Annotated in this window: 45 protein-coding genes and 2 pseudogenes (1 of these 47 running past the window's edge); 27 read left to right on the top strand and 20 right to left on the bottom strand. The window is 58.0% G+C overall.

All coding sequences use genetic code 11. From position 1 onward, the window contains the following. Window positions 1-41: 41 nt before the first annotated feature. Window positions 42-950: a 50S ribosomal protein L3 N(5)-glutamine methyltransferase gene (gene prmB, locus APH36_RS03495; RefSeq protein ID WP_060497501.1), complete on the bottom strand. Its 909-nt coding sequence runs from the start codon at window positions 948-950 to the stop codon at window positions 42-44. Between the two features lie 180 nt (window positions 951-1,130). Here prmB and APH36_RS03500 point away from each other — a divergent pair, with 180 nt between their 5' ends. The 5 genes from APH36_RS03500 to APH36_RS03520 all read left to right on the top strand — a co-directional run bounded on the left by APH36_RS03500 (window position 1,131) and on the right by APH36_RS03520 (window position 3,796). After that, window positions 1,131-1,721 (top strand): cysteine hydrolase family protein, encoded by a 591-nt coding sequence (locus APH36_RS03500; protein ID WP_016715064.1) that lies wholly within the window; start codon window positions 1,131-1,133, stop codon window positions 1,719-1,721. A gap of 86 nt (window positions 1,722-1,807) precedes the next feature. Continuing rightward, the gene (locus APH36_RS03505; protein ID WP_060497502.1) at window positions 1,808-2,128 is read left to right on the top strand and encodes a hypothetical protein; all 321 of its coding nucleotides are present in this window, start codon (window positions 1,808-1,810) and stop codon (window positions 2,126-2,128) included. 60 nt (window positions 2,129-2,188) lie between these two features. Continuing rightward, entirely contained in the window at window positions 2,189-2,749 is a 561-nt protein-coding gene (locus tag APH36_RS03510; RefSeq protein ID WP_016715062.1) for a Smr/MutS family protein, read from the top strand. A gap of 70 nt (window positions 2,750-2,819) precedes the next feature. Further along, window positions 2,820-3,365: a GTP cyclohydrolase I FolE gene (folE, locus tag APH36_RS03515; RefSeq protein ID WP_012271077.1), complete on the top strand. Its 546-nt coding sequence runs from the start codon at window positions 2,820-2,822 to the stop codon at window positions 3,363-3,365. A 59-nt stretch (window positions 3,366-3,424) separates the two neighbouring features. Continuing rightward, window positions 3,425-3,796, top strand: coding sequence for a glutaredoxin domain-containing protein (locus APH36_RS03520; protein ID WP_060497503.1), 372 nt, complete (start codon window positions 3,425-3,427; stop codon window positions 3,794-3,796). 69 nt (window positions 3,797-3,865) lie between these two features. Here APH36_RS03520 and APH36_RS03525 read toward each other — a convergent pair whose 3' ends face one another. Further along, window positions 3,866-4,468, bottom strand: coding sequence for a glutathione S-transferase family protein (locus tag APH36_RS03525; RefSeq protein WP_012271075.1), 603 nt, complete (start codon window positions 4,466-4,468; stop codon window positions 3,866-3,868). Window positions 4,469-4,613: 145 nt separating this feature from the next. On the opposite strand from APH36_RS03525, the gene APH36_RS03530 reads away from it, so the two are divergent. Further along, the gene (locus tag APH36_RS03530; RefSeq protein ID WP_060497504.1) at window positions 4,614-5,804 is read left to right on the top strand and encodes a benzoate/H(+) symporter BenE family transporter; all 1,191 of its coding nucleotides are present in this window, start codon (window positions 4,614-4,616) and stop codon (window positions 5,802-5,804) included. A gap of 83 nt (window positions 5,805-5,887) precedes the next feature. On the opposite strand, the gene APH36_RS33100 is transcribed toward APH36_RS03530, so the two are convergent. The 3 genes and pseudogenes from APH36_RS33100 to APH36_RS03540 all read right to left on the bottom strand — a co-directional run bounded on the left by APH36_RS33100 (window position 5,888) and on the right by APH36_RS03540 (window position 8,843). Next, window positions 5,888-6,769, bottom strand: a complete 882-nt coding sequence (locus APH36_RS33100; protein ID WP_374754776.1) for a methyl-accepting chemotaxis protein — start codon at window positions 6,767-6,769, stop codon at window positions 5,888-5,890. Window positions 6,770-6,796: 27 nt separating this feature from the next. Next, window positions 6,797-7,828 (bottom strand): annotated as a pseudogene (locus tag APH36_RS33105) (methyl-accepting chemotaxis protein); the annotation flags it as partial. Between the two features lie 253 nt (window positions 7,829-8,081). Beyond that, entirely contained in the window at window positions 8,082-8,843 is a 762-nt protein-coding gene (locus APH36_RS03540) for an SDR family oxidoreductase (RefSeq protein ID WP_060497506.1), read from the bottom strand. 176 nt (window positions 8,844-9,019) lie between these two features. Between APH36_RS03540 and APH36_RS03545 the strand changes: the two genes are divergently transcribed. Beyond that, window positions 9,020-10,021: an NADP-dependent oxidoreductase gene (locus APH36_RS03545; protein ID WP_060497507.1), complete on the top strand. Its 1,002-nt coding sequence runs from the start codon at window positions 9,020-9,022 to the stop codon at window positions 10,019-10,021. Here APH36_RS03545 and APH36_RS03550 read toward each other — a convergent pair whose 3' ends face one another. The 3 genes from APH36_RS03550 to pyrF all read right to left on the bottom strand — a co-directional run bounded on the left by APH36_RS03550 (window position 10,022) and on the right by pyrF (window position 12,044). Continuing rightward, window positions 10,022-10,723: an RES family NAD+ phosphorylase gene (locus tag APH36_RS03550; protein WP_082426328.1), complete on the bottom strand. Its 702-nt coding sequence runs from the start codon at window positions 10,721-10,723 to the stop codon at window positions 10,022-10,024. Then, window positions 10,717-11,118: an antitoxin Xre-like helix-turn-helix domain-containing protein gene (locus APH36_RS03555; protein ID WP_060497508.1), complete on the bottom strand. Its 402-nt coding sequence runs from the start codon at window positions 11,116-11,118 to the stop codon at window positions 10,717-10,719. The genes APH36_RS03550 and APH36_RS03555 overlap by 7 nt, the downstream gene beginning before the upstream one ends. A 224-nt stretch (window positions 11,119-11,342) precedes the next feature. Further along, entirely contained in the window at window positions 11,343-12,044 is a 702-nt protein-coding gene (gene pyrF, locus APH36_RS03560; RefSeq protein ID WP_019096946.1) for an orotidine-5'-phosphate decarboxylase, read from the bottom strand. Window positions 12,045-12,226: 182 nt separating this feature from the next. On the opposite strand from pyrF, the gene APH36_RS30510 reads away from it, so the two are divergent. Beyond that, window positions 12,227-12,394, top strand: a complete 168-nt coding sequence (locus tag APH36_RS30510) for a DUF2897 family protein (RefSeq protein WP_003252762.1) — start codon at window positions 12,227-12,229, stop codon at window positions 12,392-12,394. A 113-nt stretch (window positions 12,395-12,507) separates the two neighbouring features. Here APH36_RS30510 and APH36_RS03565 read toward each other — a convergent pair whose 3' ends face one another. Both APH36_RS03565 and APH36_RS31990 read right to left on the bottom strand, forming a co-directional pair. Next, window positions 12,508-12,876: a type II toxin-antitoxin system YafO family toxin gene (locus APH36_RS03565; protein ID WP_233455714.1), complete on the bottom strand. Its 369-nt coding sequence runs from the start codon at window positions 12,874-12,876 to the stop codon at window positions 12,508-12,510. Between the two features lie 6 nt (window positions 12,877-12,882). Then, window positions 12,883-13,026, bottom strand: coding sequence for a hypothetical protein (locus APH36_RS31990; protein ID WP_177337073.1), 144 nt, complete (start codon window positions 13,024-13,026; stop codon window positions 12,883-12,885). Window positions 13,027-13,111: 85 nt separating this feature from the next. On the opposite strand from APH36_RS31990, the gene APH36_RS03570 reads away from it, so the two are divergent. After that, on the top strand, window positions 13,112-14,317 hold the full coding sequence (locus APH36_RS03570; RefSeq protein WP_082426329.1) for an ISL3 family transposase: 1,206 nt from the start codon (window positions 13,112-13,114) through the stop codon (window positions 14,315-14,317). Window positions 14,318-14,455: 138 nt separating this feature from the next. Here the strand turns inward: APH36_RS03570 and APH36_RS03575 are convergent, their stop codons facing one another. Next, complete coding sequence (locus APH36_RS03575; RefSeq protein ID WP_060497509.1) at window positions 14,456-14,791, bottom strand: ComEA family DNA-binding protein; 336 nt, start codon at window positions 14,789-14,791, stop codon at window positions 14,456-14,458. Between the two features lie 385 nt (window positions 14,792-15,176). On the opposite strand from APH36_RS03575, the pseudogene wecB (APH36_RS03580) reads away from it, so the two are divergent. After that, window positions 15,177-16,300, top strand: a pseudogene (gene wecB / locus APH36_RS03580) (non-hydrolyzing UDP-N-acetylglucosamine 2-epimerase). Between the two features lie 305 nt (window positions 16,301-16,605). Here the strand turns inward: wecB (APH36_RS03580) and pgi are convergent. Continuing rightward, window positions 16,606-18,270, bottom strand: coding sequence for a glucose-6-phosphate isomerase (pgi, locus tag APH36_RS03585; RefSeq protein WP_060497510.1), 1,665 nt, complete (start codon window positions 18,268-18,270; stop codon window positions 16,606-16,608). A 303-nt stretch (window positions 18,271-18,573) separates the two neighbouring features. On the opposite strand from pgi, the gene APH36_RS03590 reads away from it, so the two are divergent. Next, on the top strand, window positions 18,574-19,413 hold the full coding sequence (locus APH36_RS03590; RefSeq protein WP_060497511.1) for a lipopolysaccharide kinase InaA family protein: 840 nt from the start codon (window positions 18,574-18,576) through the stop codon (window positions 19,411-19,413). Window positions 19,414-19,493: 80 nt separating this feature from the next. Here APH36_RS03590 and APH36_RS03595 read toward each other — a convergent pair whose 3' ends face one another. The 6 genes from APH36_RS03595 to APH36_RS03620 form a co-directional block, all read right to left on the bottom strand. After that, window positions 19,494-21,512, bottom strand: coding sequence for a nucleoside-diphosphate sugar epimerase/dehydratase (locus APH36_RS03595; protein ID WP_060497512.1), 2,019 nt, complete (start codon window positions 21,510-21,512; stop codon window positions 19,494-19,496). 105 nt (window positions 21,513-21,617) lie between these two features. Next, complete coding sequence (locus tag APH36_RS03600) at window positions 21,618-22,625, bottom strand: glycosyltransferase family 4 protein (protein ID WP_060497513.1); 1,008 nt, start codon at window positions 22,623-22,625, stop codon at window positions 21,618-21,620. Further along, window positions 22,625-23,593 carry an SDR family oxidoreductase gene (locus APH36_RS03605; RefSeq protein ID WP_060497514.1) on the bottom strand — a complete coding sequence of 323 codons (969 nt, stop codon included), beginning with the start codon at window positions 23,591-23,593 and terminating at the stop codon, window positions 22,625-22,627. Before APH36_RS03605 ends, APH36_RS03600 begins: the two co-directional genes overlap by 1 nt. Window positions 23,594-23,814: 221 nt before the next feature. Further along, complete coding sequence (locus APH36_RS03610) at window positions 23,815-25,230, bottom strand: TolC family outer membrane protein (RefSeq protein ID WP_060497515.1); 1,416 nt, start codon at window positions 25,228-25,230, stop codon at window positions 23,815-23,817. Continuing rightward, window positions 25,227-26,552 carry an HlyD family type I secretion periplasmic adaptor subunit gene (locus APH36_RS03615; protein WP_060497516.1) on the bottom strand — a complete coding sequence of 442 codons (1,326 nt, stop codon included), beginning with the start codon at window positions 26,550-26,552 and terminating at the stop codon, window positions 25,227-25,229. Before APH36_RS03615 ends, APH36_RS03610 begins: the two co-directional genes overlap by 4 nt. Before the next feature lie 12 nt (window positions 26,553-26,564). Continuing rightward, window positions 26,565-28,370: a type I secretion system permease/ATPase gene (locus APH36_RS03620; RefSeq protein ID WP_060497548.1), complete on the bottom strand. Its 1,806-nt coding sequence runs from the start codon at window positions 28,368-28,370 to the stop codon at window positions 26,565-26,567. Window positions 28,371-28,944: 574 nt separating this feature from the next. Between APH36_RS03620 and APH36_RS03625 the strand changes: the two genes are divergently transcribed. From APH36_RS03625 to APH36_RS03640, 4 genes are all read left to right on the top strand, one after another. Beyond that, window positions 28,945-29,820, top strand: a complete 876-nt coding sequence (locus tag APH36_RS03625) for a hypothetical protein (RefSeq protein ID WP_060497517.1) — start codon at window positions 28,945-28,947, stop codon at window positions 29,818-29,820. 17 nt (window positions 29,821-29,837) lie between these two features. Further along, window positions 29,838-31,298, top strand: coding sequence for a DUF4214 domain-containing protein (locus tag APH36_RS03630; RefSeq protein ID WP_060497518.1), 1,461 nt, complete (start codon window positions 29,838-29,840; stop codon window positions 31,296-31,298). Between the two features lie 145 nt (window positions 31,299-31,443). After that, window positions 31,444-33,915 carry a glycosyltransferase family 2 protein gene (locus APH36_RS03635; protein ID WP_060497519.1) on the top strand — a complete coding sequence of 824 codons (2,472 nt, stop codon included), beginning with the start codon at window positions 31,444-31,446 and terminating at the stop codon, window positions 33,913-33,915. Further along, window positions 33,915-36,335, top strand: a complete 2,421-nt coding sequence (locus tag APH36_RS03640; protein WP_060497520.1) for a glycosyltransferase — start codon at window positions 33,915-33,917, stop codon at window positions 36,333-36,335. The genes APH36_RS03635 and APH36_RS03640 overlap by 1 nt, the downstream gene beginning before the upstream one ends. A gap of 353 nt (window positions 36,336-36,688) precedes the next feature. Here APH36_RS03640 and APH36_RS32525 read toward each other — a convergent pair whose 3' ends face one another. Continuing rightward, on the bottom strand, window positions 36,689-36,895 hold the full coding sequence (locus tag APH36_RS32525) for a hypothetical protein (protein ID WP_223623285.1): 207 nt from the start codon (window positions 36,893-36,895) through the stop codon (window positions 36,689-36,691). Between APH36_RS32525 and APH36_RS03645 the strand changes: the two genes are divergently transcribed. The 12 genes from APH36_RS03645 to APH36_RS03700 all read left to right on the top strand — a co-directional run bounded on the left by APH36_RS03645 (window position 36,881) and on the right by APH36_RS03700 (window position 57,303). Next, entirely contained in the window at window positions 36,881-37,702 is an 822-nt protein-coding gene (locus APH36_RS03645; protein ID WP_223623283.1) for a tetratricopeptide repeat protein, read from the top strand. The genes APH36_RS32525 and APH36_RS03645 overlap by 15 nt on opposite strands. After that, on the top strand, window positions 37,702-39,222 hold the full coding sequence (locus APH36_RS03650; RefSeq protein ID WP_060497522.1) for a hypothetical protein: 1,521 nt from the start codon (window positions 37,702-37,704) through the stop codon (window positions 39,220-39,222). Before APH36_RS03645 ends, APH36_RS03650 begins: the two co-directional genes overlap by 1 nt. Before the next feature lie 14 nt (window positions 39,223-39,236). Further along, on the top strand, window positions 39,237-40,634 hold the full coding sequence (locus APH36_RS03655; RefSeq protein WP_232333286.1) for a methyltransferase FkbM: 1,398 nt from the start codon (window positions 39,237-39,239) through the stop codon (window positions 40,632-40,634). A gap of 14 nt (window positions 40,635-40,648) precedes the next feature. Further along, window positions 40,649-41,770, top strand: coding sequence for a non-hydrolyzing UDP-N-acetylglucosamine 2-epimerase (gene wecB, locus APH36_RS03660; protein WP_060497524.1), 1,122 nt, complete (start codon window positions 40,649-40,651; stop codon window positions 41,768-41,770). 67 nt (window positions 41,771-41,837) lie between these two features. Further along, window positions 41,838-43,118, top strand: coding sequence for a UDP-N-acetyl-D-mannosamine dehydrogenase (wecC, locus tag APH36_RS03665; RefSeq protein WP_060497525.1), 1,281 nt, complete (start codon window positions 41,838-41,840; stop codon window positions 43,116-43,118). A 6-nt stretch (window positions 43,119-43,124) separates the two neighbouring features. Next, entirely contained in the window at window positions 43,125-45,194 is a 2,070-nt protein-coding gene (locus tag APH36_RS03670; protein ID WP_060497526.1) for a glycosyltransferase, read from the top strand. Window positions 45,195-45,201: 7 nt separating this feature from the next. Further along, window positions 45,202-47,172, top strand: a complete 1,971-nt coding sequence (locus APH36_RS03675) for a glycosyltransferase (RefSeq protein WP_060497549.1) — start codon at window positions 45,202-45,204, stop codon at window positions 47,170-47,172. Between the two features lie 56 nt (window positions 47,173-47,228). Then, window positions 47,229-49,226, top strand: coding sequence for a hypothetical protein (locus APH36_RS03680; protein WP_156342052.1), 1,998 nt, complete (start codon window positions 47,229-47,231; stop codon window positions 49,224-49,226). A 74-nt stretch (window positions 49,227-49,300) separates the two neighbouring features. After that, on the top strand, window positions 49,301-51,214 hold the full coding sequence (locus tag APH36_RS30515) for a glycosyltransferase family A protein (protein ID WP_082426330.1): 1,914 nt from the start codon (window positions 49,301-49,303) through the stop codon (window positions 51,212-51,214). A 165-nt stretch (window positions 51,215-51,379) separates the two neighbouring features. After that, window positions 51,380-52,546, top strand: a complete 1,167-nt coding sequence (locus APH36_RS03690; RefSeq protein ID WP_060497529.1) for a nucleotide sugar dehydrogenase — start codon at window positions 51,380-51,382, stop codon at window positions 52,544-52,546. A 40-nt stretch (window positions 52,547-52,586) separates the two neighbouring features. Next, window positions 52,587-53,966 carry a hypothetical protein gene (locus APH36_RS03695; protein ID WP_060497530.1) on the top strand — a complete coding sequence of 460 codons (1,380 nt, stop codon included), beginning with the start codon at window positions 52,587-52,589 and terminating at the stop codon, window positions 53,964-53,966. Further along, the gene (locus tag APH36_RS03700) at window positions 53,959-57,303 is read left to right on the top strand and encodes a glycosyltransferase (RefSeq protein WP_060497531.1); all 3,345 of its coding nucleotides are present in this window, start codon (window positions 53,959-53,961) and stop codon (window positions 57,301-57,303) included. The genes APH36_RS03695 and APH36_RS03700 overlap by 8 nt, the downstream gene beginning before the upstream one ends. Window positions 57,304-57,500: 197 nt before the next feature. On the opposite strand, the gene APH36_RS03705 is transcribed toward APH36_RS03700, so the two are convergent. Next, window positions 57,501-57,671: the final stretch of an acyltransferase family protein gene (locus APH36_RS03705; RefSeq protein WP_082426331.1), read on the bottom strand. It continues 1,749 nt past the right edge of the window; the window shows 171 of its 1,920 coding nt (coding positions 1,750-1,920); its start codon lies beyond the right edge, outside the window; the stop codon is at window positions 57,501-57,503.

Here is a 57,671-nt window from a genome sequence, read left to right on the forward strand (position 1 = left end):
GGCGCTCGATCTCCCAGACTACGCAAATATCAAGGCGGCCCCTAGACCCGGGCTTTGAACAGCTCCTGATGCTGACGGCACTGCTCAGCGGTCAGCATGAATACCCCATGCCCGCCCCGCTCGAACTCCAGCCAGGCAAAGTCCACCTCAGGGTACAGCGCCTCGACATGCACCTGGCTGTTGCCCACCTCGACAATCAGCAAGCCCTTGTCGGTCAGATGGTCTGCCGCTTCGGCCAGCATGCGCCGCACCAGGTCCAGGCCGTCGTTGCCGCAGGCCAGGCCCAGCTCGGGCTCATGGTGGTACTCGGCCGGCATGTCGTCGAAGTCTTCGGCGTCGACATACGGCGGGTTGGACAGGATCAGGTCGAAACGCTGCCCCGGCAGGCCGCCAAAACCGTCACCCTGCACGGTGTACACACGGCCGTCGAGGCCGTGGCGTTCGATGTTCTGGTTGGCCACCTCAAGCGCCTGGAACGACAGGTCGGCCAGCACCACCTCGGCCTCGGGGAACACGTCGGCAGCTACGATGCCGATGCAGCCCGAGCCGGTGCACAGGTCGAGAATGCGCGCCGGCTCGCTGGCCAGCCACGGCTCGAAGCGTTTTTCGATCAGTTCGCCAATGGGTGAACGCGGTACCAGTACCCGTTCGTCGACGATGAACGACATGCCGCAGAACCAGGCCTCGCCCAGCAGGTAGGCGGCAGGCACGCGTTCTTCAATGCGGCGTTTGAGCAGGTGCTGCAGGCGTACCCGCTCGTCGTCCTCGAGCATGCAGTCCAGGTAGCTGTCGGCCACCTCCCATGGCAGGTGCACCGCACTCAGCACCAGCAGGCGGGCCTCGTCCCAGGCGTTGTCGGCACCGTGGCCGAAGAACAGGTCGTGCTCGTGGAAGCGGCTGACCGCCCAGCGGATGTAGTCGCGCAGCGTGCGCAGACGGGATGTGATCACGGGGTACTCCTATTTCAGACCGGACAAAAGTCTAACAGCCCCACCCGCACATTTGTTCCTTTGCCTTACCCAAAGGCTAGCCACAGGCCAGTAACCATGCCGCTTGCGTTGTCAACCATTCCCATTGGCGCCAAGGCAGGGGACAATAGGTATACAAAAGCCCTATCCAAGGAGCCCTTGATGTCCGTTCCAACCACGATGTTCCGCCTCACTGGCCGCGACTACCCGCCGGCCAAGCTGAGCCACGCCAGCCTGATCATCATCGATGCGCAAAAGGAGTACCTCAGTGGTCCCCTGCAGCTGTCGGGCATGGACGAGGCCGTGGCCAACATCGCCAGGTTGCTCGACGCCGCGCGCAAAAGCGGCCGTCCGATCATCCATGTACGCCACCTGGGCACTGTCGGTGGCCGCTTCGACCCACAGGGCCCGGCCGGCCAGTTCATTCCGGGGCTGGAGCCCCAGGAAGGCGAAATCGTCATCGAAAAGCGCATGCCTAACGCGTTCAAAAACACCAAACTGCACGAAACCCTGCAGGAGCTCGGCCACCTGGACCTGATCGTCTGCGGTTTCATGAGCCACTCCAGCGTCAGCACCACCGTGCGCCGCGCCAAGGACTATGGTTACCGGTGCACCTTGGTGGAAGACGCCTCGGCAACCCGCGACCTGGCCTTCAAGGACGGGGTAATCCCGGCCGCACAGATCCACCAGTGCGAAATGGCCGTGATGGCCGACAACTTCGCTTGCGTGGCCCCCACCGCCAGCCTGATCTAAGGGGCTGGGCACGACCGCCCGGCAGCCGGGCGGAACCCGATGGGCGGCAGCAGGTCGAATTCCGGATATCCACAGAGGAGAGCGGAATGAAGCTTAAAGGCAGTTTCGACGCCAAGCGCCTGCGCCCGCGCCAACCGCGTAACTGGGGCGCCCGCCTGGCGGCCGGCCTGTCGGCCCTGCTGGCGACCTTGGGCGTGCTGCTGGCCATGGCCGGTGTTGCCGGCCTGCTGGGTAACTACCCTGCCCTGCAAGAACTCAATACCAACAAGCCGCTGTCCAGCATCCTCACCGGGGCTGGCTTGTTACTGCTTTGGCTGGGTGTGCGGTTTTGGCGGCGCAGCCGTATTCGCTTGCGTCGTGGGCGGGAGTTGAACCTGTCGCCGCACCTGATGAAGAAGCATGATTGATGGCTTGGTATCACCTACGCCCCACAGTCGCGTAAACTACGCCACCCACGTGGAGGCATCATGCAAGACGACGATTTTTCCCTGTTCAAGGCCGAAGTGCGCGGCGTAAAGCAAATCCGCCACGACCGTGCCGAAGTCGGCAAGCCCAAGGCCGACCGCCAGCAGCTGGCCGGCCTGCGCCAGGCAGCGACAGTGCGCAGTGACAAGGCCCTGGTCATCGACGGCATGTCCGATCAGTTCGTTATCGACGTTGGCGCCGAAGACGAACTGATGTGGCGCCGCGACGGCGTGCAGGAAGGCCAGTTGCGCAAGCTGAAACTGGGGCAAATTCCGTTCGAAGGCAGCCTCGACCTGCACGGCATGACCGTGGAAAAGGCCCGCGAAACCCTGTGGGACTTCATCGCCGAAGCCACCAAGCTGGAAGTGCGCTGCGTGCGGGTGACCCACGGCAAGGCCGCGCGCCTGGACGGCAAGCGCCCGATGATCAAGAGCCACGTCAACACTTGGCTGCGCCAGCACCCGCAGGTGCTCGGTTTTGCCTCGTGCAGTGCCCGCCACGGCGGCACCGGCGCGGTGTATGTGATGCTCAAGCGAACCATGCTCGAAGGCCGCGACGAGTAACGCCGCGCTTGCAGCGCCGCCCGCACCGCCGTACCCTTCGTTTTTGCGATTTTTTCCCACAGGTAGATCCATGTCCCTGGAACAGAACTACACCGAGATCCTCAGCCAGATTGGCGAGGACGTCTCCCGTGAGGGCCTGCTCGACACGCCCAAGCGGGCTGCAAAGGCGATGAAGTACCTTTGCCGCGGTTATGAGCAAACACTGGAAGAAGTCACCAACAACGCTTTGTTCAGCTCTGACAACAGCGAAATGGTGCTGGTCCGGGACATCGAGCTGTATTCGATGTGCGAACACCACATGCTGCCGTTCATCGGCAAGGCACACGTTGCCTACCTGCCCAAGGGCAAGGTACTGGGCCTGTCCAAGGTTGCGCGTATCGTCGACATGTACGCCCGCCGCCTGCAGATCCAGGAAAACCTCAGCCGCCAGATCGCCGAGGCCGTGCAGCAGGTGACCGGTGCCGCCGGCGTGGCCGTGGTGGTCGAAGCCAAGCACATGTGCATGATGATGCGCGGTGTAGAGAAGCAGAACTCGACCATGATCACTTCGGTGATGCTGGGTGAGTTCCGCGAGAACGCCGCCACCCGCAGCGAGTTCCTCAGCCTGATCAAGTGATTGGCTGCTGACCCCAAGCCGACCCCGCCGGGTCGGCTTTTTCATTTCAGGAGTTGCCCATGATCGTCAAAGCCCTGCGGGTTGGCCTCGGCCAGCTCATCGTGTTCGGCGACTGGATCAGCCGCCCGGCCAAGCGCAAACGCGAAGCCGCCGCCCAGGCCCGCGTCGAGCAAGCGGCCAAGGGCCTGGCGCTGTACCAGTTCCACGCCTGCCCGTTCTGCGTCAAGACCCGCCGCACCCTGCACCGGCTGAACGTGCCGGTGGCACTGCGCGATGCCAAGAACGACCCGGTGCATCGTCAGGCCCTGCAAGAGGGTGGCGGCCGGGTGAAAGTGCCGTGCCTGCGGATCGAGGAAGGTGGCAAAGTGACCTGGATGTATGAGTCCAAAGCCATCATTGCCTACCTGGATGAGCGGTTTGCTTCGGCCTGATAATTTGTAGTTTTCCTGTACCGGCCTCTTCGCGGGTAAACCCGCGAAGAGGCCAGTACAGGCTAAAGATCAACCCACCATCGGCACATGCCGCGGGTGGCTGCTGACCCGCTCCAGCCAGGCCCTTACCGCCGGATAATCGGCCAGATCGAACCCGCCCTGCTGCGCCACATGGGTATAGGCATACAGCGCCACATCGGCAATCGAATACTGCTCACCTACCAGGTACGGCGTCATCTGCAACTGCCGCTCCATCACCTTCAGTGCCTTGTAACCCCCCTTGTGCAGCTTGCGGTACTCCTCCAGGCGCTCGTCCGGCAGCCCCAGGTAGAACTGGATAAACCGGGCCACGGCAATGTACGGCTCATGGCTGTACTGCTCGAAGAACTGCCACTGCAGCACCTGGGTACGCAAACGCGGTTCGCTGGGCAGGAACTCGCTGCCATCGGCCAGGAAGTTGAGAATGGCATTGGACTCCCACAGGTAACTGCCATCTTCCAGCTCCAGCACCGGCACCTTGCCGTTAGGGTTCATCGCCAGAAACTCGGGCGTTTCGGTCTCGCCCTTGAGGATATCCACCGGGTGCCATTCATACGGCCGGCCCAGCAGGCTCAACATCAGCTTGACCTTGTAGCAGTTGCCCGACTGGTAGTCGCCATAGACCTTGTACATTGCCCCTCCCCTTCCAAGCAGTTTTGCATTTGTGCCCAATAGTTGGCGACTGTACGGCTAAAAGCAATGGCCGCTGTATGGCAAGGATCAACCTTGCGCGCTGTAGTCTGAAAAAACTGCTTACACCTTTACAAGGACTTTGTTCATGACCGATGCCACCTCCGCACGCCTGCGGCCCCTGGCAGACAGCTCCCCGTCGGCGGTCGTCGCCGGCTTTATCGCCATGCTCACCGGCTATACCAGTTCGCTGGTGCTGATGTTCCAGGCCGGCCAGGCAGCCGGGCTTACCACTGCACAGATTTCGTCCTGGATCTGGGCGCTTTCAATCGGCATGGCGGTGTGCAGCATCGGCCTGTCACTGCGCTACCGCACACCGATCACCATCGCCTGGTCCACCCCCGGTGCCGCCTTGCTGATCACCAGCCTGGGCGGCGTGAGCTATGGCGAAGCCATTGGCGCCTACATCACCTGCGCCGTGCTGGTGCTCATCTGCGGCCTGACCGGCAGCTTCGAGCGCCTGGTCAAACGCATCCCGGCTTCGCTGGCCTCGGCGCTGCTGGCGGGCATTCTGTTCAAGATCGGCAGCGAAATCTTCGTTGCCGCACAGCACCGCACGTTGCTGGTGCTGGGCATGTTCTTCAGCTACCTGCTGGTCAAGCGCCTGTCGCCGCGCTACTGCGTGCTGGCCGCGCTGCTGGTGGGCACTGCGTTATCCGGGGCCTTGGGCCTGCTGGACTTCAGCGGCTTCCACCTGGAAGTGGCCAAACCGGTATGGACCACCCCGAGCTTCTCGCTGGCGGCCACCATCAGCATCGGCATACCGTTGTTCGTGGTGGCCATGACCTCGCAGAACATGCCCGGCGTGGCTGTGCTGCGTGCCGACGGCTACCAGGTGCCGGCCTCGCCGCTGATTTCGGCCACCGGCTTTGCCTCGCTGCTGCTGGCACCTTTCGGTTCGCACGGGGTAAACCTGGCGGCGATCAGCGCGGCGATCTGCACCGGGCCGCACGCCCATGAAGACCCGAGCAAACGCTACACCGCCGCGGTGTGGTGCGGGATTTTCTACGGCATTGCCGGCGTGTTCGGGGCGACCTTGGCGGCGCTGTTTGCGGCGTTGCCGAAAGAGCTGGTGCTGTCGATAGCGGCGCTGGCGCTGTTCGGCTCGATCATGAACGGGCTGACCGTGGCCATGAGCGAGGCGCGTGAGCGTGAAGCGGCAGTGATTACCTTCATGGTGACGGCTTCGGGGCTTACGTTGTTCTCGATTGGCTCGGCGTTCTGGGGGATTGTGGCGGGGGTACTGGCCTTGTTGATCCTCAACCCGCGTAGGGTATGACGGTAGATTGGCGTTGGGGTTGAGATCGAGCGCCGCCCGCGCGGCGCTCGATTTAAAAACCAACAGAAATCCCAAGGCCAACACTACAACCTGAAATGCCCCACCATCCCCTTCAGGTCGGTGCCCAACTGCGCCAGTTGCACACTCGACCGGGCATTGTCCTGCATTGCCAACGCCGCCTGGTCCGCACTGCCGCGAATCTGCGTGACACTGCGGCTGATCTCTTCCGCCACCGAGCTCTGCTGCTCGGCCGCTGCGGCGATCTGCTGGTTCATCTGCTGAATCAATGAAACCGCCGCAGCAATGCTGCCCAGCGCGCTTTCGGTCTGCAGCGCATCAGCCACTGCCAGGCGAACCAGTTCGGTGCTGCCACGGATCTGCGCCACCGACTGCTGGGCGTTGCCACGCAGGCTGGCAACCAGCACCTCGATCTGCTCGGTAGACTGCCGGGTACGCCGCGCCAACGCGCGCACCTCGTCGGCCACCACGGCAAAACCACGCCCCTGCTCGCCAGCGCGGGCCGCCTCGATGGCGGCGTTCAGCGCCAGCAGGTTGGTCTGCTCGGCCACGCTTTTGATCACTTCGAGCACGTCCCCAATGGTATGGATTTCGGCACTCAGGCTGTCGATGCCGGCGCTGGCTGTTTCCGCTGCCGCCGCCAATTGCTCGATGCGCTGCATGCTCTGGCGTACCACCTGCTGCCCCGACTCGACCTTGTCGTCCGCCGCTTGGGCCGCCTGCGCGGCTTCCTCGGCATTGCGCGCCACATCGTGCACGGTGGCAGTCATCTGCTGCATGGCGGTGGCCACCTGCTCGGTTTCCTCCTTCTGGCTGCCCACCTCACGGTTGGTCTGCTCGGTTACCGCCGACAATGCCTGGGCGTTGCCCGCCAGTTGCTCGATGCCCTGCTGCAAGCCACTGACAATGCCCGAAAGCCCCGCTGCCATCTGTTGCATGGCCTGCATCAGCTGCCCCACTTCATCACGGCGCGGCGCCTGGGCGTCAAAGCCCAGTTCGCCAGCGGCAATGCGCTGGGCACGGGCGATCACATGCTTGAGCGGGCCGACCACCGCGCGGGTGATCAGCCAGGCGGCCAACACACCCACCAGCAGCGCCAAGCCGGTGGCCAGGGCAATGGCCACGGCATTACGCTGCAGCTCGCCCTGCAGGGCCTGCTCCTGCCCGAGGTAGGCTTGGTCGACCTTCCCGGTGACTTGCTCGGCACTGGCCTGCAGCTGGGCTTTGAGCCCCTGCTCGCGGGCCAGCTGGTCGGTGTATTCGTTGAGCTTTTCCGAGAAGCTGCCAATGTGCCCGGCCACCTCACCCAGTACACTCTGATAACCGGCATCACTGACCGCGCCCTGCAACTGGCCCACCAGGCTGGCGGCCTCCACCGTCTGGGCAATACGTTCCTGGCTTACGCCCTCTTCACCCTTGCGGCTTTTTTCCAGGCGTACCCGCGCTTCGTCCATGGCCTGCAACATCAGCCGTGACACCTGCGCGACCTGCGCAGCCTGCTCCAGAAACTCGCCGCCCTGCTGGCCCTGGGACTGTTTGAGGGTGTACACACCGTCATCGGCAAGGCCGGACTGCAGCACATCGAGGTTATTGGCCACGCTGGACACCGACCAGCTGGCCATGTCCAGCGCCAGCTCCTTGGCCTGCACAGCCTCCACAAAGGCCTCGAATGCCTGGCCGTAGGCGGTCAGGTCGCTTTGCGCCGCCGCCAGCGAAGGCAGACCACGGGCGCGCTCGGCAAGGCCCTGCAGGCCGTTGCGCAAGGCCTCGGCCTGCTGGATGTCGGAGCGCAAGGCAAACGCCTGCTCGTGCTGGCGTAAGCGCAGCAGGTCGGTATTGAACTGGGCCAACTGGCGCAAACTGTCAAAACGCTGGGCAACGCTGTGCAAGGCAGCAATGCCGATGGCCGCCACTGCCAGGGTAAGCACCAGCACCAGGGCAAAGCCCAAGCCGAGTTTGCGGGCCATGCCCAGGTTGGCCAGCACACCGTGCTTGCTCGCGCCCATCGCCGACTCCCCTTCTGCGTGTAAGGTTATCCCGAGGGCCAAGGGTGGCAACGTTGCCAACCGATGAACAAGGGCCTGGCGTCAGAATAGTGTCAAATAGCTATGTGCGTGTCGTTTTCAGCTTGGCAGAGGTCGCCCTGCATGCCGGAGGAAAGCCTGAACACGGGAATCCTGCCCGTAAGCGACATTGATACGCAGCCAGGCTGCTGGCCTCGCCGTGGCAATCAACGGCGCTGCCAGGCACAGTATAGGCTCAGATCGCCGTCGCCCCACCGTCCACTGTCAGGCAATGCCCAGTGGTAAACGCCGCGCCGTCGCTGCACAGGTACAACACGGCGCTGGCAATTTCCTCGACCTTGCCGATCCGCCCCACCGGGTGCATGGCGGCGGCGAACTCGGCTTTGCGCGGGTCCGCCTCGTAGGCACGGCGGAACATGTCGGTGTCGATCACTGCCGGGCAAACGGCGTTCACACGGATGCCCTTCTTCGCGTACTCGATGGCCGCCGACTTGGTCAGGCCAATCACCGCATGTTTGCTGGCACTGTAAATGCTCATCTTCGGTGCCGCCCCCAATCCCGCCACCGAAGCGGTATTGACGATTACCCCACCGCCCTGGGCCAGCAACAAGGGCAGCTGGTATTTCATGCACAACCACACACCCTTCACGTTCACACCCATGATGGCATCGAACTCGGCCTCGCTACCCTCGGCCAGGCGGTTTTGCTCTATCTCGATGCCGGCGTTGTTGTACGCGTAGTCCAGCCGACCGTATGCGGTAATCAGCCGCTCATGCAACTGACGCACCTCGGCGTCGCGGGTAACGTCGCAGGCAATGAACAGCGCGTCGCCGCCCGCCGCGTGGATCAGCGCCACGGTGGCTTCGCCGCCAACCGGATCGAGGTCGGCTACCACCACTTTCAGGCCCTCACGGGCAAACGCCAGGGCAGTTGCCCGGCCGATACCGGCGGCGGCGCCGGTAACCAGGGCTACCTGGCCAGAAAAGGTCATGCTCATCGCGTGCTCCTGTGAGGGTTGGCTGGGGTTCAGAGCATAGTCAGCCACCGCAGGGCCGGGCAGCATCATCACACCAGCGGTTGGGCTACCATGCTTGTCAGTGATGTTACGGACCTGGCTACATCAACAAGGTAGATTGAACGCCTGACTCTCTCCACTGCCCACAAGGACCCGCCATGACCCAGACCAACCGCCGCTTCCTGCTCGCCAAACGCCCGGTCGGCGCCGTGCGCCGTGATGACTTCAACTTTGAGACCGTACCCACCGAACAACCCGGCGAAGGCCAGGTACTGGTGCGCAACCTGTACCTGTCACTGGACCCGGCCATGCGTGGCTGGATGAACGAAGGCAAGTCCTACATCCCGCCTGTGGCCCTGGGCCAGGTGATGCGTGCACTGGGCGTGGGCGAAGTGGTCGCCTCCAACCACCCCGCCTTCAAGCCGGGCGACCATGTAAGCGGCGCCCTTGGCGTGCAGGACTACTTCACGGGCGAGCCACAGGGCCTGCACAAGATCGACCCCAATCTGGCGCCCCTGCCCCGCTACCTGTCGGCACTGGGCATGACCGGCATGACCGCCTATTTCGCCCTGCTGGACGTCGGCCAGCCAAAGGCCGGCGACACCGTGGTCATTTCCGGCGCGGCCGGTGCGGTGGGCAGCATTGTCGGGCAGATCGCCAAGGTCAAAGGCTGCCGCGTGGTCGGTATTGCCGGCGGTGCCGAGAAGTGCCAGTACCTGAAGGACGAACTGGGCTTTGACGGGGTGATCGACTACAAAGCCGAAGACGTGCTGGCCGGCCTGAAGCGTGAATGCCCCAAAGGCGTGGACGTGTACTTCGACAACGTGGGCGGCGACATCCTCGATGCCGTGCTGACCCGCATCAACTACAAGGCCCGTATCGTGATTTGCGGCGCCATCAGCCAGTACAACAACAAAGAGGCCGTCAAAGGCCCGGCCAACTACCTGTCGCTGCTGGTGAACCGTGCGCGCATGGAAGGCTTTGTTGTGATGGATTACAGCAAGGACTACGGCAAGGCCGCACTGGAGATTGCCGGGTGGCTGGCCAGTGGGCAGGTGAAGAGCAAGGAGGATGTGGTGGAGGGACTGGAGACGTTTCCGGAGACCTTGCTCAAGCTGTTCAGCGGGGAGAATTTTGGCAAGCTGGTGTTGAAGGTCTGACTAGGTTGGGCTCGCAACCAGTTTGCTGACGCTGGTGATCTGCTTGTTCCAAACCATTTCGTAATGGCAGGACTGCACGATTGACGCCACCGGACGTGGCGTCATCAGTGCCCAGCAGGTATTGCCCGGCGAGCGAACGGAGTGGTATCGAAGCCCTGGCGCCATGAGCTTTTTCACCGATGCACCCATAGACCGGGAAACGGTGTAATCGTCTGGCGCATAAATAGCGTGCGATACCGGCAACACCGTGGCATCCAGCACGCCGGTTTCATCGAAATGGCACACCAGGCCACGGAACACGAACCGCTCATAATTCAGCCCCGGCACATTGCGCCAGTAGGCCTGCTGATGGTGCCGAACCTCCGCCACCGCCGTTTCCATGCTGTCGGCGAGGTAAAGCACGCCAAAGGCGCCATCCGCGAACCTGGAACCCTCCGGGTTCACGTGCGTGAACGGCGCTGTTGCATACGCACACCCCGTAATTCCAAAAGGTATTTCGCTACGGGGTATCAAATTCAGATTACCCAACTCATTCTGCAGACGCGGATTGGTGAGGGCCTGGAGAGCGTAGAGGATGTCGAATTCCTCTTCACTGGCCACGTCATCGAACAAAGCGATGGGCGGAAACTTCGAGTTCACCAGGCGATATGACTTGATGATCCCGCTACCCGGCACAGGACACAGGCTGACAGGCTCTACCACTGCGCACCCCGCATTGCATCAATGCGGCGGAAGGTTTCATAGAGCTGGATGAACGAACCTAGCGCCATCACCTCCAACGGCGAACGCCCGTCGAAGAACGGGTTGTGATTGTTCATGGATGGGAAGCCATACACATTATCCGGGTTGTCGAAAATGGTGCGCAGGGTTGCGTGAATGTTAAGCACCACGCTGATCCGAGCCAGTTGATCGTCGTCCAGGCTCATCGCCCGCTCAGGGCTTTTGACCCGGGTATGGGTGCTGCGCGAAATGCGTAGCACGCGCTCGATCTGCCTGGCCGTGGCGCCCCACTTTTCCATGATGTTGACCGCTGCGCGCAACCCGATGACACCCATTTCCTTTGTCGAAGCGGATTGCTTGTTGACCGCCCGGTTCATGAGCGTGGCTCCTTGTGCATGATCTACAGATACAAAATTATACTTATAAGATCTCCAGATCAACCCACGGAGCTGCGAAGCCCGCCCTGCAGCGGCTTGAACTGCCACTACCGCATCAGGGTTTCCTGGCCATCACGACCAGCGGGTTGCACTTGGCCGCCAGGCCTGAACACACAAAAAAAAGGCCAGCACCTGCGTGCTGGCCTTTTTTGAACGCGGGCTACTTACCCACGAATCTCCGCCACCACCGCCGCCAGCGCCTGCGCAGGGTCCGCAGCCTGGCTGATCGGCCGGCCAATCACCAGGTAATCCGAACCTGCATCCAGCGCCTGGCGCGGGGTGAGAATACGGCGCTGGTCATCCTGCGCACTGCCCGCCGGGCGAATGCCTGGGGTCACCAGCTGCAGCGACGGGTGCGCCGCCTTCAGCGCCGGGGCCTCCAGCGCCGAACACACCAAACCGTCCATGCCCGCCTTCTGCGCCAGCGCAGCCAGGCGCAGCACCTGCTCTTGCGGGTCGATATCCAGGCCGATACCGGCCAGGTCTTCACGCTCCATGCTGGTCAGCACGGTCACGCCAATCAGCAACGGCTGCGGACCGCTGCGCTTGGCCAGTTCTTCACGGCAGGCGGCCATCATGCGCAGGCCACCGGAGCAATGCACGTTCACCATCCACACCCCCATCTCGGCGGCTGCCTTGACCGCCATGGCGGTGGTGTTGGGAATGTCGTGGAACTTGAGGTCCAGGAACACTTCGAAGCCTTTGTCGCACAGGGTTTCGACAATGCCCGAAGCGCTGCTGGTGAACAGCTCCTTGCCAACCTTCACCCGGCACAGCGCAGGGTCAAGCTGGTCAGCCAGCTTCAGGGCGGCCTCACGGGTAGGGAAATCCAGGGCGACGATCAGGGGCGTCTGGCAGGCGGACATGGGCAGGGTCTCTTGGCAAGTCGAAAACGGCGCGCATTGTAAACGATGTGACGCAGGCTTTGGGGCCTGAGGGTCACGGAATTGGCCCGGCGGTGGCTGGCTTCTATAATTGAACCAACAGAACAGCTGTTAACTCGAATTCAATACAAGCAACGCCCCTCACCCGCTTTAGGAGAATGACAATGCCTTGGTATGCCTGGCTGATACTCATCATAGCCCTCGGCTCCATCGTCGGCGGGCTGATGATGCTGCGCGATACGGCAAAAAAACTGCCGCTGACCGAAGAGCAACTTCGCAAGGTGCATGAGCGCAATGCCGAAGCGGATGCCAAGGATGCGCAAGACCGTTGATGCACCGCATGTACCGAGCAAACTTCAGGCTCACAAGCTTATCCGTCAGAGCGGACAGGGTCATTCGTATTCGTCTGGATCGCTATAGATGACCTGCCCCATGATCCAAGGGCTCACAATTTTCGAATGCAGATCCCGCAAATAAGCCCCCATTGCTCGCGGCTATGCGCGTCGGGGCCCAAGATCGTCAGGAGCAAATACTCATCTCTCAGCAGGTGGTAGGCATAGATCAGCCAGAAATCGTCTTCTGGCTGATCCGTATCTGTCGTACGCCTGAATTGCAATTTCGCTGCGCGCCACTTCGCCTGAACTGCCTCTGTGGCTGCAAGATGGATGTGAAACATGTCTGCAAGATCTAGCTCTTCGTCCCGGCCAAAAAGGTCAGGCAGATCTCCACAGAGCTTATAGTCATGAAAATCAATGAAAAAGTCGTACCACCCTGTCGACTCTTTGAAGAGGTCCGAAACCTTTACTGCTGACAAGGACGCTCACTTAGAGACTGGAAGCTTTCCATTCTCGACATAGTAGCGGAAGGCAGCTTCACCACCACGAGCAGCGGCACGCACGTCTTCGTGCGTAAGTGACTTGTCGTTCTTTTTACGCTTGGCAACGGCTTTTTTATGGTTCTTCACGGAATCCCGGGAAAGACAGAAACAAGAACGCCGGTTTGATAGATGATGTTCGTGCGAGCAAACACATCTACAAACCGGCGTTCTTGTGCACGATATTGATACGTTTCTGCCCTTTTGGGAGGGCCTTTCTGTCACTGCTATCCAGCCTGACGGCGACGGCCTGCTGATCGACCTGATTCCACAGTCCGCCAGATTCCCCACCTGCAGCGGCTGTCATCAGCCCAGCACCACCATTCATGAATACTGCCAGCGCTCAATCCGTGACCTTCCCATTCTTGGGCACGTGGTGCGATTGAATGTGGAGCTACGACGTGTCGGATGCAGCGCATGCGGCAAGCGAATGGAGTCAGTCCGTTGGCTCGACCGATATTCGCGGATGACCAAGCGCTTGGCCGAAGCTGTGATCAGGTCTTGCCAAAGACTGCCCACCCTGCACGTCGCCGAGCTGTTTGGTTTGCACTGGGACAGCGTGCGCTTGCTGGAGCGACGGGCGCTGCAAACCACACTGGAGAAGCTACCAAAGCCCCAGCCCAGACGCTTGGTGATGGACGAGTTCGCGCTGTTCAAAGGGCATCGCTATGCCAGCGTGGTGCTGGATGCCGACACTCGTCGGGTGCTGTGGATAGGCGAAGGGCGTAGCCGAGCCGCTATCAGGCCCTTCTTTGAGGAGCTGGGGCCGGAGGGCGGTGCTCGGATCGAAGCAGTGGCAATGGATATGAATACCGCGTTTGACCTGGAGGTACGCCAACACTGTCCTCGGGCTCGCGTGGTCTATGACCTGTTTCATGTGGTCGCCAAGTATGGGCGAGAGGTCATTGACCGGGTGCGAGTCGATGAGGCCAATCGCCTGCGCCATGACAAACCCGCCCGCAAGGTGATTAAGCAAGCGCGGTGGCTCCTGCTACGCAATCCAGAGAAACTCAAGCGAGAAGATCAGCACGTACATCTGCAGGATCTACTGGCGGCAAACCAATCGCTGATGACGGTCTATCTGATGAAGGCAGAGCTCAAAGCCCTGTGGTCGCCCACCACCGCCTGGGGTTGGCGATCCGCCTGGAAGCAGTGGCTGCGCTTGGCTGATGAAAGCGAGATCCCAGCGCTGGAGCAGTTTGCTAGACGGCTGAAGGGGTACTGGCGCGGCATCCTAAGCAGGGTGCGATGGCCCATGCACACTGGGCAGCTGGAAGGGATCAACAACAGGATCAAGGTGATCAAGCGGATGGCTTACGGCTACCGGGACAGCGAGTTCTTTTTCATGAAGATCAAGAGTGACTTTCCCGGCAATCCGTGAAGAACCTTTTTTATGGGCTGCGGCTTTTACAATCATCTCCGCCTCCTGTAGCGGGTGTGCTGATACTCATGATAGGCGCTGAGGTGTTTTCGATCAATGCGCAGGGCCGGGCCGGGGCATGGCCCCGACCCTCCCCACTTACTCGACCATCACCTTGTCCCGGTTGCGCTCTAGCAAGGCGTTGCCAATCCCCTTGATTTCAAGCAGCTCATCCACCGAAGCAAACGGCCCGTTGGCCTCCCGATAGGCCACGATGGCCTCGGCCTTGGCTTTGCCTATGCCGTTCAGCTCTTTCTGCAATGTCAGCGCGTCAGCCTTGTTCAGGTCCAGCCGCTGTGGCTGCTGCACCTGCTGCTGGCTCACGACCGGCACCGGCTCGGCCACCACCGTGGTGCTGGCCGGGGCGGCGCTGAGGGAGAAAGACAAACCGGCGAACAGCGGTAGCAGCAGGTACGACAGAACGTTATTGCGCATGGTCAACACTCCTTGGGTTGGTCATTTTCCAGCAGCCGTTTTCCTTCGGCTGCGCCACAAACCCTAGCGGTTAACCCGGTAGTAAAACACCCACCCTCAGCGGCCAATGGTTACCGAATCGGTCTGCAAAACAGTCAACTTCGGCCACCCAATAGCACTGTTAACCTCGCTAAGGCCGGCCCCGGCCCTGTGCCTGCTGCCAGCTCTGCGCCGATAGGGTAATGCCTGCCTACTCACGCCCGGCCACATTCCTACACCACCCGCCGAACCAGGCCTGCCCGGTGACGCTAAGACATCAAACTGGCACCGCGCCGACCACCTGCTAGATTTCTTGGGCAATGGTCAACGGGGCAGCGTCAAGGCCCTGAACAAGAGGATCAGCGCCGTGCCCCTCAAAACCCTCACTGTTTTCGGTACCCGCCCAGAAGCCATCAAGATGGCGCCCCTGGCGATCCAGCTGGCCGAAGACCCGCGCTTCGAAGCCCGGGTGTGCGTAACCGGCCAGCATCGACAAATGCTCGACCAGGTGCTGGAACTGTTCGGCATTCACCCCGACTACGACCTGAACATCATGAAGGCTGGCCAAGACCTGACGGGGGTGACCACCGCCATCTTGCAGGGCATCAAACCGGTGCTGGCCGAGTTCAAGCCCGACATCGTGCTGGTGCACGGCGACACCGCCACCACGTTTGCCACCAGCCTGGCGGCCTACTACCAGCAAATTGCGATAGCCCACGTAGAAGCTGGCCTTCGCACCAACAACCTGTACTCACCCTGGCCAGAAGAAGGCAATCGGCGCCTTACCGGCGCCCTTGCCGCCCTGCACTTTGCACCCACCAGCACCTCGCGGGATAACCTGTTGCGCGAAGGCACCGACCCTGCGCATATCTTCATCACCGGCAATACCGTGATCGACGCCCTGCTGGAGGTAGAGCGCAAGCTGCAAAGCCCCGAGCTGGCTGCCCGCTTTGCAAGCCACTTCAGCTACCTTGAAGCAGGCCGCCGGCTGTTGCTGGTAACGGGCCACCGCCGCGAGAACTTTGGCGATGGGTTCGAACGCATCTGCCAGGCCCTTGTGCAGATAGCGCGGCAATTCCCGGAGGTGGAAGTGGTGTATCCGGTGCACCTCAACCCGAACGTGCACGAGCCGGTGAACCGACTGCTGGCAGATGTGGGCAACATCTACCTGATCGACCCACTTGATTACCTGCCGTTCGTTTACTTAATGACCCGCGCTACGTGATTCTTACCGATTCGGGGGGTATCCAGGAGGAAGCGCCATCGCTGGGTAAACCGGTGCTGGTGATGCGCGATACCACCGAGCGGCCTGAAGCAGTGGCAGCGGGAACCGTAAAACTGGTAGGGACGCAGGTGGCGTCGATAGTCACGCAGTTGACTAGCTTGTTGACGGATGAGGCGGTGTATCGGGAGATGAGCATCGCCCATAACCCATATGGCGACGGCAAAGCGTGTGCGCGCATCCGTGAAGCCTTGGCGGGGTTAGGGTAGGTGCGGGGGTTGCCAGGCGCTTGCCTTTGTTTTTTGGCCGCCAGTGAGATCGAGCGCCGCCCGCGCGGCGCATCGCGAGCTACGCTCCCTCCCACGTTTGTTTCTGGCCAGTAGCGCCTGTGGCAGGCGCGCGCGACCGCCCTATTTGTACGACGCGACATCGAGCCATGCGCCAAGGCGTCCGCGCGCAAATCCCATAGGCATAATTGGCCCGAAACAAAAGTGGGAGGGAGCGTAGCTCGCGATGCGCCGCGCGGGCGGCGCTCGATCTCGAAACCATCGCAACACCCGAGCCAGGCATCCATTCAGCCCCGGTGACGACCGCGGAAATGATTGATTAGCCCTTGGGTCGAGCAGTCTTCCGCGGGCTCTTCCAAGTTGCCCATGAGGCGCTGGTAGACACCTTCGCCTAATTCCTTGCCCAACTCCACGCCCCACTGGTCAAAGGCGTTGATACCCCAGATAACGCTCTGCACGAACACTTTGTGCTCGTACATCGCCACCAGTGCGCCCAGGCGGCGTGGGCTGATGCGCTCCACCACCAACGTGTTGCTCGGGCGGTTGCCCGGGATCACCTTGTGCGGGGCCAGCTTGGCGATGTCCGCTTCGTTCAGGCCTTTGCTGCGCAGTTCGGCTTCGGCTTCTTCACGGGTCTTGCCCTGCATCAGCGCCTGGCTCTGCGACAGGCAGTTGGCGTACAACCACTGGTGGTGGTCGGCCACCGGGTTGAAGCTCACCACCGGCACGATGAAGTCGGCTGGAATCAGCTGAGTGCCCTGGTGCAACAACTGGTGGTAGGCGTGCTGGCCGTTACAGCCAACCCCGCCCCAGATCACCGGGCCGGTATCGGTCTTCACCGGGGTGCCATCCTGTAGCACGCTCTTGCCGTTGGACTCCATGTCCAGCTGCTGCAGGTGCTTGGTGATGTTACGCAGGTAGTGGTCGTACGGCAGGATCGCGTGGCTGTTGGCGCCCCAGAAGTTGCCATACCACACACCCAGCAAGGCCAGCAGCACCGGCATGTTCTTGTCGAACGGCGCGGTCTGGAAGTGCTGGTCCATGGTGTGGGCACCGGACAGCAGTTCCTTGAAGTTGGCTGTGCCGATGGCCAGGGCAATTGGCAGGCCGATGGCCGACCACAGCGAATAGCGCCCACCCACCCAGTCCCACATCGGGAAGATGTTCTCTTCGCGAATACCAAAGGCCACAGCCGCGGCCTTGTTGCTGGAAACCGCGATGAAGTGGCGGTAAAGCTCGGCCTCCGAACCGCCCTGGGCCAGGTACCAGGTGCGCGCAGCCATGGCGTTTTTCAGGGTCTCGAGGGTGTTGAACGACTTCGACGAGACGATGAACAGCGTGGTTTCGGCGCGCAGGTTGGCCGACAGCTCGTGGAACTCGCTGCCGTCGATGTTCGCCAGGTAGTGGCAGCGTACGCCACGCTGGGCGTAGGGCAGCAGCGCCTCGGAAACCAGCTCGGGGCCAAGGAACGAGCCGCCGATGCCGATGTTGACCACGTCGGTGATCGGCTTTTCGCTGTAGCCGCGCCACAGGCCGTCGTGGATGCGCCCGACCAGTTCGGTGATCTGGTTGAGTACCTTGTGTACTTCCGGCATGACGTTCACGCCGTTGACGCTGAGCTTGTCGCCCACGGGCCGGCGCAGGGCGGTGTGCAGCACCGGGCGGCCTTCGGAGGCATTGATGATTTCGCCGGCGAACATCGATTTGATGGCGTCTTGCAGGCCCACTTCGTTGGCCAGGCTGACCAGCAGGTCGCGGCTTTGTTCGGTGATCAGGTTTTTCGAGTAGTCGAGGAACAGGCCGCAGCAGCTCAGGGAGAACTGGTCGAAGCGTTGGGCATCGGCGGTGAAGGCTTCGCGCATGCTAAAGGCTTGCATGGCTTCACGATGCTCATTCAGCGCCTGCCAAGCCGGCAAGCGTGTTACATCATGGGGGTTACGGTAATACGACATTGCAACTCGCTTCCTTCATGTACATCTTTCCTTGGGTAACCCCACTGATAAGGGCCTGGGTCGCAACCACTACCACGGCCTGAACCGGAAGGCCTGCGTGATCCCGCCTTAGTACCCTTGCCTTTAGATCAACCCGGCATTGTAAATGGCCTTACCGCCTGGGTACCAGCCTTGGAGCGCAACAGGATCAGCTGTCTACCCGTCATCGGCCCTATTTGTAAAAAAGTGTACCGAACCGACCACAAAAATGTATCATTGGATCCATTAAAAGATAGTGGCTTTTTGACTTCATAAGGACATGGCGTGGTTGGCGATCCCCAGATTTGGCAAGACGAATACCCTCATGTTGTGCGTTACCGTGATGCCACCCTGCATTTTCAAACCGCCCTTCCCCGCCATACCCGGCAAGCCATCGAGCAGTTGGTAGAACAGGTGCCAGCCGCCAAACGCGTGAGTGCGCCGCTTCCGTGTAGCGCCAGCGGGCTATTCGCCAAACGGGAAAAGCTCGACTCGCTGAAAAAAAAATGGCGTATGCAGCGCGGCAACCCGAAGCGCAACGGGATGTACGATTGGCCCATCGAAGAGCTGATCAATACGCGTGAAGCGAGCAAACGAGGCGCCCGGGTGCCCGAGCTGATCGGTTATGGATACACAAGCTCGAAGCTTGGGCTGATGCAGGACTTTTTCCTCATTACCGAACTGCTGCACGATCACGTCGACGGCATCAGCAGAATCCGCACGTCACCCGAGGCAGTGAACGCCGTAATCGAGGCAACCTTCGAACTGTTGCATGCCTTGCAGCGCCGAGGGGTTACGCATATGGACCTGTGGGTTGCCAATGTCATGCTGCCCGCGCAGGGCAAAGCGCGCGCCATCGACCTGGAGAACTGCTTCTTCGGCCACACGGACTACCCGGATGAAACCCTGGGCTTTCAGTTCGGGTTTATCTACTTCCGGGAGATTTATCGGTACATCACCGAAGCGGACTATGACAGCGCGGTAGAACGGGCGCTGGCCAAGCACTTCCCGAACGTTGATCGCGCTGGGTTCGACCGTATTTATGCATTGGCCAAGCATCAGGAGGTGGGGCGCCTGGAGCGGCGTGACATCTTCCACAGCGGCGTGCTGAAAAGCCGATGGTAGTGCCTGGCGCCAGTCGGTTGATCGATCAGCGCCGTTCATGCGGCCCGTAGCTGGCAAGCCGGGCCGCATTAGCTGACAGCCTATCGGTCCAACGGCCCCTGGCGCCGTTGCAGATACACCCAATCCACGATTTCCCCCTGGGGCGAGTAACCGCTGACCAGCTCTCGCAACAACTGCCGCACACGGGTGAAGTCATCGTCGGCAACCGCCGCCAGCAACTGGGTCAGCCGCTCTCGTAGAAGCTCCCACGCCAGAAAGTCTTCGTTAGCGGCCATGATCATCGGGTGAGCGGTGGGCGATACGTCATCACCGATGAGCAACTCTTCATACAGCTTTTCACCAGGGCGCAGCCCCGTGAAGTCGATGGCAATATCGCCCTGCGGGTTGCTCTGGCTGCGCACACTCAGCCCCGAGAGGTGGATCATTTTCTCGGCCAGCTCGACAATACGTACCGGCTCCCCCATATCCAGCACGAATACATCGCCGCCCTGCCCCATGGCACCCGCCTGCACCACCAGTTGCGCGGCTTCGGGGATGGTCATGAAGTAACGGGTAATTTTCGGGTGAGTGACCGTCAACGGCCCACCGGCCTTGATCTGCTCATGGAACAGCGGAATCACCGAGCCGGACGAGCCCAGCACGTTGCCGAAGCGCACCATGGTGAAGCGGGTCTTGTTCACCCGGGCAATCTTGCTGCTGTCGCCATACATCACCGGTGCCGCCTCACGGCTCAGCGCCTGCAAGATCAGCTCGGACAAACGCTTGGTGCTGCCCATGACATTGGTTGGCCGCACGGCCTTGTCGGTGGAAATGAGCACGAAGTTGGCCACGCCGGTCTGCAACGCTGCCTGGGCAGTGCACAGTGTGCCGTACACATTGTTGAGGATACCTTCAGCGATATTGTGCTCGACCATGGGCACATGCTTGTAGGCTGCAGCGTGGTAGACCGTGTCGACGCGCCAGGTAGCCATCACATCGACCAGGTGCTGCTGATTGCGTACAGAACCCAGAATCGGCAACAGCCGCACCGACAGCGACTCGCGCACAATGCGCTGCTCCAACTCGCTCAAGATGCTGTAAAGGTTGAACTCACTGTGATCGAACAACAGCAAGGTGGTTGGCCCCTGCCCCATGATCTGACGGCACAGCTCAGAGCCTATGGAACCCCCAGCCCCGGTAACCAGAACGGTTTGCTTGTAGATGCAGCGCTCAAGCAGCCCCTCCTGAGCGGGTACCGGGTCCCGCCCCAACAGGTCGGCAATGTCCACGTCCTGAATGTCGTCCACCCTCACCCGCCCACTGGCCAGGTCGGCGAAGGCCGGCACGCTGCGTACGTGCAAGGGGTAGGGTTCGAGCAAGGCGAGGATGTCCCTGCGCCGGGCTCGCGAAGCGGAGGGTAGCGCCAAAAGGATTTCCTGGGCGCCGGTTTCTTTGATCAACTGGTCGAGGTGCTTGGGCTTGTACACCTGCAAGCCTGAAATCACACGGTTGGCAAGGTCGCTGTCATCGTCAATGAAGGCCACGGGGCGCATGGCCCGGCCCATACGCAGGGCTGCCAACAACTGGTTGCCAGCGGTACCTGCACCATAAATGGCGACCTTGACCAGGCCGTCGTCGCGGTTGGCGAACGGTATCTGATGAGAGCCGGCAAACCAGTCCCCCAGAAAATACTGGCGCATGATCAGGCGCAGGCCCCCGATGATGACCATGCTCAACCACCAGTAGTTGAAAATGATCGACCGCGGCACGACAACTTGATGGTTGCTGTACCAGTACACCACCACCGCCAGGATCAGTGACGACAGTGTCACAGCCTTGATGATGGTCACCAGCGCATCATTGCCAAAATAGCGCATGACCGCCCGGTACATGCCAAAGCGGATAAACAACGGAATGGCAACCACCGGGGCGGCGAGGAACAGCCAGCCATGCTCGACAATAGGGTTGTACATTTCATCGACGCCCAGGCGCACGATAAAGGACAGCCACAATGCAAACCAGATCAGCACAATGTCGGTGCACACTTGTACCAGGCGTTTGTTGCGCCGGGACAAGTTGACAAGGTACTCACGCACTTTTTGATTTTTTGCGTCGCTCATCCAGTTATCCTCTGCGCATCGGGGCTTCGATTGACTGACCAGAGCGCTTCTGAGCAGAACCGAAGGTTCAGCAGCGCGAAACGACGCCTTCCTTGTTCGACCATCCTATTCCTTTTTCCCTGCCTGGTAGATCAGCGCCAACACTATAAGAGGCGCGTACGCCACCATCGTTCCCAGCGCACCGTCGAGTTTCAACAGCACCACCGCCGTAGCCACAGGCAACAGCCAGCCAAGGTTGATGGCCGCCACTGCCAGGCTGACCGGGCGGTGGCCGGCGTAGCGACGCGAGGCATACTGGTAGGCATGGCTGCGGTGCGCCTGGTACACCTTGTCGCCCCGCAGCAGCCGCCGTGCGAGGGTGAACGTGGCGTCCACCACGAACACTCCCAAAAGTATTAACCACCCCCAGAATAATAGCGGGTTTATCCAGCCTGCCATTAATGCCAGCAGGCCCAGGACAATACCCAGGAAACCACTGCCGGCATCGCCCATGAAGATGCGTGCAGGCGGGAAATTCCAAACCAGGAAGCCGGCCACCGTGGCCGCCAGCAACATTGGCAACAAAGCCTCTTGGGCATGCCCGGCCAACCAGTACAGCAGGCTGCCCCCAAGGCATACGCAGATAGCCTCGATGCTGGCGATACCATCGATGCCGTCCATGAAATTGTACAAATTGAGCAACCACACCAAGTACAGCAGCCCGATGATGATACTGAGCCAGGCTGCAGACAACGGCACGCCAAAAATCGTCATCGGTGGCAAGCCGCCGATCCAGAAAAGCCCCCAGCCGGCCGCAATGAAATGCCCCAGCAAGCGCCAGCGCGCGGCGATGTGGCCATGGTCGTCCATGAAGCCGACCAGCGCTACCGCACCACCAGCACCCACTATTGCCAGCACCGCCTCATTGGCGAGTGCGCCAGACCAGCCAAGCGGCACCAGGCCTAGCAGAAAGGCAAATACGAACGACAGGCCACCCCCACGAGGCGTAGGCAAGGAGTGGGAGCTTCGCGCATTGGGGATATCCAGGATACTGCGTGCCAGTGCATAACGGCGCAATGCGGCAGTCATCAGTAGCGAAGCCAACCCCGCCACAACAAGAAGGAGCCAAATCATCAATATCGGTGTTCCAGAAATGAGCGGGCGGTTATCTGCAGGCCCTGGTCGAGCGTCAAAGGCGGCGTCCACCCAAGCAGTTCGCGATTTTTTCGAATGTCCACTTGCAACGACCCTAGCAGTCGCAAGGCCAGGTCACCTCGCCCGACCAAGCCCGCTGCAAACTTCAGAGCCCCCACAGGCACAGGCAGAAGCCGCACCGGCCGACCCAAAGCCTGGCCCAATGCACGCAACAAGACAGGCAACGAAACATCGTCACCATCGCTGGCGATAAATACTTGATTGGCCGCCGCGGGATGCTCGATACAGGTAACGATCAAATCGACCAGATTGCCTAGCGATACCAGGCTGCGCCGGTTATCGACGACCCCAAAGGGTAACGGTAGGCCCCGCTGCACCCAACGCATCATGCTGTGGAAGTTGGCTTTTACCCCTGGCCCGTAGACCAGCACTGGGCGTATCACCACGACTTCCATGTCGCAGCTAGCCGCCAGTTCGAACAAACCCTGCTCGGCTTCCTGCTTGGAAATACCATAGGCATCCACGGGCGCTGGTGCATCGTCTGCGCGCAATGGACGACCAGGCTGACTGGTTTCGCCATTGACCTTGATGGAGCTGATAAAGACAAAGCGCCGCACCCCCGCAGCAGCCGCTTGCCTTGCAAGGTTCAGGGTGCCTTCCACGTTCACCTGGCGAAATGCGGCCAAACTATCGGCAGCGGTTTCGTTCATCACGTGTACACGCGCAGCGGCATGCACCAGCACATCAACACCTGCCAGCGCCGCAGCCCAGTCGGTAGAGGCATTCAGATCGCTGACAATAGCAGCCTGGACGCCAGCTGGAAGCGGTGTGCCGGCCACACGCACCGCGCCCCGGGTGGCAAAGGCAGCCTGCGTGCTCAAGGTATGGCAAAGCGCGCGTCCTACGAAGCCGCTGGCACCAGTGACAAAAATCGTGCGTCTATCCATGAAAGCTGTCTCGGGTCCCTGCTGCTTGCAACACCTCGTTGGCGTCAGTGCCAATAAGGGGTAAACGCGGCAGTATACATCTAAGGTGTACGGCGCTCGACACCGATTCTGTAGGAAGAAAGCCAAGCGCACCCGGCGCCCCGCCTCGTAGCGACTGCCTGGCCAGGCAGCCGCTACGTAGCAATGTGAACAACCTTAGGCATGCTGCTTTGAGCGTCGACTCAAGTGCGCGCATCCAGGCTTGCCACGTCGCCACCCGGCAGGGTGGTCTCAGGCACAGGACTGAGCCACACGTTTACGTTGTCGACACTCTCCTGATTCAACTCGCCCGCCCAGCGACTGAGCAGGAACAGGTTGGTAATGAAGTCATACTGAGACTTGAGCAGATCGCGGCGAGCCTTGAACTCGTTCTGCACGGCAGTTAACACATCTACCGCATTCACCACACCAAAGGTAAATGCCTTCTGCGCCGCCACGCTCGACTTCTGTGCCGAAGCCAACGCATTGCGGTTGGCGCGTATTTTCTCGACGCTGGATTGCGCTGTCAGGTAGGCCGTGGTGGTCTCCTTAACAACCTGCCTGCGAATACCCTCCGCTTGCACCTCCGCCGCCAGTTGCTGGTCATACAAACCGCGCACGCGAGCCGAGGTAGAGCCGCCGCTATAGATCGGGATTTTCAACCCCAGGCTGGCAACATAGCTATCGCTACGCGGCGCCTGGGTGTTGTCATAACCCTGGTCGCTCTGCTGGGCACTCACGCTCAGGGCAAGTTGTGGGTAATGCTCGCCCTTGCCTTCACGCACCGCAGCATTCGCAGCTTCCGCGTTGCTTTGGGAAGCCTTGAGCATCGGGTTTGTTTCAACTGCCTGGGTAATCCAGCTTTGCAGCGGCCGCGTCGGCGCCTGCAGGGTTACATCGTTGCGTACCCGGCTGAGCGGCTCGTGGATAGGCCGCCCGACAATTTCGGCCAGCGCCTCGCGGCTGACCTGCACCTGGTTGCGCGCATCCACCTCTTGGGCCGCCAAGGTATCAACCCGCGCTTGCATGTCCAGCTTGTCGGTAATTTTTGCCATCTGCCGGTCGAACATCATGCTGACACGGTCCAGGTTTTTTTGCGTGGCCCGGCGCTCTGCCTGAACCAGCGCCAACTCGTCATCGGCAGCCAGGGCAACGAAGTAGCGCTTGGCCAGGTCCACCGTCGCCTCTGCCAGCGTGTCCTCGGCCTGCTGCCCTTTCTGCGCCTTGACGCTCTTGGACTTCTGGTAACGCTCCCAAGCCGGTTTGTTGTACAGGTACTGGGTGAGGCTGAGGGAATAGGTTTCGTTGTTGTAGATGTCGCGGGTGGCTTCGTTCTTGCGCAGTACGCGGCTGGAGTTGGCGTTGGCCGACACCTGCGGCAGCAGTTGGCCCAGTGCCTCGCGCTGCTGCTCGGTGGCGGTGCGAGCATTGGCGTAAGCCGCCAGCACCCGCGGATCTTCAAGGCGCGCTTCGCGGTACAGGCCAGCAAGGTCCAGGGCATAGGTTGATGCCGAAACACCCTTGGCCGGCTCGGCGGCCAGGTTTTTAGACTCAACGGCCGTTGCCTGCAAGGCCGTCAAGCAAATGAGTACACCAGGTAGCAGACGCAACACGATCATTCCTCAATCAGCGATTGAGCGAACATGTTGCTCGCCGGTTTCAGCAGGTATTCCAGCATCGTGCGCTCGCCTGCATTGATCAACACCTCAGCGGGCATGCCCGGCTGCAACTTGCGGTTGCCGAGCTTTTTCATGCCGTCTTCCGACACTTTCACCCGCACCAGGTAATAAGGGTCGCCGGAGTGCTCATCGGTAAGCCGGTCGGCCGAAATGCGCACCAGATTGCCTTCGATGACCGGCGTAGTGGCAGCACTGAACGCGCTGAAGCGGATATCTGCGGTTTTACCCAGCTTTAGGCGGTCGATGTCCTTAGGGTCAACCCTGGCTTCGACAACCAGTTCCGATGCTTCCGGGACGATATCCAGCAAGGGCGTGGCCGCACTGACCACACCGCCAATGGTGTGCACCTTCATGTCCAGCACCATGCCGCTTTCCGGGGCGCGGATTACCACGCGCGACAACCGGTCGCGCAATGCCGCTTCTTTTTCCTGGAGGTCGAACACCTTGGCCTGCACGTCGGACAGTTCGTTGGCCACATCCGAGTCAAACTTCTTCTTCAGTTGCACGATCTGAAGTTCGGTCTCGCCGATTTGCAGCTTGGTCTTGCTGATGGTCGACTCATGGTCGGCCACTTCGGTCTTAAGCATGTCAAGGCGGCGCTCTTGCTCCAACAAGCGCTGGTTATCGACGAAGCCTTCGGCCAACAGCTCTCGCAATTGCTTGATTTCGCCGCTGTATGACTTCTCCAGGCCTCGCTTTGTGCGGATCATTTCACTAAGGCCAACGATCTGCTGCTTCATCTGCTCGATGCGTTCGCGGTTGACCGAGATCTCACCCTGCAACGAATTGTGACGGGCCGTGAAAACCTGCAGTTCGCCGTTCAGCGCCTCACCGGCACGGGCCGAATCGGTGCCATCCATCTCAACTACCGGGATCGCATCCAGGCCGTCGCGCTCGGCGCGCAGCCTAGCTTCTTTATAACGGGCCACAATCAGCTGGTTGCGTGTGGACTCGTACTCGGCGCTCAGCTGGCTCTCATCCAGCACAATCAGCGGGTCGCCTTTTTTTACCAAGTCACCATCACGGGCATGCAGCTCTTTGACGATGCCGCCCTCAAGGTGCTGCACGGTCTTGCGGTAGTTTTGCACGGTGACTACACCCGAACCGTGCACTGCGTTGCTCAAGGGGGCAAACGCAGCCCATGTACCAAAAATGCCAAAGGTGACAAACACAATGGTAAGGCCGAGACGACGTATACCCCGGTCGGATGTGGGCATGTCATCAAAATTGTGGTCGAACGTGTTGATAGCTTTACTGCTCATCTGAAAGTCCTTTTACGCGCCAGTACTGGTCGGTACGACCGGCGCTGCGGCAGCAGGCGCTGGGGAAGCTGGGTTGGGTGTAGCGGCGGCAGGGGCCTGCGCCGCGGCGGCCTGGCCGACGCGCTGCTGGCCCTTGGCTTGCTGTGCGGCCAACTCGGCGATAACACGGTCACGCTCGCCATATAGCGAAATGGCCCCACCAGCCATGACCAGAATGCGGTCCAACCGGGTCAGGATATTGGGGCGGTGCGAGACGATGAACACCGTAGCGCCGGTTTCCTTGAGCTTTTGCAAGGCAACCCCCAAGGCACGCTCGCCGACATCGTCCAGGTTGGAATTAGGCTCGTCGAGCACGATCAAACGAGGGTTACCGTAGATAGCCCGCGCCAAGCCAACACGCTGGCGCTGGCCGCCGGACAGGTTGACACCGTCGCTACCGATCACGGTGTCGTAGCCATCCGGCAGCATCAGGATCATTTCGTGCACGCCAGCCATTTGTGCCGCCTGCACCACTTTTTCCGGTTCGATTTTGTCAAAGCGTGCGATGTTTTCGCTGATACTACCTTCGAACAACTCGATATCTTGCGGCAGGTAGCCCACATACTGACCCAGCGCTTGTTTGTCCCAGCTGGCGATATCGGCACCGTCCAGACGCACCACACCATGCTGCGGCGGCCAGATGCCCATCAACGCTCGTACCAGGGTGGACTTGCCAGCCGCACTTGGGCCGACGATACCGACGATGGAACCAGCGGGCACCACGAAGCTCATGTTACGAATCACGGGTGCCTTGGCGCCCGGCGGCGCAACAACCAGGTTCTCTACCTGGATCTGGCCTTCGGGTGCCGGCAGCGGCATACGCTCTGGCTCCTTGCTCAGGTCGTCCAATACCTTGCTCAAGCGGTCGTATTGCACTTTGGCCGCGACGAAGCCTTTCCAGCTGCCGATCATCTGATCGATGGGCCCCAATGCCCGCCCCAGCAGCAAGGAGCCCGCCATCAGCAAGCCTGGGTTGATTTCGTGGGTAACCACCAAGTAGGCACCAATGGCCAGCATGATCGACTGCGACCAGGTGCGGAAGGTTTTCGAGATGGTACTGACGATACCACCCTTATCACTGGCCTCTGACTGCATCAGCATGATACGGCGCTGGCGCTTGGCCCACCGGTTCATGAGCGTTTCAAGCATGCCCATCGACTCGATGACTTCCGCGTTACGCAGCGTCTTGGTAGTGACAACATTAGAGGCGACGTTCTCTTTGTTGGCATTTGCCAAGGCATTGGCAGTCAACCGGTGATTGACCACAGCCAAGCCAGCGAGGACCAGCCCGCAAGCCAATGTCATGTAACCAAACCAAGGGTGGAACAGGAACATGACAACGGTATAGATAGGGAACCATGGCGCATCGAAGAACGCGAACAAACCTGAACCGGTAAAGAACTGGCGTAGCGCCGTAAGGTCGTTCAGCGACTGCGCCGTGGCATCCGCACCACCGCTGGAGAGCGCGCGCTTGAAGCTTGCGCGATAGACATCGCGGCTTAGCATCACATCCAGACGGTTGCTGATACGCACCATGATTCGCGAACGCACCCACTCCAGGGCGCCCATCGTTGCGATCAGCACAGTCAGGATCAACGTCAACATCAAAAGGGTCGACGTGCTACTGGATGGGACCACCCGCCCGGATATCTGGATCATGTAGAAGGTGGGCACCAGCATCAGTGCGTTGACGAAAAAGCTGAAGAAGCCGACCGACAGGAAGCTGCTTTTGCAGGCTTTAAGAGCGGCTTGCAGGTTGTTGTCAGATAGAGAACTCATGGTATCCATACTGAGATAGGCGAAAACGGCCGGCAGTGTACCACCCACTTCCAACGAGGAGGGCGCCGGTTGGCGACTTGGCGCTCATCTGTGCCTCTCGCCTGAAAACTTTGTGAATAAACAGTGACCAGCATCAAAACGCCACAATTCAACCCCGACCAACCGTGGCGCCGTGAATCGGTACCGCCGACCTGAGGCTGCCACACCAGCGAAGCGACAGACGGCGCCCGTTTTGTCGCAACAGCATTCGCCCTGCCAGAAATCCCCTACAAGACTGTCAAGCTTTATCTGATAAAATTTCAAATCATTGATTTAAATGGATTTTTTTGCAACATTACACGGCCGTTCAACTCACCAGGTTATCCAGCAAGCCAACCCGCAGACAGCTAAGAGGATGATTTTGTTCAATTTCTTGGTGAAAGTTTTTTTACCTTTGTGAGTTGACAACTTTTCCTACACATTGCATCTTCGCACCTCGCAGGGAGCCATCACTGGCCGTTTTGTGTGTATGCACGGGTCTGAGCAAGTTAGCTACCAGTGTTTTGTTTAAAAGGAGCTTAACAACGCCATGTCTATGCCTTCGCAACCCCTTGACGGCCTGAGGATCAGCACCCGGGTCACGTTGCTTGAGCCCGGCATGTTCATTTTTCGGTTCGCCTCGCAACCACCTGCCGACAAGCCCGTCTGCATTGCGCTTCAGCAAGCGCCCCTGGGCAAAGGCTCCATCGACTTTTTCCCTGCCGAAGGCGTCAGCAAAAACATGCTGACCAAGCTTGGCGACACCATTGTGGCGCGCGTCAAAGGTGGTGTGACCACTGTCTTGATCACCGAATACCATATGTTCGAAGACGCGATCGAGCCCGTCGACCTGCGGATCGACCGCATCGACACTTCACCTGCCATCATGCGCACCTTCGCCGTAGTCGCCACAGAACCCTCTCTCGCAGCGCCCAATACCGCCCCTCTCCCGTTCGAGCTTACCGCCCACTTGCGTCGCGGTGGTGAAGTGGTATCGAACGAAGGGTGGGTAGGCGCGCCAGGCAGTGACGATTTTATCGAATCCTTTGCCATCGACTGGCCGAACAAGCCGGCCGGCGTCGACCTGCTGTACACGTGCATGGTTGCCGGCTCTGGCCCAAGCCGCAACGTGTCCACCGGCACCTTTGTCGGCTTGCGGGGTGAAGGCCTGCCGCTGATTTGCGCAGGTTTCAGCCTGGTCGGCCCACAGCGCAAACACTATGAACTGACAGGCCACATTGTGTTCGGTAACGCCGAACCGCAGTGCCTGGTGACCAATCAGATGATGCATGGCCCCACCGGCACCGAGCCGTTGGTGGCGCTGCATATCGCCATTACTCCCGTTACGAAGACGAACGCTGCCCGCTCTAAGTCTCCGTGGGAAAACTCTGCCTCTCAGCAGAAAATCAGCACCGCAAGCCAACCGGCTTGAAGTAACAGGAATACACCATGCAATACGATAACCCCGTATCGTCCGATCAGTTCAACTCCTACCTGGACAACACCGCGCTGTCGGACAGCACTGTAGCCGCCATCAGCTCGCTGCTGGGCCTGGATGCTGAAGGCGCTCAAGTGAACGTTGCCAGCTTCGACGGCGTTAACCTGCAACTGCCAGCCAGCGGCAACGTTGACGTGGTAACCGGCGCCATCGCTGGCACCCCAGCAGACCTGGTAACCGTAGACCTGTCCGAAGCTGAAGCTGCCGGCGCAACCGCGTTCATCCTGGAAGGTAACGCCAGCCTGAACGTCACCCTGCAAGGCCAAGCTGGCGTTGCTACCCAAGCATTCGCCGCACTGGCAGCTGACATCGCTGTTGCTGCTTCTACCGACGACATCGGCCTGGTACTGACCACTGGCGCTGGTAACGACGTGATCACTGTAAACGGTGACCAGAACTCGTACATCGATGCAGGTGCTGGCAACGACATCATCACCACCGGCAATGGTAACAACACCGTTATCGCTGGCGCTGGCAACAACGTTGTCAAAACCGGTACCGGCAACGACACCGTGGTACTGAGCGGTATCGCTCACACCGACGTGGTTGACACTGGCGCAGGCTACGACGTTGTCCAGTTGGACGGTTCGCGTGCCGACTATGACTTCGCCACCGGCAACAACTTCAACGTCAACCTGACCAGCGCTGCCCCAGGCGTAGGCCAAACCGCTTCGATCACTAACGCTGAGTTCCTGACCTTCGTTAATGGCGAAACCGTTGAAACCGTAGCCCTGGCTCACAGCCAAGACGAAGCTGCTGCCCTGCGCCTGTACGAAGGCATCCTGGGCCGTGACGCTGACCTGCAAGGTGCCAAAGACTTTGTTGGTGCAGTGAACGCTGGCGTTTCGCTGACCGACATCGCCAACATCTTCCTGAACTCCAACGAGTTCGCCGGTGCTGTCAACGCTACCGACGTCAACGAACTGTACCAAGCTCTGCTGGGTCGTGACGCTGACGCAGACGGCGCTGCTGCCTGGGCTGCCCAGCTGGCCAACGGTTCGCAGTCCCTGGCCGACATCGCTGCCGCCATCGCTACTTCGCAAGAAGCGATCGCTGCCGACCAGTCGAACGGCGACTTCGTCCGCGACCTGTACGAAAACGTACTGGGCCGTGAAGCCGAGGAAGAAGGCCTGAACGCTTGGGTAGGCCAGCTGTTCAACGGCGCAAGCCGTGCCGACGTGGCTGCTGCCATCGTTGGTTCCGCTGAAGCTCAGACCAAGTCTGACAGCGACTTCATCGAAGGCCTGTACCAGTCCGCGCTGGGCCGTGCTTCGGATGCAGACGGTAAAGCTGATTGGCTGGCTCTGCTGGCTAACGGCGGCACCCACGCAGACGTGGCGCTGGGCATCGTTGGTTCCGACGAAGCTGTTGCTCACATCGACAACGTCGTTGTGCTGCACGGCCAAGTCTAACTAGCCCTGCTGTAGCGAAGCGTGTGCCCGGCCGCAAGGCTGGGCATATGCCAAAGGGGGCGACTTTCGGGTCGCCCCTCTTTTTATTTTTTGTAGCCAAGCCAAGCTTATGTCCAGACAACTCGACCATGGGCGAGAAACGCTCATGGACATTTTCCACCGTCACCGCCAAGCCAACGAGCCTGGCCCGGCGGCAGCGGCACTCGAGCGCGCCCTGCATACAGCCGAGTACCGGCCGGAGGCGCTGGTGTGGAAAGGCATTGCGGCATTGCCGCAAACCCCCGAGCTGGCCTTTGTTTATTTTGCCAATGCCGCCCAGGCCCTGCCTGAGCGTGCAGACATCCATGCACTGGTCGGGCGCAGCCTACTGGCGCAAAACCATTTCGAACTTGCGACCCGTTACCTGACAACTGCGTGGCAGAAACAGCCCAACGACCTGGCGCTGCGCCTGACGCTTTGGCAGGCCCGCAGCCAATCGGAGCACCCTGCCGAGCTGCGCCGCATCATTTTGGCCCACCTGCCAGACATTCATACTGGCCAGGAACTGGCCCATGTGCTCAAGCTGCTGGCAGGGCTGGCCGACACCCCGACCACAGTAGGCGTGGCACGCTATGTACCTGAGCAGCAGGTAATCCAGGGTTGGGCGATCGACTTGCGCAACCTCCAGGCGCCCGTCGCACTGAAGCTTCAGGCCAACGGTATACAAGCCGATACGTCTGCCAGCGCAGCGCACCCACTGCTTAGCGCCGCAGGCTTGCCTGGGAGCCATGGCGGCTTCCGGATCCGCGTACCAAACCCAACCGCCGCAGTGCATCTGTACTTTGCCGATGGCACCCCCCTGCTGGGCAGCCCGGTGTTTGCAATGCCAGCCTTTGCACCGCCCCCACCAGCAGGCGGCGGCGGCCAGCAGCAGCCTGTGGACGTGCTTATTCCGGTTTACAACGGCCTGAGCGAGACATTGGAGTGCATAAACAGCGCACTGGATGCCCGCAAGCTCAACCGCACCCCCCATCGCTTGGTGGTGATAGACGATGCGTCCCCAGTGCCCGCACTGTCCAAAGCACTGAAAGTACTGGCAGCCAAGGGCAAGATCACCTTGGTGACCAATGCCGTGAACCTGGGCTTTATCCGCAGCATGAACCGCGCCATGGCCTTGAGCCCGAACAAGGATGTGGTGTGGCTGAATGCCGACACCCGGGTGCATGGCAACTGGCTGGACAGGTTACGCCAGGTGGCTTACAGCGATGCCAGCATCGCCTCGGTCACCCCCTTTACCAACAATGGCGAACTCATGAGCTTTCCGCAAAGCCGGGTCAGCCATGCCATGCCCAGCGCACGAGAGCAGGCCGAACTCGATACCCTGGCGCAAAACTGCAACAGCGTGCCGGTGGAGATCGAAACCGGCTGCGGCTTCTGCCTTTACATAAAGCGTGCAGCACTGGATGAGGCAGGGTACCTGGACGAAGCGCAGCTGGCCCGCGGCTACGGCGAAGAAACCGACTGGTGCCTGCGTGCCCGTAACCTGGGTTGGCGACACATGGGCGCGACCAATGTGTTCGTGGCGCACGAAGGGGGTATTTCGTTCGGCGCAGAAAAAACCCTGCGTGTGGCACACAACAATGCCATTTTGCGTAAACGGTACCCGGACGCCCCAGCCCGCTATAACAGGTTCTGCTTGCGCGACCCTATCAAGCCTGCACGCCAAGCCTTGCAACGGGCCCGGTTGGCCAAACTTGCCAGCCGACCTCGCGCCACCCGCGAGGCCCACTGGCCCAAGCAAAACCAGCGGGTTTTGCACCTGCACGGTGGCTCGCATAGCGATGCTGAATTCAACTTGGCCTGGCACCATGACAGCCATCGCACCTGGGTAACGTTGCAAGCCCCACTGCTACCCCTGGCACTGCAGCTGGACTTCGAACTGCCTGGCGAATTCGACACGCTGGTCGACACCCTGCGCAGCTTGCCTGTGGAGAAGCTGGCATATGAACAACTAGCACGCTGCCCAACTGCGTTGTGCAATTTGCCCGGTTTGCTGGGCGTGCCTTACCACATCATTTGCCGCGACGACCGCCTGCTGGGCCAAACCGAAGACTACGATTGGCGCTGGTTTGTCCAAGAAGCGGCCACTGTGCAATTACCCTGGCAAGCACTGCTAGGCAGCTACTCAAACAGCTACCCCACAGCTGACTGGTTAATGCTGGCGCCCAAGCAGCACCCGACAAAAGCACCCGAAACGCCCCGTGTGCTGCTGATTGGCGACACCCTGACCAACGCGATCATTGCCCAACGCTGGCTTGCACTGGCCAGACACATAGCCCGCGAAGGCCTACCGCTGATATTACTGGCCAAGGATGACACCCCCTGGCTCAAGGCACTTCAGGCAACCGGCAGCATCCACAGGCTGCCCGCCCCAGCGGGCTTCAGCCTTGCAGAGCGCGCCCGCGCGGCAGGTTGCGACGGCGTTTTGAGCCTGGATGATGCCCCCGGGGCAGGCTGGCTGGCCCGCCCCCTGGCCGACGAGCTCACCACCCCCCTGTACGCACCGCCAAGCCCTGTTGCTGACGAAGCCGGCGCAAACGCACTGGCCACCCTCCCCTTTTCACTGAGCCAAGCCTGATGACCCAAGACTTGCAGCAAAAGCCCCAGGCGGGCCAGCAACCCGTCGCACTCCAAGCCTTCAGTGGCGCCATTCTAGGTCTGCAAGGCGATGTGCTACAGGGTTGGGCAATAGACACTGCGCAACCAGAACAACGCCCGGTCGTAGAAATTTTTATCGACGGTGCCGGCATAGCACTGGCACGTGCCGATCAGTATGAGCCCCAAGCCCCTCAGGGCGACCAGTTTCACGGTTTTGCCGTACAGCTGCGCGAGAGCTGGCTCGCCGAGGCACAGGTTATTACCGCCCGTATCGCCAACCAACCTTTCACCTTGGATGGCACTGTCGTGCTACCCGCCAGCCCGAGCAAGCAAGCGCCTGCATTTGCCTCCCAGGTGTGGCACACGGGCGGGCTGCGCGTTGCGGGCTGGTCTTGGGACCCGCAGTCGCCAAACCGCCACGTGCAAATCACTGTGCGTGAAGGTGATCAGATAATCGGCCACGCCACCTGCAACACCCACCACCAGGCACTGGCATATCGCGCCACCAGTGACCATGGCTTCACCCTTGACCTGCCTTGGGAACTGGCTGACGGCAAGGTGCATGTGCTGGACGTAGTGAACGACCTTGAACAACCACTTGCCGGTAGCCCTATTCGCGTTTGCTGTCGACCGGAGGGTGCTGCGGGCTTGCTGCGCCAGCTTGACTCAAGCCATGACACTGCAACCTTGGCTCTGCTAACCGAAATCACCAAGGAGCAGGACCAACTCCTGGCAAAAAGCTCAGGCTGGCAGCATTACCCAAAATGGTTCGAAGCCTTTCAGCGACTTGAAGGCCTGGAGCGCCCTGCCCTGCAGGGTAAAACCGGCCTTTTGCTGATCAGCGAAGGCGATAAGGAACGCGAGCAAAGCAGCCTGGCCAGCCTGGGGGCAGACGTTGAGCATGTGCACCATTTAGCCACGGCCCCGCCCGATGAGCTTTTGCCGGCCCTCCGGCAACTGCTGGCAGAGGGGTGCGACCGCATCCTGCCGCTTGCTGCTGGTGATCGCCTGGCCCCATTTGCCTTACCACACCTCTGTGCGCTGTTGGATGACGGTAGCGCCTGGGCTTATGCCGACTGCGATCGCGACGGCGCTCAGGGGGAACGCAGTTCGCCGTGGTTGAAGCCTACCTGGGACATAGACCTGTTTGTGGGAGCAGACATCTTTTCACCCGGTGCCATTTTCAGCGCATACATCGTTGAACAAGCCTTGGCACTGCTGGAACTTGGTGATAAGCCGCAAACAACAGGCTGGCATGACCTAGTTGCAGCGATAGCGTTGGCGACGCAAAAAAACAGCGCCAGCGTGGCCCACCTGCCACGCGTGCTTTACCACCGGGCCAATGACACCCCCGCCAGCCCGGAGCAGGCAGAGCCTTCACCACACAGGTTGCGTGCCGTGGAATGGCTATGCAAAAACCTGACACCTGGCACAACTGTGAGCCGTGTAGCGAATTATCCGGCGCTCCTCAGGGCGCACTGGCCATTGCCCCAGCAATTGCCGCGGGTGAGCCTGATCGTCCCAACACGCGACCAGTACAAATTGCTGCATGCATGCCTTGAAGGGCTACTGACCCGTACAGACTACCCAAACCTTGAACTAATCGTTGTCGACAATCAATCCACCGATCACCAAACCCTGGATTACCTCGCCACTTTAAAAGAGCGTGGCGTGATAGTGCTCGATCATCCCTTCCCGTTTAATTATTCGACCATCAATAACCGCGCGGCAGATGCGGCCACCGGCGAAGTGATCGGGCTGATCAACAACGACATAGAAATCATTGAAAGTAGTTGGCTGAAGGAAATGGTCGCACAACTGATGCGTCCGGGCGTCGGTGCAGTAGGGGCAAAACTTTTGTGGCCCAACAGCATGGTCCAACATGGCGGCGTAGTTGTAGGCGTTAACGGCTTGGCCGCACATAGCGGCAATACGCTCGCAGAGCACGACCCGGGCTACTTGGGCAACAACCAGATAACACGCCGACAGAGTGCGATCACAGCAGCGTGCATGCTCATGCGCAAAACGGTCTACGACACAGTGGGCGGGCTAGATGAAAACACCTTCTCTGTGGCGTTCAACGATGTCGACCTGTGCCTGAAAATTCAACAACTAGGGCTGCACCTGGTGTGGAGTGCATTTGCACGACTGATCCACGCAGAGTCCGCCAGCCGCGGCAAAGATTTGGCGCCTGAAAAGCGCGCACGCGCTCAACGCGAACAGCAAAAATTCATTGAGCGTTGGACGCTCGGCCACTACAATGACCCGTTTTATAACCCAGCGTTAGCCCTGGATTACTTGACCGGGCCTTACGGTGGATTAGCAATGCCCGTTAGCAGCTTTGCCAAACGGAAGCATACCCAGTCTGCCCCTGGAGCCTGGGAAGAAAGGAATCGGTAGATGTACGGCATGGATGGCAATGCCCACAAAACTTCACGTCAAGACACGGTGCTGGCTCTGTTGAACCACGCGTTGAATTATGCCGTGCCTGGCGCTGCGTTATTCCAATCAGTTCCAAGATTAGCGCGTTTCTGCGGTATCGCAATAAAAAGTTCTTATTGCCTTATTAGCCACACAATAAATAAGCGCTTTATTACATCCGACCACGGCATCGTCACGCAAGCACGGCCGCTGGCGCGCCGCCTGCGCGCGCCCCTACAGCGCCAATGCCATTGTCAGGGGCGGCCAGCAAACCTCCACTCGCACTCAATTGCAGACCAAACGCCATGAATTCCCTCTCTGCACCCGCAGCATCAAGCACCGAAGTCAACGGCCATTTCGATTACATTCTTGACGACCGCGCTTTCGGCTGGGCGTTTGCTCCTGCTCACCCACAAAAAAGGCTGACCATTGAAATCATCGCCAATGGTGAAGTCGTTGCCCAAGGCCTTGCGCAGCAGTTTCGAGAAGACTTGCAAACTGCCGGGATAGGCGATGGTTGCTATATGTTCGATTTGCAACTGTCCCACGAGTTGTTCGACGGCCAGGTACATAGCCTGACCGCACGCGTTGCAGACACCGGCAGCATTCTTGGCGGCGAGCCCGTTGCCTTCGGCCCCGAGCGACGCGAGCCCAGCTACCCTCAGATCCCGCGAGCGCTTGGCCTAGGCATGCTGGCCGAGCTGATGAACCAAGCCAACTACAGCCGCTTTGCTGGCAACCTGCGCAACTTCGCCCAGGCCTATCGGCTTGCCTCACGCCTGCAAGAAACCGGCGAGGTCGCTGAAGCTCAAACTGCATGGGCCACCATCAACGGCGCACTCGGCGAAAACCCGCTGAGTTACTGCAAGCTGGGTGAATGCCTGATGCTGCAGGGCAATGCCGGCGAGGCCTTGGACGCGTTCCGCGTAGCCGCTGGTTGCGACCTGCGCCTGCACTGGGCGCACCTGGGCATGGCCAACAGCCTGTTTGCCCTGGGCCAGTTCGAACAGGCCGAAGAGGCCCTGCAAGTGGCCATTGCCCTGCAACCGCAGGACACCGCGCTGGCCAAGCGTCTGAAGTACATGCAAGACCACGGTCTGCCGCAGCGTGTTGACCTGCTGCTTGGCCAACAGCAGCGCGAAGCAGCCATCGCCCTGCTCAAGTCGTTCCTGCTCAAGCGCCCGGACAGCACCCAGGCATGCGCCTTGCTGGGTGACCTGCTGTGCGAGCCCAGTGACAACACCCTGCCTGGCATGACGCAACTGCATGAACTGCGCAAGGCGCAATGCATTCTTGAAGCCCTGCTGGACGATGTCGAAACCCGGCTGGACGAGGCCATTGAGTAATGAAAAAGCTGCTGCGCCACATTCATGAACACAGCGCTGATGGGCTGGACACCAGCCTGATCGTGGGTGCCGGTACCGGCAGCCAGCTGGGCGACTGGCGCCAACTGGGTTGCCGTCAGTTGCTGCTGGCCGAGGCCCATCCACGCCTGGCCGAGGAACTGGGCCGTCGCTTGCGTCATGACCAAGGGGAACACCTGCTTGCGGTAGCCGTTACCGGCGACGAACAGCCGGTGGCAACGCTGCAAGCGCTGAACAACCTGGCCTACAGCAGCCTCAACCAGGCAGCCGACCTGTTTACCTACTACCCCAATCTGCGCCGCGATGAAGCATTGCAGGTTCCAGCGCGCAGCCTTGAAGCAATCGTGGCCGAACAGGCCCTGGACGGCCGGCAACCTCACGCATTGCTCATTGCCGCACCGGGGCAGGCATTACAGTTGCTTCAAGCTACCCAGGCAGCCGCACTGCACACCTTCAGCTGGGTGATCATCGAATGCAGCAGCGAGCCGCTGTACCAAAATGATGCCAGTGACAGCGAGATCATCGCCTGGATGGACAGCATAGACTTCGAGCTGGTCACCGATAACCCGGACGCCATCTTCCCGCAAAGCCAGCTGCTGTTCGAACGGAACGCTACGCGCCTGGCACAGCACCGCCTGCACAGCGAAGTTGCACAGCTGCGCTCGCAGTCTTCGTCTGCCGCTCAAAACAGCCAGCAGCAGCTACAGGAGCTGGAGCAGCAACTGCAGCAACGCGACGCAGCCCTGCTCGAACTGACCGGGCTGGCCAACGAGCAAAAGCAACAGCTCGATGAGCTGGCAAGCGATAATGCCCGGCTCTTCTCTGCATGCGAAGCAATGCAAGCCCAACAAGGCGAGCTGCAGCAGGCGCTGCAAGAACAGGCCGCCCAGGCTAACGCCCAGCAGGTGCAAGTTGATGCAATTGGCACTGAGCGCGACCAGCTTGCCAGCGCTTGCGAAGCGCTACGGCAACAGCATGCAGCTTTGACCACAGCTTACGACCAGCAAGCCACCGAGATAGGCGACCTGCGAGCAGAGCTTGCCACATTGACTAGCCGCAACAGCGAACTGGCCCTGACCAACGAAGCGCTGGAGAACCAACGGGCCGAGCTGGCGGGTGCCTGCCAGATGCAGACCCAACTGGCAGACGAACGCCAGGCCCGCGCTGAAGCGCTCAGCGCCACGGCCAGCGAGCTTGCAAGCGAACGCGATGCCTTGGCCAAGGACAACGCCAGGCTCACCGAAACCTGCGATGCGCAAACCAGATCGGCCGGTGAATACAAAGCGAACCTGGACAAGGTCAGCGAACAGCGTGACCAGTTGCAGAAGGCGTTGGCCGAGCATAAGGATACGCTCGAAGCGAATCAGGGTTATGTGCACACACTTGAGCGCGAAGCGGTCGAGTATCAGCATCGGCAGCGCTTGCTGGAAGAAGAACTGGTCAAGAGCGAAGCCCAGCTCGAACTGATCAAAGACTTGCTTCTGCGCGAGCCAGGGCTCTGACCATGGGCTTGCCAATGTTTACAGCCATTGCCAACTGGCTGCGCCTTCGTAAAGCCCCACCTGCCAAGCAACAGCCCGCTGCCGAGCCGGTTGTTCTGGAAGATGCCGATGAAGGCCTGAATGCTCAGTTGGTCCCTTACGACGAAAACCTGCTTGAGCGCAGCCGCACGCAATGGCAATTCGGGGACTGGCAAAGCCTTGCCGAGCTGCAACGTGAAACCCTGCAGCACCACCCGGACCGCGCCAAGCTGGCGCTGCTGGCTGCCGGCGCCCACCAGCAACTGGGCAACATGACCGCCGCGCGCCAGTTCACCCGGCTGGCCCAAGACTGGGGCTGCAGCAAGCAGCTGATCAGCCAGGTGCTGATTGCCGGCGTGCACAATACTCTGGGCCGCGCCACGGCCATTGCTAGCCGCTCGCAACAGGCGCTGGGGCACTTCCAGAACGCCGTGAAAATTGCCGCGCCCGGCGCAGATGTACGCCTGCTGGTACAAGCCCGCGTGCGCGAGGAACTGGGCCAGCTTGGGCTGCCGGCCTTGGAAGCCCAGCAAAAACCAGGCATGAGCACCATCCGCCCCGCCACCGAGAAAAATGCGGTTCAGAAGTTGTCTGAGGATTTGCAGAAGCAGCACGCAACCTTGAGCGAACAGATCAAGCAGCAAAATGCCGAAATGGTCAAGGTGCGCCAGTCTCTGGAGCGCACGGTGAAGTCCGAGATGCTCAATGCTGCCCAGCAGCTGGAGGCATTCATGGGCGTTCAGAACTATCTGAATCACGGCGAACATTTGCCCGGCATGCACGGTTGGCCGATCAGCCCGGACTTTGCGCTGTACCTGGTCGAGTTGATCGACGGCAATGATTATGACCTGATCCTCGAGTTTGGCTCTGGCACTTCAACCGTAGTCATTGCCAAAGCGTTGGCGAGAATTGCTCGCCAGCAACACGGCAAGCCTGCCACCGTGCAGGTGGCATTCGAACACCTGGAGAAGTACCACGCGCAAACGCAGGCGAACTTGCAACACGCTGGGTTGCTGGACGCAGTGCAATTGGAACTCGCGCCTCTGGCCGACTTCAAGGCACCCAACGGCAGCACATACTCATATTACAGCTGCCACTCTGCCCTCCATGAATTGGCTGAGCAGCTAAGTTCAGATATCAAAATACTAATTATAGTCGACGGCCCACCTGCATCAATCGGGAAACATGCGCGATATCCTGCTGTGCCTTCGGTACTTGCGGGCTTCAAAGGTGCGCACATCGACATCTTGCTCGACGACTACATCCGTGAAGATGAAAAGGAAATCGTCCAGCTATGGCTGAAAGACATCGAAGTTGAGGGCCTGATTGCTCAGATGTCTACTCGCAAAATGGAAAAAGACGCTTGTCTTATCTCCATCCCCCATAAGGTGTAAACGAGCATAATCTCATGAAAATCCTAACAGTATTCGGCACTCGCCCCGAAGCAATCAAGATGGCACCCCTTGCGCTTGCACTCGCAGCAGATGAGCGCTTCGAGGCGAGAGTTTGCGTAACTGGGCAGCACAGAGAGATGCTCGACCAGGTCCTGGAATTGTTTGAAATCAAGCCAGATTTTGATCTCAACATCATGAAGCCAGGCCAGGACCTAACGGATGTAAGCACTTCGATCCTGCAAGGCATGAAAAGCGTCTTCCAGGATTTCAAGCCCGACATGGTCCTGGTGCATGGCGATACGGCAACTACTTTTGCTACGACGCTGGCTGCCTACTACCACCAAATACCTGTTGGCCATGTTGAGGCTGGGCTGCGCACCGGCAATCTGTATTCCCCATGGCCAGAAGAGGGTAACCGCAAGCTGACCGGAGCATTGGCTAACATACATTTCGCCCCCACCGAGGACTCGCGAGCGAATCTGCTGCGTGAGGGGGTTGCAGATGCTTCGATTGTCGTGACCGGCAACACTGTTATCGATGCGCTTTTAGATGTTGTAAATCGTCTGAAAAACGATGAGGCGCTGTATAAAAAAGCCTCAGCTCCCTCTAACTTCCTGGATCCGTCTCGCAAGCTGATTTTGGTTACCGGGCACCGCCGCGAAAGTTTTGGCAGCGGCTTTGAACGCATCTGCCAGGCGCTGCTCGAAGTTGCTCGACAGCACCCAGAAGTCGATATCGTCTACCCAGTCCATCTAAACCCTAATGTAAGAGAGCCTGTCAATCGCCTATTGTCAGGCATTAAAAACGTTCACCTGATTGAGCCAATGGACTATCTGCCTTTCGTTCATCTCATGACTCGCTCACATATCATTCTTACTGACTCAGGCGGCATTCAAGAAGAAGCGCCATCTCTGGGCAAGCCTGTTCTGGTAATGCGGGACACCACCGAAAGGCCCGAAGCCGTTGCTGCAGGAACCGTAAAGTTGGTGGGCAGCGATGTGGCCAACATAGTTCGTGAACTGAACCGACTTCTGTCGGACCACGAAGCCTATAAAGCCATGAGCTTTGCTCACAATCCATACGGCGACGGCACTGCTTGCCAAAGAATTATTCAAGCGTTACTGAAGAACGCTTAACCGTGTAGCCCTTGCGTGCATGCTGATTAACTCTGCCAGTATGCTGCCCACAATGTCAGGAAAGACCATGCCAAACTCCAAGTATTCATTTCAAACAATTTCTATGATTGGCCTCGGCTATATCGGCTTACCAACAGCGACCCTCTTCGCGTCACGCAAAAAACGTGTCATTGGCGTGGACGTTTCTGAACATGCAGTGAACACAATCAACAATGGAAGAATTCATATTGTTGAACCCGAACTGGATATCTTAGTTCACGCAGCAGTCACCGAGGGTTACTTGCGCGCAACGCTGACACCCGAACCTGCAGATGTATTCCTAATTGCAGTACCCACTCCTTTTAAAGATGGGCACAGACCTGATCTCAGCTATATTGAGTCAGCCTCAAAAGCTATTGCACCAGTTTTAGCTAAGGGGAATCTTGTTATTTTGGAGTCAACATCCCCCGTGGGTGCTACCGAACAAATGGCTGCGTGGTTAGCAGAAGCTCGTCCGGATTTGAGCTTCCCTCAAACTGTGGGGGAGCATGCCGACATTCAAGTCGCCCACTGCCCAGAACGGGTACTTCCTGGCAAAGTCATCCATGAACTAGTAAGTAACGACCGCGTTATCGGCGGAATGACAAAAAAAGCCAGCGAGATGGCGGTTTCGCTGTATAAAATCTTTGTAGAGGGCGAATGCATCGTAACTAATGCTCGCACTGCTGAGATGTGCAAATTAACCGAAAACAGTTTCAGGGACGTCAACATCGCGTTTGCGAATGAACTATCCATGATTTGTGCGAAATTGGAAATCAATGTATGGGAACTGATTTCTCTGGCTAATCGACACCCTCGAGTAAATATACTTCAACCAGGCGCAGGCGTGGGTGGACACTGCATCGCTGTCGATCCTTGGTTCATTGTCGACACGACCCCTGACGAAGCAAAAATTATACGAACAGCCCGTGAAGTGAATGATTTCAAGCCTGAGTGGGTTCTAAACCAAGTTAAAGCAGGTATTGTAGATGCAATGAAATCCAATCCGGGAATGCAGATCAGTGATATTACTGTCGCATGCCTTGGTTTAGCTTTTAAAGCGGATATCGACGACCTTCGCGAAAGTCCTGCAGTTTCTATCGTGAAAAAAATCTGTCAACTCGGCTGCAAAGTTCTAGCAGTCGAGCCTAATATTGAAGATCTACCATCTAATCTTGACTTTGCGAATCTCGAACTAGCTGCTCTAGATGACGCTCTGAATCAGGCGAATGTGGTTTGCGTTTTGGTAAAGCATCGCTCCTTCATTGAAGAAGCGTCCCACATAGGATCGATTTCCCAGATCATCGACGCTGTCGGACTGCTCGGATAACAAAGAATGAAAGATTTAATTGTCCGCCGAGCTGCATCTGCCTTCAATAGCAAGGACTACAGCCTTGCCATATCACTTTATGAGCAAGCAACCACGTATTTGGGCAAAAATTTGTTCAAAGCAAACATTTTAATTTGCCAAGCACGACTACAGAGCCCAGGCAAAGAAAATGACCTTGGTATAGGCACGTCGGAAAAAAGCGATTTTACTCTAACGAAGTACTCAACTCGCAAAAAAACGAGTGTACTACCAAACCACTCTGTAAGCGCCACTGCGAACATCGAGATAACTAACGGCAGCCGGAAGGCTGGCATTGCGCTCGTTCGATTCTACGATGCCCAAGGGAATGCAATCGATAAAAATGAGATTGGGCTACCGCACTCTGATTTATTCGGCGCTAACTATGTCTATCTTAAAGATAGCGCATCTACCAAGAAGCCCATTTTCAAAATTCAAGTCCCTAGCAAGTCCGTTGAGCTTGATGTCGACTTCCGCCTGTTTGAGCCCGGAATAAATACATCCATCAAGATCAAAGAGCTCAATTTCGAAAAAATTCGAAACCCAAAAAAGAGCCTTAAAGAGCAACAACCAAAAACACCAAAAGAATTCAAAGTAGCAATAATTGCAGATGAATTCACGACCAACAGCTTTGCATCTGAATTCGTGTCGATACCCGTAGAGCCTAATAACTGGCTTGAACTATTTGAAGAGCACCAGCCAGACATTTTCTTCTGCGAATCGGCATGGTCGGGGCCGGACTCTACGCGACGCCCGTGGCAGGGTCAAATTTATGCCAGCGTGAAATTCCAAAATGAAAATCGCGGAGCCCTCCTTAACATTTTAAAACACTGTAAGGCAAATGGCATTCCGACTGTTTTCTGGAATAAAGAAGACCCTACACATTACACTGACAGGGTCAATGACTTCGTAAAAACCGCAAAAGAATTCGACTTTGTTTTCACATCTGCGGCTGAGTGCATCGATAGCTATAAAAATGATTATGGCGTTAAAAACGTATTCGCTCTTCCCTTTGCTACAAACCCTAAACTTTTCAACCCGATTGAATCAGGCAACCGAACTGAGAACATCGTATTCGCAGGCAGCTGGTACGGAAACCACAAAGATCGCTCAGAAACAATGGAGAACATCCTAGATCTTTTGAGCAATCAAGGGTTCAATCTCGAGATTTATGACCGCTATTACGGTAGTCCTGCCGACATTCGAAAATGGCCCGAACGCTATGAGCCCTACATCAACCCAAGCAAACCGCATGATGCGATGCCTGGCGTATATAAATCCAGCCGTTTCGGACTGAACTTTAACACAGTTACAAAATCTTCGACCATGTTTGCACGTCGAGTATTCGAACTGATGTCCAGCAATACGCTGGTCATTTCGAATTTTGCTCTAGGCATGGAAGAAATGTTCGGCGATCTCGCTGTGTTTTTGGACAAAGATCCACAGCGCTTAAAGTCTCTCTCTGCTGCCGACATTAACTCTCTTAGAGAGCGCGCACTCACCACAGTGCTACGCGAGCATACCTATACAAAACGCTGGCACCAAGTTCTTTCAGCTATCGGCATTCCCCACGTACCAGAAGATGAACGCGTGACAATTGCGTGCATGATAGAAAATCGAGAAGATGCGATGCTAGCCATCAACTGGTATCAGCAAAGCGCTGGTGAGCTTAATGGTTCGAAGCTTCTTCTCATCATTAGCTCGAAGGTTGCTCCCCTTGAGGTCGCCAATCTTTACCAAGAATTTAATCGCTTCGGTGTAAGCGTTACATCCATCAGCCACGCTGCCAATTATGCACTCGAAGGTAGATACCAGCCGATTGAAACGCCGCACTTTGCCATTGTTGACCCAAAAAATCCGCCTAAGTTGGAATGGCTAGACAAAGCCCGTTTGCATCTGCAGTACATAAATGATACTGCGATAGCTCCGGCACCGGCCGAAAGCTTGCGCTATAGATTCGCTGCTCCACGCAAAAACCAACCTGTTGTAGGCGTGGCGGCTATTTTCAATCAATACCTCAAGTCTAACTCTAAGCACTCTGAGGTTTACTATGTTTAAAGGCAACATGAAAGTCTCAGTTATTGTTCCATGCTACAACGCTGCAGATAAAATAGGTCGATGCTTGGCTAGCCTTAGAGCGATGGATATGCCTCGCGAAAATTACGAAGTCATCTTCATCGATGACTGCTCAAGCGACGCAACATTCCAACTTCTTCAAAGGGAATGCTTGAAGGAACCGAATTGGAAAGCTGAGAGACTGCCTATAAATACTGGTTCGCCATCCAAGCCACGCAACAGAGGTATGGAACTGGCTAAAGGCGACTATCTATTTTTCCTCGACTGTGATGATGAAATAACCCCAGACACCTTGCGACTTCATCACGAGTACGCAACCTCAATTGATGCCGATGTAGTCAGAGGCAGCCTTCTTGTAAACGATGGCCGCAGGTTATTCACAATGAATAACCTTGATGATTGGTCCGAGTCGCTTTCTCGAGAAGAGCGAATCGCTTACATCGTCAAAGGCCAGAGCATGGGCAGTACGAATCTTATTCGCGCAACCCATCTCTCCAAAAATAATATCGAATGGCAAGAAGATATTCGAATGGGGGAAGACACCCTATTTCTGGCGCGCGCGCTTGTTACAGCGTCTAGCATTGGGTATATAAATCACCCCGCTATTACATACAACAAGCTGCCCTCTCTTCTTGCTAGCACAACACAGAGCTTTGGGGCCAAAGAACTGCGCGACCATCTCATCATGTGGCCATCGCTTGCAGAGCTGCTTTCAAAAGTGGGAATTAACTATTATGAAGCAAGATTCAAGGTTAGCCTAAGATATATCTTGTCTATTCTCATTGAGCGCAATAGAGGCGATGTGGATGAGGAAATTTTTTCGGAATTCTCATCGTTCATTAGAAGCATTTCGGACACTGTTAGTAAATTTGAATATACTGATCGATACAAAGACATTGTCACAAGCCTTCTTCAAAGTGATTTTGAGGAGTTCTCTCGACTGTGTCGCCCGCGTTTGTTGATTGCTGGTTATGACTTGAAATTCATTGCCTCTGCTCTCCCAGAGCTGAATATGCATTTTGACGTGCGCTTTGACGAATGGTCCGACCAGCCCGAGGTAGAGGAAAAAGAACGACGCGAACTACTCAACTGGGCTGAAGTCATATGGTGCGAATGGCTTCTAAACAGTGCCACCTGGTATTCGAATAATAAAAAGCCAAACCAAAAGCTTGTTATTCGAATGCATCGATACGAGCTTTCCAGAGACTTCGGAGAAAAGCTCCGCATTGAGAATGTTGACGCGGTTATGGCCGTTTCCGTTCACTTCTTTGAACGCCTTCTGGAGAGATACCCAAATATACCTCGCCACAAGGCCAGGTTGATCCCCAACTTTTTAAGGACAGATGATTACCAGCAAAATCATAGTGATGATTGCGTATTCACTTTGGGGATGATTGGTATTCTTCCAGCGCGCAAGCGGCTTGATAGAGCTTTGAATATTCTTGCATTACTTCGCAAGCAGGATGCTCGTTACCGGCTCGAAATATTTGGCAAACAGCCAGAGGAAGTACGTTGGGTCGCAACTGACAAGCAAGAAATGGCTCATTTTGAGAAGTGCAGACGTATTATCCGGGAGCACAACCTTGAAGACGCCGTCACGTTCCATGGGCACAGCGATGTTAAAAAGTCGCTAGCCAAGAATAATGTCGGGTTTGTACTCTCTACCAGTGACTCAATGCGTGAAATCCCTGGATTCGAAAGTTTCCACCTTGCAGTCGCTGACGGCTTCGCTGCAGGTGGCGTAAGCTTAATCCAACACTGGTTGGGTGCTGAATTCATCTGGCCTAAAGAGTTCATAAAATCCTCGGAAGAGGAGATTGCTGAAAGCATTCTTTCGTTCCGACGTGACCCTGATGCTTTCCGACGCGCCTCTAATCGAGGAAGAGACTTTATCGCCGAACATTACGGAGTTGAAAAATTCGCTCTGTCCGTGAAGAATCTATTCTCGGAACTTTCATGACCTGAGATCGATAGCGTATTTTAGAATAACTTAAAAGCTAGATTTAGGAGCACTTGATGAGTTTTTCCCATCCCCTGTTCATCGACAGTCATAACTCAAAACTAGAGGGTGACTACCTTTATGGATACACCTTGGGCGAGGATGGCCAAATTTATTTCGGAAGTGAAGGTTGGGACCAACGTCATTCATCTGTAGTCACCCCACCACTCGATGGGCTTTATGTATGGGTATCTCAACGCCCTGGCACCACGCTTGCCCGTACCGATATTACAGGACAGGAATCAATTTTTTACTATTGCAGCTCAAATTATTGGGCGATTAGTAATAGTTTTTATCTTTTAGTTCAATCACTGAAATCAAGAAACGCCAGCTTAACATTTAACACTACCGTAATGGACTGCTTCCTCTACAACCGAGGTAAGCATATAAGCGCTCAGCTCATGAGCAACAATACGCTCGCCAATGAAATACGTCTACTTCCCCAGAATTGCGAACTTCAAATAGAGGGGGAAGCTGGCGCCTTCACTGCCACCGAGGTCAGACATTACGACTTCGCAGAGCACGTACCCAAAAACACCTCGGAATATTCCGAGATGATGTACAGCTACGCTAGAAAGCAAGTGACACTGATCAATGCTCTGCATGACCTCGGTTACGGCCTTAGAGTTTCCCTTTCAGGCGGCTATGACTCAAGAGAGATCTTTGCAGCCGTGACACTTGCGCAAAAAAATAATCCAGAGCTCGAAGTTGAGGTTTTTTCCGAAAAGTCATCTAAAGAATATAAATTCGCGGAAGCCGTTGCTAATCAATGTGGCCAACCACTACATGATCGGCGAAAAATGTTCTCTAGCAAGATGAAAAAATTAAATTTCTCAGTAAATGAGGCATTTAATAATTGGTTAATTGCCAATGGCGGAGTGTACACACCAGTACTATTACCAACATCAGTAATCACAGAAAGCCGCAACATGGTAGAGCTGTGGGGATTTGTTTCATATGAATGGGACTACTTCCTTAGCACATCTCAACCCGACAATTATGGCAAACCTTCGATTAAATCCGCTGGCGACATAAAGCATGAAATAACAAACAGCCACCTGTCTGAGCCGCAAAAACAGCAGGTACTGAAAGAATTTGAGTCGTTCTTCAGTGATATTGGAGTTAGCAGCGAAATTGAAAATGCCATGGATATTTATTACATGGGCACTCGATCTCGCCACCATTATGGAAGAAGATGGTTCAAACGCACTCAGAATACAGGATTCCAAGTTGGCCCTCTCCAGTTCAAAGAACAAATTCTACTTAACTGGTTTTGCGCATCTAATCAACTCGATAAAAGACAATTTCATAAAGATTTGCTTTCGATATTGAATCCTGCCTTGGCAGAGCTTGAATTTGACTCATCTTGGAAGGGCCTGAAAAACTTGGCCCCGACATTTGCGCCTGATGCAAATCAGACCGCATTGACAAAGTATAGTGTTCACGGGACAAGCCTAGATGCTAAACCGCATACTTTGTCGACATTTGAATATGGCCGCTCACTAACTAGACACTCCGAACTTTCAAATACACACAATTTAGGCGAGCACTTCCGTGCGATAGCAATAGCAGCCCTCAAAGATCATGACTTCATTGACCGCCTACCACTGGACTACATGCAAAGTCTCTCCAAGGAGATTTCGACACCTATAGTTGATCTGCCACCGGAAGCCAATTCCGGCATCACAGCCATTGCTAACCTGTACTCTATTTACTCAGCAATATCTTCGCCACCCGAGATCAAAGCTTCAATAGAGCAGCCCATCGACTTGAAGATTGAAGTTATCGGAACCACAATCAATGCACAGCTTAATGTCATGATTGATCGAACCAATCTTGAGTATGCATTTTACTTGCAAAAAAACGGAGTACGACTACAGACAATCTGGTACTCACAAAATAACTCATGTCAATTCCAGCTTGACTCCAAGCCCACGCCTGGCGATTTTGAGATCATAGGTTTTTTAAGGAAGATCAACGATGATAACGTGGTGTACAAGCGCTCAAAAGTCTAGTTAGCGCTTCAAGAAGCGCCAAGCATAATGCGTCTTTGTGCGCACAAGTAAATTTCGCTGCAAGGGAATCATAAATGAACTCAAATCCACCGGGAACGGCATTGCCACAACGCTCTTTGAGCAGTCGAGCCAAGCTCGCCTTAAATGCTGGGGAATTTGAGCTTGCCATAGATCTTTACGAGCGCGCAATGGCGCAACAACCTGAACTAGCGCACCTTTACCTTTTCAACTTAAATCTCGCCCGAAAAGGTCTAATGCTTCCACCCATTATTGAACATGAGTTGAAACTCAACAAGAATTCCACCCCACTGCAAGATCACGCCCAAAAGACCGCCTCAACAATACCTACTGTTGACCACCAAAATTTTAACTATCACTCAGTAACGCCGTTTGTTTCAATCCTGATGACATCGAGCAACTCGGAAGACTATATTGAGGAGTCTGTAACTTCCATTTTACGCCAAACCTGGCCCAATTTTGAATTAATTGTAATTGATGACTCTAGCATCGATGGCACTTGGATAAAATTGCAACGGCTAGAGAAAACAGTCAGCAACATTAAATGCCTCCGTACTAATAGCATTCTCGGGTTCCCTTTCGGACTAAACTGGGCCTTAAGCATCGCGAAGGGCGAATTTATTTTTTTGCAGTCCGCTGACTTGCTTATCCGCCCTGAGCGCATTCATGCAGATATGCAGCAGCTTTTGCAGACGAATGTTATAGGTGTAGTAAATTGCCATCCCAATAACTCTTCTAAACCAAGAGATCTTGCTCTCAGCGGTAGAGCAACGCCCATACAACTCCCCTTAACTCTAGGTTTGCCCCGCAAAGTTTTTCAGCGAATTGGTTACTTTGATTACACAAAAAATCTAGCTTTTGAGGAGTTTATCCACCGCCTATCCACTTTCGCAACTCACGTTCATGCTGAATTACGAAGCTCTGAACATGAATCATATTCAGCATATGACTTCAGTGCTGCGACCGCTCTGAAATCCATTACCCTGGATCAATCTTCGGACTCTTGGGCGGGTACCATGGAGTCGTCGCGGGACGAATATGTTGAGGCATTCCATCAGCTACACCAACAGCTCGGTGTAGAGCGCTTCCGTGAGTTCTTCCGTTTCCCAGTTATTCGCGACCTGATCCCGGTACCACCACCCCTCAGCAACCTGGCCAACCCTACCGATTCCGTAGTTGTCAGCCTGTGCTCCATCCCAGAACGCGCTGAGTTGCTGCGCCAAGTACTCGCTAGCCTCGCGCCTCAGGTAGACGCGCTGCATATCTACCTGGACCGCTATGATTCGGTCCCAGACTTCGTCCGCAATTGCCACCCCCAGGTAACGGTCTACCTGTCCAAAGACCACCCGGGTCTGCGCGACAACGGCAAGTTCCTGGCGTTTTCCGCCCTTGAAGAAGACTGCTACTACTTCACAGCTGATGACGACATCGTCTATCCCCCTGATTACGTTGCCAGCATGGTACGTCGCATCGAAGACTACGAACGTCAGGCGGTCATCGGTGTGCATGGGGTACTACTGCCAGAGCAGGCGGAAGGTTACTTCACGTCCTTCCGCAAGGTGCACATGTTCAAGAAGGAACTGGAACGGGATGCGTTGGTGAACAACCTGGGCACTGGCACCGTAGCGTTCCACTCAGGCCTGTTGCGCGGGCTCGACCTTACGCATTTCGGTACCCCGGGCATGGCAGACCTGCACCTGTCTGTATTCTGTAAGCAACGCGACATCCCGATGGTCGCGTTGGCCCGTCCCGAGGACTGGCTGCAGGAACTGCCCTCGCCCAATACCAGCCTGTACAATGAGTTCCGGCAGGCGGACGACCAGCAGTCGGCACTTATCCGTGCCCATAAACCCTGGGGTTATGCAGCCATCAGCAAGGCTGTGGCCGGGGCCTCGATGCGGGCAACCCAACCTGACACAGGCGAGCGTCTGCAACGGTTGATACCCCTGTTGCATGCTTGCCTGAAATAGCCCCAGGCAGCAAGGCACCGCGCTGGCACTTCGCAGGGCCGGCTGACAAGCCGGCCCGCATACATTATCTGCTGTTGAGTACGCCTAGGCGCGCAAGGGAACGCACACTATGAACATCACCTCTCCCCAGTGCCTGCCACGGCCCGCTGACTGGGTATGCGAAGCATGAAAACCACAGTCGTCGGCATGGGCTACGTAGGCCTTGCCAATGCCGCTCTGCTCGCTCAACACGTGCAGGTAGTAACGCTGGACCGCGACTCTGCCAAGGTAGACGCCATCAACCAGCGCCGCTCGCCCATTGTCGACCCATTGCTTGAAGACTATCTGCTCAACAAGCCGCTCAACCTGCAGGCAACGCTCGATGGCGCAGAGGCTTACGCCGGTGCGGCCTTCGTTGTCATCGCCACACCCACCGACTACGACGTTGAAAGCGGCCGCTTCGATACCCGTTCCGTCGAGTCGGTCATCCGCGACGTGCGCGCAGTGAATCAGGCGGCCACATTGGTGATCAAGTCCACAGTGCCCGTCGGGTTTACCGAGCGCATGCGGGGCTTGTTCGGTTATGACGACATCATTTTTGCGCCTGAATTTCTGCGTGAAGGCCAGGCGCTCTACGACAACCTGTACCCTTCTCGCATCGTGGTCGGCGGTGATACCGCAGGCGCCAGGCTATTCGCCGAACTGATGCAGCACAGCGCGATCAAGAAAGACGTGCCGGTACTGCATACCGGCGCTACCGAAGCCGAGGCGATCAAGCTGTTCGCCAACACCTACCTGGCCATGCGCGTAGCGTATTTCAACGAGCTGGACAGCTACGCCGAAAGCCACGGCCTGGATACCCGTCAGATCATTGAGGGTGTCGGGCTCGACCCGCGGATTGGCAACCATTACAACAACCCCTCCTTCGGCTACGGCGGCTATTGCCTGCCCAAGGACACCAAGCAATTGCTGGCCAACTACAGCGACGTGCCGCAAACCCTGATTCGGGCAATCGTCGACTCCAACCGTACCCGCAAAGACTTCATCGCCGAGGCCATTCTCAAACGCCAGCCGCGGCGTGTGGGTATCTATCGGTTGATCATGAAAGCCGGCTCGGACAATTTCCGCACTTCGTCCATTCAGGGCATCATGAAGCGCCTGAAGGCCAAGGGGGTGGAGGTGGTGGTCTATGAGCCGGTGCTCAAGACGGCGACCTTTTTCAACTCCCCGGTCCTGACTGACCTTGAAGAGTTCAAGCGCAGCTGCGATGTGGTCGTGGCCAATCGGCTTACCGATGAAATCAACGATATACTCGACAAAATTTATACCCGCGACCTGTACAGCAAGGACTGAGCGCGGCCATGACATGGCTACCGATTTTATGGAGACATCGATGCAAACCCTACTCTCCGGCCTGAGTGAACAGGCCAGCCGCGCGTATGTAGGCGCCTCATTTGACGACGCATTTTCGATTCAGTGGAAACCCGCTGCGCAGTTCATGGCCGGCGTCGACCTCACCCACGCTTCGGGTGCACACCAGCGCGTGTGGCTGTACCGCGCACCTTGGTCCTGGTTGGCCGATGGTGCCACCGTCGATGTAGCAGCGGCACTGCACCAGTGGCAGGCCGAGCAACGCGCAGTGCTGCAACTGCGCCGCACGCTGCGTCAGCGTTTGATTCTGGTGAACATCGACAGGGTGACGCCGCAGGCGTTGTTCGAGCGCTTGGGCCTGGCTTACAACGACCAGCCAGTGCAGCTGTTTGCCGACCCGTTGGCGGCTACGCTGGCCGGCGTGTTCGAGCAGATGGCGCCCGAAAGCTGGACCCTGTACGAAGCGTTGGAAGCGGCAGCATGGCTGCCAAACGGTGAACCGGAGTTCCGCTCCAATCGCCCACTGCCAACCACAACCGGCTTGATCGAACTGCTGGACCTGATCCACGCCGGCCGACAACTTCCCAACGCTCAACTGCAGTTGCATGAGCGGGAAAGGGCCATCACTAGCCTGCGTCGTGAAACCGAGCAAGCGCGCAACGCCCAGCAAAGCCGTCACGATGAGCGCGAGCAGGTGCTGTCGCAGTTGCATCGTGCACAGCAAGCGCTGGCGGATCGTGAAGCAGAAAGCCAGCTTCTCAAGGATCAGCACAGCAGCCTGCAGCAACAGCTGGCCCAAGCGCAGACGGACAAGCAGCAGGCTATCCAGGCCATGAGCGCTGCCAGCGTGGGTTCCAAGCCATTGGCAGAGGAAAACCAGCTGCTGCTGGCTCAACTGCATGACGTGCAGGCCGAGCTGGAAAAGCGCCATCAGGCCGGCCTGGCACTCGAACAACAAGTCGCAGCCCTGAAGCTGGAAGCCGCGCAGGCTCGCGCAACGCAACAAAAAGCCCAACAAGCGCATGCCGACAGTAGCGTTGCACAACGCTACAAGGAAGAAAGCGAGCTTCTGTTGGCCCAGTTGCACGAAGTGCAAGAAGAGCTGGAAAAGCGCCACCTGGAAAGCCAGGGTTTCAACGACAAGTACGCCAAGCTGAAGAGAGAGCTGGACCAGACCCTTGCCGCGCAACAGCAGGCCGGCGTGGACCTGGCTGGCGCTACAGCCAATGCCCAGGCGCTGGGTGAAGAGAACGAGCTGTTGCTCTCGCAACTGCACCTGGTGCAGGAAGAGCTGGAAAACTACTACCTGGCTAATCGCGAAATTCTTGCGGCCATGGACCAGTCCAACCACACGCTGCACCGTGCCCGTAAGGTGATCAGCCGGGTGGCTGCCAATGTCTAAGCCTCAGGCGGCAAGCCCGTTTAACAGTGTGGTCGACCCCCAGTGGTACGCAGCGACTTATCCGGATGTAGCGACAGCAGGTGCAGACCCAGAACAGCACTATGAACAACATGGTGCCGCTGAGGGCCGCTTGCCCCGGTATTTACAAGCCTATCGCCTGGAGTCGGCCCTGTGGGGCGGCTTCAGTGGGCTGGCGTTGCCCGAGCTCAGTGCCCTGCAGGCACACACCGAAGACCGTGAAGAGCACGCGTACGCTTCCTGGGCCCTGGCCCGCTGGCATGCCAGTGCCTCGCAATGGTCGAGCGCACTGCCGTACATCGACGCCCTCGCACAGCCACTGCCACCTTACATCGGCACCCTTGGCCCAATATTGCTAAGGGCCGAAGTGCTGCTGCGCAATGGCCAGCAGTCGCTTGCGCAAGCCTGTATCGCCGAGGCCATTGCGGCAAAAGGCCTGCAAGCCGACTTGTGCCTGGCAGCCGCCAATGTGTCGCTGGCTACCAAGGGCACCCAACACCAGCCGCCAGCGGCTATGCGCCTGTTCTGGCTTAACCGTGCGCTTGCCGCTGCCGACTTGGCACCGGTTGCCCTGCGCGACCCCGCAGCTGCGCTCACCCTGGATAACCTCCAGGCCGCGTCTACCGCGAAGGTTCCGCCACAGGCCCAGCCAAAAATCAGCGTTATCATGCCAGCGTTCAACGCCGAGGCGTTCATTGAAACGGCCCTGCGCAGCCTGCTGGCGCAAAGCTGGAGCAACCTGGAAATCCTGGTTGTCGATGACTGCAGCAGCGATGCCACGGTCGAGCGTGTTTCTGAGCTGGCCCGCGAAGACGCGCGCATCGTGCTGCTACAGCAACCGGTAAACCGCGGTGCTTACGCAGCACGCAATACAGCGTTGAAACATGCGACCGGCACGTTCGTGGTCAACCATGACAGCGACGACTGGTCCCACCCTCAGCGCCTGGAGCTCATGGCCACTCCATTGCTGCAGAACCCGGGCCTGGTCGGTACCCTGGCTGAGTGGGTCAGGGCCGATACCGAGCTGCACTTCCAATGCTGGCGCATGGAAAACAGCCTGATCGAACCGAGCGTTTCCACCATCATGATGCGCTGCGATGCCGTGCGCGAACTTGGCGGCTGGGATGAGGTGCGGGTCGCGGCCGACCATGAGCTGCGTCAGCGCCTGCAACGCCTTCATGGCGATGAGGCACTGCTTTACCTGCTGCCAGGGGTGCCACTGGTCATTGCCCGTCACCTGCCACAGTCGCTGACCATGGCTTCCGGCACGCATCTGCGCTCAACGTTCTATGGCCTGCGCCAGTTATACAGCGCACTTGCCGAGGCCTGGCACGGCATGGCGAACGACGCAGCCGGGCTACGCTTGACGCCAGATAGCGGCACCCGCGCGTTCCCGGCACCGGCCCCGATGCTGCGTAACGCCCAGGCCGAGGCCAGCTACGACTGGCTGGTGGTCAGCGACCTCAGCGAAGCAGCGCGCACCGCCAAGCCCCTGCGGCTGGTGCTGGCGCGCTTGCAGGATCAGGGCGAGCGTATCGGCCTGCTGCATTGGCCAGATTATCAGCGGCCAAGCCCGATTGACCCGGCCCTGCTGCGCCAGGCCGTCGAGGGTGAAGTCGAAATGGTGCTGGCTGAGCAGGCACTGGTGGCCCGCCGAGTACTGGTCGTGGGTCGGCACCTGCTTGCTAGTCCATTGGATCAAGTACCAGCAGTCAAAGGGCTGCAAAGCTGCCAGGTTATCGATTCGGTCCGCGAGGCCAAGTCGCTGGAAATCGGCGTAACACCAGTTTCACCTCAGTTGGCCGGCCCGCTCGCTGCCGAGGTGGCTCCGACACTTGTTACGCCGCCAGTACCGCAGGTTGCCAACTCTGGGCAGCCCGCAGTAGAGGCCGCCGCACCGGAGCCCGCCGAACCTGTGTTACCGGCCTTGTTCGACGAGGCCTGGTACCTGGAACGCAACCCAGACTTGCAAGGCGCCAGCCTCGACGCCTGGCAGCATTACCTTGCCCACGGTCATGCTGAGGGCCGCGAACCTGGCCCAGACTTCAATACGGCGTGGTATCTGGAGCAATGTGTCGAAGCCCGCGAAAGTGGCATGCCGGCACTGCTGCATTATCATCAGTCTGGTCGTCATACCGGTTACGATGTTGGCAACCCAACATTCGCTGGCAACCTGCAGCACCGCCCAGGCAGGCCCACCGTACTGCTTTGCGCCCATGCGGCTAACGTGCAGCTGTTTGGCGCGGAGCGCAGCTTGCTGGATATGCTGGATGCGTGCGCTGCGCTAGACCTGAACGTGCTGGTCAGTGTGCCGAGCGTGGCCAACCTGGCTTACATCGACGCGTTGCGAGCGCGCGCTATGCAGGTGGCTTGCATCCCAACCCAGCTGTGGCGCGCGGACATTGCGCCGTGCCGGGTAGCCGTTGAGCGTTTCTGTGCCTTGATTCGCACCCACTCGGTGGACTTGGTGCACAGCAATACCCTGATGCTGCGCGAGCCGCTGATCGCCGCACGCCTTGCCCAAGTCCCCGCCGTGCTCCATGCGCATGAGTCCCCCGCGCATGATGCCGACCTGTGTGCAGCCATCGGCTTGCCAGCGGACCAGATCGTTGCCGAAGCATTGAGCCGAGCCGACCAAGTACTGGCCAACTCCGCCTTCACGGCGCAGCACCTCGCCAAACCGGGCGCTACCCATGTGGTTGGCAACATCATCGACCTCAAGGCATTCGACCTGCCCAACGCGCCGGACAACAAACGCATCACTGCGGCACTTATCAGCAGCAATTTACCCAAGAAAGGCATCGCCGACTTGTTGCAACTAGCGTGTGACACAGCTGCCGACACCCCCAACTTGCAATTGTTGCTGATTGGCCCGGACACGCCGGGTGTTGCTGCTTTGCGCACCTTGGAAGCCCGCGGCAAACTGCCACGCAATTTGCGCATCATGCCTTACGCCGCAAGCCCGCAGGCTGCCATCGCCCAAGCCAACATTGTGCTGAACCTGTCCCACTGCCAGGAAACCTTCGGCCGCACTGTGCTGGAAGGGATGGCTGCCAGCCGGCCGGTGCTCGCTTATCGCTGGGGGGCTTTGCCAGAGCTGATTGATGAGGGCGTTACGGGGTACACCTTTGAGCATGGCGACACCAAAGCCATGGCCAAAAGATTGCGCCAGTTCTGCCTAAATCCTAAAAAGATCCGCACGCTGGGTGCCGCGAGCCGCAAACGTGCCAAACAGTACAGCCTCAAGCTGCTAAGTCAGCAATTGAAGAGCGCTTATGAGTCGGCACTGGGAACTTCACTGCTGCGGTCAGGCGATTGAAATGAGGTGAACGGCACGGCAGGCACTGCTTGAGTCTTAAGCAGTGCCTGCCGCTCTGTTCGGCCTGCATCGCCTCAGAGCAGTGGCCTTGTGTCGCGATGGGCTGCAAGGCGGCTCCGGCAATTTGTGCAGGGGCTGCTGCGCATCCCATCGCAACACACGGCCGCGCCTGCGTAGGGCCTGCGCCGGTTACAAGGTTACTGGAAGATTTCAGCCTTGATCTTATCCACAAAGTAGATAGACCCATGCTTGCTGAGGTGACCAAAATCCACCACTGGCAGGTCTATCAAGTCGCTGCCAAGGCGGCTTAAACACCCCTCCCCTTTGCAAAGTATATCCAGGGCCGAGATATAGGACGCACCAATAGA

This window comes from Pseudomonas sp. NBRC 111133 (genome assembly GCF_001320605.1).
Classification (GTDB): domain Bacteria; phylum Pseudomonadota; class Gammaproteobacteria; order Pseudomonadales; family Pseudomonadaceae; genus Aquipseudomonas; species Aquipseudomonas monteilii.

Excerpts from the sequence above, each read along its gene's own strand:
- APH36_RS03500 (WP_016715064.1), top strand. The coding sequence starts at position 1,131 with ATGTCCGTTCCAACCACGATGTTCCGCCTCACTGGCCGCGACTACCCG.
- APH36_RS03505 (WP_060497502.1), top strand. The coding sequence starts at position 1,808 with ATGAAGCTTAAAGGCAGTTTCGACGCCAAGCGCCTGCGCCCGCGCCAA.
- APH36_RS03510 (WP_016715062.1), top strand. The coding sequence starts at position 2,189 with ATGCAAGACGACGATTTTTCCCTGTTCAAGGCCGAAGTGCGCGGCGTA.
- folE (WP_012271077.1), top strand. The coding sequence starts at position 2,820 with ATGTCCCTGGAACAGAACTACACCGAGATCCTCAGCCAGATTGGCGAG.
- APH36_RS03520 (WP_060497503.1), top strand. The coding sequence starts at position 3,425 with ATGATCGTCAAAGCCCTGCGGGTTGGCCTCGGCCAGCTCATCGTGTTC.
- APH36_RS03525 (WP_012271075.1), bottom strand. The coding sequence starts at position 4,468 with ATGTACAAGGTCTATGGCGACTACCAGTCGGGCAACTGCTACAAGGTC.
- APH36_RS03530 (WP_060497504.1), top strand. The coding sequence starts at position 4,614 with ATGACCGATGCCACCTCCGCACGCCTGCGGCCCCTGGCAGACAGCTCC.
- APH36_RS33100 (WP_374754776.1), bottom strand. The coding sequence starts at position 6,769 with ATGCAGGCCATGCAACAGATGGCAGCGGGGCTTTCGGGCATTGTCAGT.
- APH36_RS03540 (WP_060497506.1), bottom strand. The coding sequence starts at position 8,843 with ATGAGCATGACCTTTTCTGGCCAGGTAGCCCTGGTTACCGGCGCCGCC.
- APH36_RS03545 (WP_060497507.1), top strand. The coding sequence starts at position 9,020 with ATGACCCAGACCAACCGCCGCTTCCTGCTCGCCAAACGCCCGGTCGGC.
- APH36_RS03555 (WP_060497508.1), bottom strand. The coding sequence starts at position 11,118 with ATGAACCGGGCGGTCAACAAGCAATCCGCTTCGACAAAGGAAATGGGT.
- pyrF (WP_019096946.1), bottom strand. The coding sequence starts at position 12,044 with ATGTCCGCCTGCCAGACGCCCCTGATCGTCGCCCTGGATTTCCCTACC.
- APH36_RS30510 (WP_003252762.1), top strand. The coding sequence starts at position 12,227 with ATGCCTTGGTATGCCTGGCTGATACTCATCATAGCCCTCGGCTCCATC.
- APH36_RS03575 (WP_060497509.1), bottom strand. The coding sequence starts at position 14,791 with ATGCGCAATAACGTTCTGTCGTACCTGCTGCTACCGCTGTTCGCCGGT.
- pgi (WP_060497510.1), bottom strand. The coding sequence starts at position 18,270 with ATGTCGTATTACCGTAACCCCCATGATGTAACACGCTTGCCGGCTTGG.
- APH36_RS03595 (WP_060497512.1), bottom strand. The coding sequence starts at position 21,512 with ATGAGCGACGCAAAAAATCAAAAAGTGCGTGAGTACCTTGTCAACTTG.
- APH36_RS03600 (WP_060497513.1), bottom strand. The coding sequence starts at position 22,625 with ATGATTTGGCTCCTTCTTGTTGTGGCGGGGTTGGCTTCGCTACTGATG.
- APH36_RS03605 (WP_060497514.1), bottom strand. The coding sequence starts at position 23,593 with ATGGATAGACGCACGATTTTTGTCACTGGTGCCAGCGGCTTCGTAGGA.
- APH36_RS03610 (WP_060497515.1), bottom strand. The coding sequence starts at position 25,230 with ATGATCGTGTTGCGTCTGCTACCTGGTGTACTCATTTGCTTGACGGCC.
- APH36_RS03615 (WP_060497516.1), bottom strand. The coding sequence starts at position 26,552 with ATGAGCAGTAAAGCTATCAACACGTTCGACCACAATTTTGATGACATG.
- APH36_RS03620 (WP_060497548.1), bottom strand. The coding sequence starts at position 28,370 with ATGAGTTCTCTATCTGACAACAACCTGCAAGCCGCTCTTAAAGCCTGC.
- APH36_RS03625 (WP_060497517.1), top strand. The coding sequence starts at position 28,945 with ATGCCTTCGCAACCCCTTGACGGCCTGAGGATCAGCACCCGGGTCACG.
- APH36_RS03630 (WP_060497518.1), top strand. The coding sequence starts at position 29,838 with ATGCAATACGATAACCCCGTATCGTCCGATCAGTTCAACTCCTACCTG.
- APH36_RS03635 (WP_060497519.1), top strand. The coding sequence starts at position 31,444 with ATGGACATTTTCCACCGTCACCGCCAAGCCAACGAGCCTGGCCCGGCG.
- APH36_RS03640 (WP_060497520.1), top strand. The coding sequence starts at position 33,915 with ATGACCCAAGACTTGCAGCAAAAGCCCCAGGCGGGCCAGCAACCCGTC.
- APH36_RS03645 (WP_223623283.1), top strand. The coding sequence starts at position 36,881 with ATGTTCGATTTGCAACTGTCCCACGAGTTGTTCGACGGCCAGGTACAT.
- APH36_RS03650 (WP_060497522.1), top strand. The coding sequence starts at position 37,702 with ATGAAAAAGCTGCTGCGCCACATTCATGAACACAGCGCTGATGGGCTG.
- APH36_RS03655 (WP_232333286.1), top strand. The coding sequence starts at position 39,237 with ATGTTTACAGCCATTGCCAACTGGCTGCGCCTTCGTAAAGCCCCACCT.
- wecB (WP_060497524.1), top strand. The coding sequence starts at position 40,649 with ATGAAAATCCTAACAGTATTCGGCACTCGCCCCGAAGCAATCAAGATG.
- wecC (WP_060497525.1), top strand. The coding sequence starts at position 41,838 with ATGCCAAACTCCAAGTATTCATTTCAAACAATTTCTATGATTGGCCTC.
- APH36_RS03670 (WP_060497526.1), top strand. The coding sequence starts at position 43,125 with ATGAAAGATTTAATTGTCCGCCGAGCTGCATCTGCCTTCAATAGCAAG.
- APH36_RS03675 (WP_060497549.1), top strand. The coding sequence starts at position 45,202 with ATGAAAGTCTCAGTTATTGTTCCATGCTACAACGCTGCAGATAAAATA.
- APH36_RS03680 (WP_156342052.1), top strand. The coding sequence starts at position 47,229 with ATGAGTTTTTCCCATCCCCTGTTCATCGACAGTCATAACTCAAAACTA.
- APH36_RS30515 (WP_082426330.1), top strand. The coding sequence starts at position 49,301 with ATGAACTCAAATCCACCGGGAACGGCATTGCCACAACGCTCTTTGAGC.
- APH36_RS03690 (WP_060497529.1), top strand. The coding sequence starts at position 51,380 with ATGAAAACCACAGTCGTCGGCATGGGCTACGTAGGCCTTGCCAATGCC.
- APH36_RS03695 (WP_060497530.1), top strand. The coding sequence starts at position 52,587 with ATGCAAACCCTACTCTCCGGCCTGAGTGAACAGGCCAGCCGCGCGTAT.
- APH36_RS03700 (WP_060497531.1), top strand. The coding sequence starts at position 53,959 with ATGTCTAAGCCTCAGGCGGCAAGCCCGTTTAACAGTGTGGTCGACCCC.